This is a genomic window from Methylomonas rapida (assembly GCF_024360925.2).
In the GTDB taxonomy this organism is placed as follows: Bacteria; Pseudomonadota; Gammaproteobacteria; order Methylococcales; family Methylomonadaceae; genus Methylomonas; species Methylomonas rapida.
The window spans coordinates 3,625,284-3,682,741 of the sequence record NZ_CP113517.1; the positions used below are offsets into that span (position 1 = coordinate 3,625,284).

58 protein-coding genes (2 of these 58 cut by a window edge) are annotated in these 57,458 nt (G+C 51.2%); 33 read left to right on the plus strand and 25 right to left on the minus strand.

The window, feature by feature from the left end:
• The 5 genes from NM686_RS17055 to NM686_RS17075 all read left to right on the plus strand — a co-directional run.
• Positions 1–651: the 3' end of a sigma-54-dependent transcriptional regulator gene (locus NM686_RS17055; RefSeq protein WP_255189054.1), read on the plus strand. Its footprint begins 711 nt before the window's first position; only the last 651 of its 1,362 coding nucleotides appear in the window; its start codon lies off the left edge, out of view; it ends in the stop codon at positions 649–651.
• Positions 652–730: 79 nt separating this feature from the next.
• Positions 731–1,159 carry a 50S ribosomal protein L13 gene (gene rplM / locus NM686_RS17060; RefSeq protein WP_255189055.1) on the plus strand — a complete coding sequence of 143 codons (429 nt, stop codon included), beginning with the start codon at positions 731–733 and terminating at the stop codon, positions 1,157–1,159.
• A gap of 15 nt (positions 1,160–1,174) precedes the next feature.
• Positions 1,175–1,564 carry a 30S ribosomal protein S9 gene (gene rpsI, locus NM686_RS17065; RefSeq protein ID WP_255189056.1) on the plus strand — a complete coding sequence of 130 codons (390 nt, stop codon included), beginning with the start codon at positions 1,175–1,177 and terminating at the stop codon, positions 1,562–1,564.
• 133 nt (positions 1,565–1,697) lie between these two features.
• A complete protein-coding gene (locus NM686_RS17070; RefSeq protein WP_255189057.1) occupies positions 1,698–1,997 on the plus strand; it encodes a BrnT family toxin in 300 nt (99 codons plus the stop codon).
• Positions 1,981–2,250, plus strand: coding sequence for a BrnA antitoxin family protein (locus tag NM686_RS17075; protein ID WP_255189058.1), 270 nt, complete (start codon positions 1,981–1,983; stop codon positions 2,248–2,250). The genes NM686_RS17070 and NM686_RS17075 overlap by 17 nt, the downstream gene beginning before the upstream one ends.
• 114 nt (positions 2,251–2,364) lie before the next feature.
• Here NM686_RS17075 and NM686_RS17080 read toward each other — a convergent pair whose 3' ends face one another.
• A complete protein-coding gene (locus NM686_RS17080) occupies positions 2,365–2,877 on the minus strand; it encodes a tetratricopeptide repeat protein (RefSeq protein ID WP_255189059.1) in 513 nt (170 codons plus the stop codon).
• A gap of 280 nt (positions 2,878–3,157) precedes the next feature.
• Here NM686_RS17080 and NM686_RS17085 point away from each other — a divergent pair, with 280 nt between their 5' ends.
• The 3 genes from NM686_RS17085 (at position 3,158) to NM686_RS17100 (ending at position 5,853) form a co-directional block, all read left to right on the plus strand.
• Complete coding sequence (locus NM686_RS17085; RefSeq protein WP_255189060.1) at positions 3,158–3,484, plus strand: hypothetical protein; 327 nt, start codon at positions 3,158–3,160, stop codon at positions 3,482–3,484.
• A gap of 11 nt (positions 3,485–3,495) precedes the next feature.
• Complete coding sequence (locus NM686_RS17095) at positions 3,496–3,942, plus strand: pilin (RefSeq protein WP_407942389.1); 447 nt, start codon at positions 3,496–3,498, stop codon at positions 3,940–3,942.
• 81 nt (positions 3,943–4,023) lie between these two features.
• A complete protein-coding gene (locus tag NM686_RS17100; RefSeq protein ID WP_255189061.1) occupies positions 4,024–5,853 on the plus strand; it encodes a hypothetical protein in 1,830 nt (609 codons plus the stop codon).
• A gap of 66 nt (positions 5,854–5,919) precedes the next feature.
• Here the strand turns inward: NM686_RS17100 and NM686_RS17105 are convergent, their stop codons facing one another.
• The 4 genes from NM686_RS17105 to NM686_RS17120 form a co-directional block, all read right to left on the minus strand.
• Entirely contained in the window at positions 5,920–7,305 is a 1,386-nt protein-coding gene (locus NM686_RS17105; protein ID WP_255187523.1) for an IS4 family transposase, read from the minus strand.
• Between the two features lie 182 nt (positions 7,306–7,487).
• On the minus strand, positions 7,488–8,510 hold the full coding sequence (gene cobD / locus NM686_RS17110) for a threonine-phosphate decarboxylase CobD (RefSeq protein ID WP_255189062.1): 1,023 nt from the start codon (positions 8,508–8,510) through the stop codon (positions 7,488–7,490).
• Positions 8,511–8,640: 130 nt separating this feature from the next.
• Positions 8,641–9,231 (minus strand): Uma2 family endonuclease, encoded by a 591-nt coding sequence (locus tag NM686_RS17115; RefSeq protein ID WP_255189063.1) that lies wholly within the window; start codon positions 9,229–9,231, stop codon positions 8,641–8,643.
• Positions 9,232–9,478: 247 nt separating this feature from the next.
• Positions 9,479–10,771: a cobyrinate a,c-diamide synthase gene (locus NM686_RS17120; RefSeq protein WP_269021872.1), complete on the minus strand. Its 1,293-nt coding sequence runs from the start codon at positions 10,769–10,771 to the stop codon at positions 9,479–9,481.
• A gap of 320 nt (positions 10,772–11,091) precedes the next feature.
• On the opposite strand from NM686_RS17120, the gene NM686_RS17125 reads away from it, so the two are divergent.
• From NM686_RS17125 to NM686_RS17195, 15 genes are read left to right on the plus strand one after another with little or no spacing between them, the layout of a single operon-like run.
• A complete protein-coding gene (locus tag NM686_RS17125; RefSeq protein WP_255189065.1) occupies positions 11,092–12,168 on the plus strand; it encodes a TDP-N-acetylfucosamine:lipid II N-acetylfucosaminyltransferase in 1,077 nt (358 codons plus the stop codon).
• Positions 12,165–12,818, plus strand: coding sequence for a formyltransferase family protein (locus tag NM686_RS17130; RefSeq protein WP_255189066.1), 654 nt, complete (start codon positions 12,165–12,167; stop codon positions 12,816–12,818). Before NM686_RS17125 ends, NM686_RS17130 begins: the two co-directional genes overlap by 4 nt.
• Complete coding sequence (locus NM686_RS17135) at positions 12,815–13,507, plus strand: WbqC family protein (RefSeq protein ID WP_255189067.1); 693 nt, start codon at positions 12,815–12,817, stop codon at positions 13,505–13,507. The genes NM686_RS17130 and NM686_RS17135 overlap by 4 nt, the downstream gene beginning before the upstream one ends.
• Entirely contained in the window at positions 13,504–14,634 is a 1,131-nt protein-coding gene (gene rffA / locus NM686_RS17140) for a dTDP-4-amino-4,6-dideoxygalactose transaminase (RefSeq protein ID WP_255189068.1), read from the plus strand. The genes NM686_RS17135 and rffA overlap by 4 nt, the downstream gene beginning before the upstream one ends.
• Positions 14,631–15,320 (plus strand): class I SAM-dependent methyltransferase, encoded by a 690-nt coding sequence (locus NM686_RS17145; protein WP_255189069.1) that lies wholly within the window; start codon positions 14,631–14,633, stop codon positions 15,318–15,320. The genes rffA and NM686_RS17145 overlap by 4 nt, the downstream gene beginning before the upstream one ends.
• Positions 15,317–16,786, plus strand: a complete 1,470-nt coding sequence (locus NM686_RS17150; RefSeq protein ID WP_255189070.1) for an MOP flippase family protein — start codon at positions 15,317–15,319, stop codon at positions 16,784–16,786. The genes NM686_RS17145 and NM686_RS17150 overlap by 4 nt, the downstream gene beginning before the upstream one ends.
• A gap of 17 nt (positions 16,787–16,803) precedes the next feature.
• Entirely contained in the window at positions 16,804–17,673 is an 870-nt protein-coding gene (locus NM686_RS17155; RefSeq protein ID WP_255189071.1) for a glycosyltransferase family 2 protein, read from the plus strand.
• A complete protein-coding gene (locus NM686_RS17160) occupies positions 17,666–18,103 on the plus strand; it encodes a cupin domain-containing protein (RefSeq protein ID WP_255189072.1) in 438 nt (145 codons plus the stop codon). The genes NM686_RS17155 and NM686_RS17160 overlap by 8 nt, the downstream gene beginning before the upstream one ends.
• Complete coding sequence (locus tag NM686_RS17165; RefSeq protein WP_255189073.1) at positions 18,100–19,209, plus strand: DegT/DnrJ/EryC1/StrS family aminotransferase; 1,110 nt, start codon at positions 18,100–18,102, stop codon at positions 19,207–19,209. The genes NM686_RS17160 and NM686_RS17165 overlap by 4 nt, the downstream gene beginning before the upstream one ends.
• A complete protein-coding gene (locus NM686_RS17170; protein WP_255189074.1) occupies positions 19,206–19,982 on the plus strand; it encodes a class I SAM-dependent DNA methyltransferase in 777 nt (258 codons plus the stop codon). The genes NM686_RS17165 and NM686_RS17170 overlap by 4 nt, the downstream gene beginning before the upstream one ends.
• The gene (locus NM686_RS17175) at positions 19,970–21,073 is read left to right on the plus strand and encodes a glycosyltransferase family protein (RefSeq protein ID WP_269021873.1); all 1,104 of its coding nucleotides are present in this window, start codon (positions 19,970–19,972) and stop codon (positions 21,071–21,073) included. Before NM686_RS17170 ends, NM686_RS17175 begins: the two co-directional genes overlap by 13 nt.
• On the plus strand, positions 21,070–21,690 hold the full coding sequence (locus NM686_RS17180; protein ID WP_255189076.1) for an acyltransferase: 621 nt from the start codon (positions 21,070–21,072) through the stop codon (positions 21,688–21,690). Before NM686_RS17175 ends, NM686_RS17180 begins: the two co-directional genes overlap by 4 nt.
• Positions 21,691–21,703: 13 nt before the next feature.
• Positions 21,704–22,633, plus strand: a complete 930-nt coding sequence (locus NM686_RS17185) for an NAD-dependent epimerase/dehydratase family protein (protein WP_255189077.1) — start codon at positions 21,704–21,706, stop codon at positions 22,631–22,633.
• On the plus strand, positions 22,630–23,805 hold the full coding sequence (locus NM686_RS17190; RefSeq protein WP_269021874.1) for a glycosyltransferase family 4 protein: 1,176 nt from the start codon (positions 22,630–22,632) through the stop codon (positions 23,803–23,805). Before NM686_RS17185 ends, NM686_RS17190 begins: the two co-directional genes overlap by 4 nt.
• Complete coding sequence (locus tag NM686_RS17195; protein WP_255189079.1) at positions 23,802–24,890, plus strand: glycosyltransferase; 1,089 nt, start codon at positions 23,802–23,804, stop codon at positions 24,888–24,890. The genes NM686_RS17190 and NM686_RS17195 overlap by 4 nt, the downstream gene beginning before the upstream one ends.
• Here NM686_RS17195 and NM686_RS17200 read toward each other — a convergent pair.
• Positions 24,867–26,024 carry a glycosyltransferase family 4 protein gene (locus NM686_RS17200; protein WP_255189080.1) on the minus strand — a complete coding sequence of 386 codons (1,158 nt, stop codon included), beginning with the start codon at positions 26,022–26,024 and terminating at the stop codon, positions 24,867–24,869. The two genes, NM686_RS17195 and NM686_RS17200, sit on opposite strands and share 24 nt — an antisense overlap.
• The gene (locus tag NM686_RS17205) at positions 26,021–26,902 is read right to left on the minus strand and encodes a glycosyltransferase family 2 protein (RefSeq protein ID WP_255189081.1); all 882 of its coding nucleotides are present in this window, start codon (positions 26,900–26,902) and stop codon (positions 26,021–26,023) included. The genes NM686_RS17200 and NM686_RS17205 overlap by 4 nt, the downstream gene beginning before the upstream one ends.
• A 311-nt stretch (positions 26,903–27,213) precedes the next feature.
• Between NM686_RS17205 and NM686_RS17210 the strand changes: the two genes are divergently transcribed.
• The 4 genes from NM686_RS17210 to NM686_RS17225 all read left to right on the plus strand — a co-directional run bounded on the left by NM686_RS17210 (position 27,214) and on the right by NM686_RS17225 (position 33,186).
• Positions 27,214–27,567: an ArsC family reductase gene (locus NM686_RS17210; RefSeq protein WP_255189082.1), complete on the plus strand. Its 354-nt coding sequence runs from the start codon at positions 27,214–27,216 to the stop codon at positions 27,565–27,567.
• Positions 27,564–28,703, plus strand: a complete 1,140-nt coding sequence (gene dapE / locus NM686_RS17215) for a succinyl-diaminopimelate desuccinylase (protein ID WP_255189083.1) — start codon at positions 27,564–27,566, stop codon at positions 28,701–28,703. Before NM686_RS17210 ends, dapE begins: the two co-directional genes overlap by 4 nt.
• A 598-nt stretch (positions 28,704–29,301) precedes the next feature.
• Complete coding sequence (locus NM686_RS17220; RefSeq protein ID WP_255189084.1) at positions 29,302–31,632, plus strand: sensor domain-containing diguanylate cyclase; 2,331 nt, start codon at positions 29,302–29,304, stop codon at positions 31,630–31,632.
• A gap of 219 nt (positions 31,633–31,851) precedes the next feature.
• Complete coding sequence (locus NM686_RS17225; protein ID WP_255188233.1) at positions 31,852–33,186, plus strand: IS1380 family transposase; 1,335 nt, start codon at positions 31,852–31,854, stop codon at positions 33,184–33,186.
• A gap of 333 nt (positions 33,187–33,519) precedes the next feature.
• Here NM686_RS17225 and NM686_RS17230 read toward each other — a convergent pair whose 3' ends face one another.
• The 3 genes from NM686_RS17230 to radC form a co-directional block, all read right to left on the minus strand.
• Entirely contained in the window at positions 33,520–33,714 is a 195-nt protein-coding gene (locus NM686_RS17230) for a type II toxin-antitoxin system HicA family toxin (RefSeq protein WP_255189085.1), read from the minus strand.
• Positions 33,714–33,947 (minus strand): DUF1902 domain-containing protein, encoded by a 234-nt coding sequence (locus NM686_RS17235; protein ID WP_255189086.1) that lies wholly within the window; start codon positions 33,945–33,947, stop codon positions 33,714–33,716. The genes NM686_RS17230 and NM686_RS17235 overlap by 1 nt, the downstream gene beginning before the upstream one ends.
• Before the next feature lie 294 nt (positions 33,948–34,241).
• Complete coding sequence (gene radC / locus NM686_RS17240; RefSeq protein WP_255189087.1) at positions 34,242–34,916, minus strand: RadC family protein; 675 nt, start codon at positions 34,914–34,916, stop codon at positions 34,242–34,244.
• A gap of 62 nt (positions 34,917–34,978) precedes the next feature.
• On the opposite strand from radC, the gene coaBC reads away from it, so the two are divergent.
• Genes coaBC through argB form a run of 4 tightly spaced genes read left to right on the plus strand, consistent with a single transcriptional unit; the run spans position 34,979 to position 40,186 of the window.
• Positions 34,979–36,214, plus strand: a complete 1,236-nt coding sequence (gene coaBC / locus NM686_RS17245; protein WP_255189088.1) for a bifunctional phosphopantothenoylcysteine decarboxylase/phosphopantothenate--cysteine ligase CoaBC — start codon at positions 34,979–34,981, stop codon at positions 36,212–36,214.
• On the plus strand, positions 36,186–36,641 hold the full coding sequence (gene dut, locus NM686_RS17250) for a dUTP diphosphatase (protein ID WP_255189089.1): 456 nt from the start codon (positions 36,186–36,188) through the stop codon (positions 36,639–36,641). The genes coaBC and dut overlap by 29 nt, the downstream gene beginning before the upstream one ends.
• 22 nt (positions 36,642–36,663) lie before the next feature.
• Complete coding sequence (locus NM686_RS17255; protein WP_255189090.1) at positions 36,664–39,282, plus strand: phosphomannomutase/phosphoglucomutase; 2,619 nt, start codon at positions 36,664–36,666, stop codon at positions 39,280–39,282.
• 10 nt (positions 39,283–39,292) lie between these two features.
• Positions 39,293–40,186: an acetylglutamate kinase gene (gene argB / locus NM686_RS17260; RefSeq protein ID WP_269022986.1), complete on the plus strand. Its 894-nt coding sequence runs from the start codon at positions 39,293–39,295 to the stop codon at positions 40,184–40,186.
• Here argB and NM686_RS17265 read toward each other — a convergent pair.
• The 4 genes from NM686_RS17265 to NM686_RS17280 form a co-directional block, all read right to left on the minus strand.
• Entirely contained in the window at positions 40,169–41,170 is a 1,002-nt protein-coding gene (locus NM686_RS17265; protein ID WP_255189092.1) for a DUF4124 domain-containing protein, read from the minus strand. The genes argB and NM686_RS17265 overlap by 18 nt on opposite strands.
• Positions 41,171–41,181: 11 nt before the next feature.
• Complete coding sequence (locus NM686_RS17270; protein WP_255189093.1) at positions 41,182–41,757, minus strand: YggT family protein; 576 nt, start codon at positions 41,755–41,757, stop codon at positions 41,182–41,184.
• On the minus strand, positions 41,757–42,584 hold the full coding sequence (gene proC, locus NM686_RS17275) for a pyrroline-5-carboxylate reductase (RefSeq protein ID WP_255189094.1): 828 nt from the start codon (positions 42,582–42,584) through the stop codon (positions 41,757–41,759). Before proC ends, NM686_RS17270 begins: the two co-directional genes overlap by 1 nt.
• A gap of 96 nt (positions 42,585–42,680) precedes the next feature.
• The gene (locus NM686_RS17280; protein WP_255189095.1) at positions 42,681–42,929 is read right to left on the minus strand and encodes a hypothetical protein; all 249 of its coding nucleotides are present in this window, start codon (positions 42,927–42,929) and stop codon (positions 42,681–42,683) included.
• 94 nt (positions 42,930–43,023) lie between these two features.
• On the opposite strand from NM686_RS17280, the gene rpsT reads away from it, so the two are divergent.
• Positions 43,024–43,287 carry a 30S ribosomal protein S20 gene (gene rpsT / locus NM686_RS17285; protein WP_255189096.1) on the plus strand — a complete coding sequence of 88 codons (264 nt, stop codon included), beginning with the start codon at positions 43,024–43,026 and terminating at the stop codon, positions 43,285–43,287.
• 149 nt (positions 43,288–43,436) lie between these two features.
• Here the strand turns inward: rpsT and NM686_RS17290 are convergent, their stop codons facing one another.
• The 5 genes from NM686_RS17290 to NM686_RS17310 form a co-directional block, all read right to left on the minus strand.
• The gene (locus NM686_RS17290) at positions 43,437–44,759 is read right to left on the minus strand and encodes a L,D-transpeptidase family protein (RefSeq protein WP_255189097.1); all 1,323 of its coding nucleotides are present in this window, start codon (positions 44,757–44,759) and stop codon (positions 43,437–43,439) included.
• Between the two features lie 102 nt (positions 44,760–44,861).
• Entirely contained in the window at positions 44,862–46,817 is a 1,956-nt protein-coding gene (locus NM686_RS17295) for an alpha-amylase family glycosyl hydrolase (RefSeq protein ID WP_255189098.1), read from the minus strand.
• A 62-nt stretch (positions 46,818–46,879) separates the two neighbouring features.
• Positions 46,880–47,764, minus strand: coding sequence for a carbohydrate kinase family protein (locus tag NM686_RS17300; protein ID WP_255189099.1), 885 nt, complete (start codon positions 47,762–47,764; stop codon positions 46,880–46,882).
• Positions 47,757–48,608, minus strand: a complete 852-nt coding sequence (locus tag NM686_RS17305; RefSeq protein ID WP_255189100.1) for an HAD-IIB family hydrolase — start codon at positions 48,606–48,608, stop codon at positions 47,757–47,759. Before NM686_RS17305 ends, NM686_RS17300 begins: the two co-directional genes overlap by 8 nt.
• A 184-nt stretch (positions 48,609–48,792) precedes the next feature.
• Complete coding sequence (locus NM686_RS17310) at positions 48,793–50,937, minus strand: HAD family hydrolase (protein WP_255189101.1); 2,145 nt, start codon at positions 50,935–50,937, stop codon at positions 48,793–48,795.
• 283 nt (positions 50,938–51,220) lie between these two features.
• Here NM686_RS17310 and apbC point away from each other — a divergent pair, with 283 nt between their 5' ends.
• Positions 51,221–52,312, plus strand: a complete 1,092-nt coding sequence (gene apbC, locus NM686_RS17315; protein ID WP_255189102.1) for an iron-sulfur cluster carrier protein ApbC — start codon at positions 51,221–51,223, stop codon at positions 52,310–52,312.
• A 59-nt stretch (positions 52,313–52,371) separates the two neighbouring features.
• On the opposite strand, the gene NM686_RS17320 is transcribed toward apbC, so the two are convergent.
• The 6 genes from NM686_RS17320 to NM686_RS17345 form a co-directional block, all read right to left on the minus strand.
• On the minus strand, positions 52,372–53,301 hold the full coding sequence (locus NM686_RS17320) for a vWA domain-containing protein (protein ID WP_255189103.1): 930 nt from the start codon (positions 53,299–53,301) through the stop codon (positions 52,372–52,374).
• A 198-nt stretch (positions 53,302–53,499) separates the two neighbouring features.
• A complete protein-coding gene (locus tag NM686_RS17325; RefSeq protein WP_255189104.1) occupies positions 53,500–54,060 on the minus strand; it encodes a hypothetical protein in 561 nt (186 codons plus the stop codon).
• On the minus strand, positions 54,057–55,091 hold the full coding sequence (locus tag NM686_RS17330; RefSeq protein ID WP_255189105.1) for a vWA domain-containing protein: 1,035 nt from the start codon (positions 55,089–55,091) through the stop codon (positions 54,057–54,059). Before NM686_RS17330 ends, NM686_RS17325 begins: the two co-directional genes overlap by 4 nt.
• On the minus strand, positions 55,088–56,047 hold the full coding sequence (locus NM686_RS17335) for a hypothetical protein (protein ID WP_255189106.1): 960 nt from the start codon (positions 56,045–56,047) through the stop codon (positions 55,088–55,090). The genes NM686_RS17330 and NM686_RS17335 overlap by 4 nt, the downstream gene beginning before the upstream one ends.
• Positions 56,044–56,880, minus strand: coding sequence for a DUF58 domain-containing protein (locus tag NM686_RS17340; protein WP_255189107.1), 837 nt, complete (start codon positions 56,878–56,880; stop codon positions 56,044–56,046). Before NM686_RS17340 ends, NM686_RS17335 begins: the two co-directional genes overlap by 4 nt.
• Before the next feature lie 3 nt (positions 56,881–56,883).
• Positions 56,884–57,458, minus strand: partial view of an MxaP protein gene (locus NM686_RS17345; RefSeq protein WP_269021875.1) — the 3' portion only. It continues 67 nt past the right edge of the window; the window shows 575 of its 642 coding nt (coding positions 68–642); its start codon lies off the right edge, out of view; it ends in the stop codon at positions 56,884–56,886.

Here is a 57,458-nt window from a genome sequence, read left to right on the forward strand (position 1 = left end):
GGCGAAATCGGCGGCATGGACCCGGAAACCCAGGCCCGCCTGCTCAGCGCCCTGGAATCCAGCTCGTTTCTGCGCGTCGGTGGCAGCCAGAGCGTGCGGGTCGACGTGCGCGTGGTCGCCTCCACCCGCATGGCCCTGGATGAAGAAGTCAATTGCGGCCGGTTCCGCCAGGATTTGTATTACTTATTGAACGAAGTCACGCTGGAGGTGCAGCCGCTACGCGACCATAGCGAGGATGTGCCCGGCCTGCTGAATTTCTACATTGACCATTTCGTCGTCCACGAAAAACTGCCGTTCCGGCGCTTTTCGATGGCCGCGCAAAACTATTTGCGCAACTACAGCTGGCCCGGCAACGTGCGCGAATTGCGCAATTTGGTGCAGCGCCTGATGATACTGGGCGCCGGCGACGACATCGAACTGGACGAAGTCAAAACCGCGCTGGGTTCGATTGCCGAACAACCCAAACTGGGCTCTAACGTACCGGAATTTTTCAACCTGCCGTTGAAAGAAGCCCGCGACCATTTCGAAAAATCCTATCTGGAATACCATTTCGAAAAAAACGGCGGCAGCGTCGCCAAGCTGGCGGCAGCCATCGGCATGGAGCGCACGCACTTGTACCGCAAACTGCATTCCCTGAAAATTAAACTGTAAAACAACTTGAAGTCATTGCCTGCTTTGAGTAAAATCCGCTGTCTTTATACATGGCCTCAACAGAATTGAAGAAGCAAAGATGAAAACATTTAGTGCAAAGCCCGCAGAAGTGAAGCGCGATTGGTACGTGATTGATGCAGAAGGAAAGACGCTAGGTCGCCTTGCTACTGAAATTGCACGTCGTCTTCGCGGCAAACACAAACCAGAATTTACTCCACACGTTGACACCGGCGATTACATCATCGTCGTCAACGCGGAAAAAGTCGCCGTCACCGGCAACAAGGAAAAAGACAAAATGTACTACCGCCATACCGGTTATGTAGGCAACATGAAGTCAGCCTCCTTGGGCAAGTTGAGACAAACCTTTCCGGATCGCATCATCAGCACCGCCGTACAAGGCATGCTGCCTAAAAACCCATTAGGCCGTGCGATGTTCAAAAAACTGAAAATTTACGCAGGTCCTGAGCACAACCATCAGTCTCAGCAACCTAAAGTATTAGAATTCTAAGCAGGTAGATAGTTTATGGCAGCTCAATACTACGGAACCGGTCGTCGTAAAAGCTCAGTGGCGCGTGTTTACGCCACCGTCGGCTCGGGAAAATTCACCATCAACAGCCTGCCTGTTGAACAATATTTCGGCCGCAAAACCGACGAAATGATCGCCAGACAACCTCTGGAACTGCTGGAAAAAAGCGGCGAATTCGATGTCAACATCATCGTCAGCGGCGGCGGCCCTTCTGGCCAAGCCGGCGCCATCCGTCACGGCCTGGCTCGCGCCCTGATCGAATTCGACGAAGCCACCCGCTCACCACTCAGAAAAGCAGGCTATGTAACCCGTGACGCCCGCGTCGTCGAACGTAAAAAAGTCGGCTTGCACAAAGCCAGAAAACGTCCTCAATACTCAAAACGTTAAGCGTTTTACGCCGGGACAAGAAAAAGCCGCTTTTCAGCGGCTTTTTTGTTTTTAACAACTTACACTCAAACCACACCTTCACAATAATCAAACACGCCTTGTATCAATCCGTATATTCCCATAATATACAAACATGATTGACTTATCTGCGATAATTGGTTTCGACTGGGACGAAGGCAACAACCGTAAAAACAGCAAACACGGTGTATCATTGGCAGAATCCGAGCAGGTGTTCTTTAATGCTCCACTGCTATTACTGACAGATGCCAAACACAGCCAACAAGAACCAAGGTTTCATGCATTGGGCAAAACTCACCAAGATCGTTTGTTACACATCACCTTTACCTTGCGCCATATGGACACACATATTCGCGTGATCTCAGCCAGAGATATGCACAAAAAAGAGCGTATTATTTATGAGCAAGCATCTTAAAAAAATACCAACATTTACTACCGAAGCGGAAGAGCAACAGTTCTGGGAAACACATGATTCAACGGATTACGTGGACTGGAATAAAGCGCAAACAGTGGTTCTAACCAATCTTAAACCAACGACCAAAACCATTTCCCTGCGCCTGCCACAACATTTACTCGACTCCATCAAAGCAGCAGCTAATGCTCGAGATGTTCCCTATCAATCCTTAATCAAGATATGGCTGCAGGAAAAAGCACAAGGACACTCATGACTACAAATTAATACCAGTAATCATGTACAACTGTTTTGAAAATATCCTGCGGGAGTGTCGCTCCCACAATGTTTGGCTTTAAAACAATTATATTATTTTACTTGGCGCAGCCGTTCATACCTCAATTCCGCTCTCTTCGACTCCACTCTTCCTTACTGGTCGCATGGCCTCGATCTGCAGTTTGGCAAGTTCATGCCCCAAGGCCGCCGCTTTCGCCAGCCACATCAGCGCCAGATGCTCGTCTTTCGCCACGCCTTCGCCGCGTAAATAACACTCGGCCAGCCACTGCATCGCGTCCGGCAGATTCTGCTTGGCCGCCTGTTCCAACCAATACAAGCCACTTTTGCCTTTGCCCTCGGCCAAAAACAGCAAGGCCAAATCGGTTTGCGCCTCGGCGTCGCCGGCATCGGCCCGCCTGAGTATTTCCACGTCTTCCTCGGCCAGCGGAATGCAGACATCCGCCAGGATGGAATCCAGGCAAATCAGCGTCTTGTTATAAGAACCGCTATCGGCCGCGCATTTCAACGAGCCATCGGCGATACGCCGGCGCACGGTGCGCTCGCTCCATTCGGTCAGGGTCATGACGGCTTGCAGGCTGATATTCAGCACAGCCTTCGATTTAAACAAATCATTTAATCCACGAAACACACTAAAACCAAGGTTTTGTAAAAAGAGAAACGAAACAGCCCGCCAACACGCAGCAACAACCCCAGTAATTATTCAGCCTGCCTCAAAAGAAGTCGGTAATCTCGCCTCCCTCTTTGCAAAAAAAAGGGGGGAGGCTGAATACTTAGGATTTTGTCAGAAGTTACTTCCGCTTATGGTTACCATGTTCCGCGTGGAAACTTGAACCGCAGAGCGGTTCAGGCTGCATTCCCACGCGGAGCATGGGAACGATGAGCCCGGAGTGCGGGAAATTATCTTCAACCAAATCCTTGCCAAACCCAGATCAACATCGATTATTTTTAATTGGCAGAGTTTTTTTACTGGCGGCCAACAGAAATGGCAGAGTATTTATACCGGCAAACGGCGCATCTGCCTAGCCCGAACAATGAACATGGTCGACCGCTTGGCATCGCGCGCAAGACTCTGGATTTACAGAAAGGCTTTAACTCTTTTTTTACAAGCACTTAATACGAAAGCAAGGCCTGAAATCTTTGCAACTCCACATCCTGGCACAGGAACTGCTTTAATCACAGCGAATCATTTCCAACCCATGAGGATCAACCCATGAACACACTACCCATGAAAAAAGTACAACAAGGCTTTACCTTGATCGAATTGATGATCGTCGTGGCGATCATTGGTATCTTGGCAGCTATCGCGATTCCGGCTTATCAAGATTACGTTGTGAGAGCCAAAGTCACCGAAGGTTTGAGCTTGGCTTCATCCGCCAAAGTAACCGTATCGGAAAACGCCATGAACGGTTTATCTGATTTAACCAAAGGTTGGACGCCTCCACAAGCAACTGACAAGGTTACTTCAGTTACTGTCAACTCGACTAATGGGCAAATCACGATTACTTATACGCCTTCCGCAGGAAACGGCACCCTGTTTTTAACTCCCTGGGAAGGAGCTGTCGGAACTGTCTTAGCTGCCGGAACAGTTCCAACCAAGCCAATCGTTTGGACATGTTCCAACTCAACTGCTACTCTCCCAAACAAATTTAGACCGGCCAACTGCCGCTTCTAATAACGTCTCATACGACTTGAAAAACGCCCTTCGGGGCGTTTTTTTTGGCTCGCTCCCTAGATATTTCAAACCGAGACAAGAATGATAAGAATCAGCCGTAACAGCACGGCATTGCTTTTATACTTTTTGGCTTCGCTTCTTTGCATTGGCGTGTACTGGCCTGGGTTGGACGGCCCGTTACTGCTGGATGATGTCAGCACCTTCGGCTTCTTGTTCAATGACGAATTTTCATTGGCCAAAATGAAAACCGAGCTATTCAGCCCCAGCGGCCCATTCGGCAGGCCCGTGGCCATGGCCAGCTTTTTCGTCAATGCCTGGCTATCCCAGTATTTGTTTTACTGGAAGCTGACCAATCTGGCGATACATTTGCTGACGGGCTTTGTCATTTATGTTTTTTTACGAAAGCTGGTCGCCCGCGTAACGCCTCAGCAAACATATTTAGCCGTTGCTGTAAGCGCGATTTGGCTGCTGCATCCGCTGCAGGTCAGCACCGTGCTTTATACCGTGCAGCGCATGACGCAGCTGGCAACTTTATTTAGTGTCGCAGGCTTGTATTGCTACTGGCTGGCTCGAGAAAATCCGATACGCAGCAAAGCCTTCGTTTGCTGCCAAGCGCTTAGTTGGCTGCTGTTTTTTCCACTGGCTATTTTCAGCAAGGAAACGGCGCTACTCTTCCCGGTATTCATCATCGTTTTGGAGTTGTTCATACTGCAAAAAGACAATCTCACGGACAAGGCCTTTAACCTGATCGTAACCGGATTAATCGCAATCGGCCTGGCAATCTTTTGCTGGCAATTCGATTCCATTGCAGGAGGCTATGCGATACGCGAATTCACGCTCGGCGAACGCACACTCACTCAGGCCCGTGTCGTGACAACCTATCTGGGCATGTTACTGATACCAGCCCAGGGACGCATGAGCTTTTTACATGACGATGTCGAGCTATCGACAAGCCTGTTACAACCCTGGACCACTGCTCCAGCCGCAGGCTTGTTGGCTTTATTGCTTGTTTCGGCATTGTTCGCCCGCAAAAAACTGCCCTTGTACAGCTTTGGCCTAGTGCTCTTCTTTGCCGGTCATTTACTGGAATCGAGTGTTTTTGCGCTGGAATTGATGTACGAACACCGCAATTACCTGCCCTCGATCGGTTTTTTTCTGGCCCTGGTGTCCTTGATCGACCATTTGCTCACCAATAAACGCGTTTTGACATGGGTTGGAGGCTGTTATTTAGCCTTGTTGGTTTTCAGCACTTGGCTGTTGGCCGATACTTGGGGATCGGACATTCGCTTGTATCATCAAATCGAAACCCATCACCCCAAATCCGAGCGCATAACCCATGTATTGGCCAGCCAGCTGATCAATGCCGGCGCCTATGATTTGGCACGCAAAAAATATCAGCCTTTTGCTACTTTGGGGGTAAAAATCCAACACCTTTATATCGATTGCAAAGAATTTAAATCCTTGAAAGACGAGAGTTTTGCTATCGACATCAGTCCTTTCCGCGTCGCCGATAACCTGGCCATCATGGGGTTGGTCGATCTAGCCAATCTGGGGCTAGACGATAAATGCAGTTTTTCTGCGCAAGCCTATGTCAATCTACTTGACGAGGTATTGAAAAAAACCCGGCAAATGCAATCCAACCGGCAAATGCTGTTCATGTACAAGGCGCACTATCAATGGCGGCTGAAACAGAAAGAAGCCGCATTCGCTACGCTTAAACAAGGCTTTGCGGTCAGGCCGGAAAACCCGACGCCCTTGTTCCTGGCCTGCGAATGGGCGCTGGATGAAAACATGAAAGCAACCGCGGACGAACTTTGCCCCAAAGCGCTGACGGTCGCCGCGGATAATGCGCCAAATTTTGACGATCTGGCGACAGCTGTGAAAAAACGGTTCCAGCCAAGTAGGCGGTGAACCGTATGAACCTGCATCAATCGCGAACGATACTGTACATGGGTTCCCACGGAGGACCGCTCATCGTTATACACATCTCTGTGCGACAACCTGCTGAGCTTCCAATGCAATGACAAAATCGCGCAAACGCTGCAGTCCGATCCACATGGCTTTGGCACCCGGCGGCCCGTCATGCTTGCGTCCGAGATAACCGCCCAAGCTCGCCACCAAGAGAATCACTTCGCCCAAGCGAGGTGGCGTAAGCGGCGGCGGGCAAAGCTTAACCACAATGTAAGCAGCCCGCCACTCCTGTGGATCGAAGATAATTTCACAATCCATGTCCGGCGTAGTCCGTCCCAACATCAGCGTGAACAATACCCGCCAGGCAATAACCATGTACAACGCTAAACAAGGTAGCAGTCGGTCCTCGGTTTCCAGATGCAGTCGCTTAATCTGGCATCCGCTCTTGAGCACATGGAAGTACACTTCAATGCACCACCGCACGGCGTACCACATGACGATCGTTGCCGCCTGTTCGAAACAATCGATCGGCAAGCTAGTCAACAATAGCCATTCCAAACGTTCCACGCCAGACGGTGGTGCATCTTCGCGTGCCAGCACCGCATTGATGGTGAGTTCCGGTAGCCGATACCCTATCCGCTTAGGCGGTTTGAGGGTCACTGTAATGGCGCGTAACGTGATATGCGCCAGTCGCGCCGTGCGGTTCGGTCGCGGTTTGACGTTCACCTCAGAGTAACCCAATACAGGAGCTTGCTCCACGGCGGCCCACAGGCATTTCGTACCGTTCTCCGGCGAAGCCAACACTCGGTTTTGCGCCGCACGTACGATCCATTGAGCCCGTACCGCAGGTGCGTAGTCATGGTATTCGGCAAACCACTCGTAAATATCGCCCTCCCTGTCGGCAAGATTGATCAGCAGGGTGTCCGGCATTTGCGCCTGTAAAGCGCAACTGTCCTGGTAACTTTCCAGCCAATGGCGACTCTCTTTTTCGTCTACGCCTTTGTGAAGTCGTTCACTCCTTTGGCTTGGGATCTCTCGAGGCCAATACGATGCTTTCACGACACCCAAACAAATACGCGATGGCGTAAAGGCAACTGTCGGATGCAGGCGGCGCAAGTGTTTCTCCACGTCTTTCACTGTGCCAAGTCCCTTCGGCCCCAAGCAAATATTCTTATCGTCCTCGGTGGTGTCCTGTGCCAGCAGCACGATTGGGCTGCTCTTCATGCGCTCGATCGTGGCATCTCGATGCGGCGCCAGTATCTTCTCGAATGTCGTCTTAGCGTTATTGAAGAAGCGATAGGCTCCCATCGTCTCCTTCCAGCCTCCGCAGGCCGCCGGAATACTGAGTTGTGGATGCTCGCCCAATTGCTCCAATAGCAAGGCCAATCTCTTGTTTAGACGTTGATCTTCCAAATTGGCAGTTTGCACTTCTTCTTCGGCCCAGTTGCTCATCGCCTTTCTCCTGTTTCTGTGTCTCCTTGTAGTTTAGTCTTTGAGGGACTTGTGTATAACGATGAGCGGAGGACCGTGGGAACCAGAAAACCAGAAAAAACGTTTCGTTCCTCACCGCATCGGGTTTTGGAAGCGGAAAAAGCTGAAGCTTTTTCACTCCAGCCGGAGTGCAATAGCTGAAGCTATTGCACAATCGCTGGATAACCCGCGAGCAGACGCCTGACTTCAGGCTGCGCCAACGCCTGCTCCAGCCGCTGCCAGCCGGCTTCGTCGGCCGGCAAGCCGAAGCGCACGCTGCACGGGTCTGCAAAAAAGCGGGTCAAAATACCCTGCCGCGCCAAGCTTTGATGTAATTCCTGCGCCGACTCATGCTTGATCCATTGAAACAACTCGCAGCCACCGGTTGGCGGCCAGCCGCTTGCCGCGAGCAAGCGTTGCAGGCGTTGGCCTTGCTGTTTTAAGGAGGCGGCGGCCGTTTGCTGCCAGGCGGTGTCGGCCAGCGCCCGCGCCGCGACATAGCGACCGGGATGACTGATGGGCCAAGGCCCCAGCTTTTCTTGCAACTCGCTCAACAAACCTTGTTCCGCGATGACGAAACCGCAGCGAATGCCGGCCAAGCCAAAGAATTTTCCCACCGAGCGCAACACGATCAAGCCGGGGCGCACCGGCAACGGACTTAGGCTGTATTCAGTGGGCATCGCATCGATAAAGGCCTCATCGACGATCAACCAGCCGCCCCGCTGCCTGAGCCTTTCATGCCAGTCCAGCAATTGCTGACGCGGCCATAGGCGGCCGGTGGGGTTATTGGGATTGATCAGGATCAATACATCCAGGTCGTCCAGGCGCGCATCGATATCGTTTTCAGTGATTACAACCATACGATGCCCTGCCCGCCGCCAGCCTTCCGCATGTTCGGCATAGGCCGGGTGCAACACGCCTACGCGGGATATTGGTCTGAGCCACGGCAGGGTTTGTATCGCCGCCTGCGAGCCGGCCACCGCCAAAAGGGACGAATTTTGATAATAGCGCCGCGCGGCTGGCAACAACTCGTCATCGTCCTCCGGCAAACGCTGCCAGACCTCCGCCGGCACGGGCGGAACCGGCCAGCCGTTGGGATTGATGCCGGTGGATAAGTCCAGCCACTCGGCCAAGGGGATGCCGTATTCGCTTGCCGCGCGCTGCAAGCGGCCTCCGTGTTCCAGCACTGTTATCTCCTATGCAGTTATCTGTTTGTAACTAATCAGTGATGCCTGTAGGAGAGACGCCAGTCGCGATTCAAAAGCCTTCAGATCGCGACTATGCGTCGCTCATACCAGGGCGCTCCTACAGCATGGCCTATATCGGCTTTGCGGCCTTGTATTCGTTGATGTCAGGATTGTCGACCCGGTCGTAGATGTCTTCCACCGGCAAGGTCAGGCCGATGGATTCGAAACTCACTTCATCGCCCAAAAAGAAATATTCAGACAGCCAGTTATTGCTGCGGCGTAGCACTTGCACCGAAACGATGTCCGGCTCGATCAGCACATATTCCTGCAAGGAAGGCAGGTTGATGTAGCGAATCAATTTGGTCGTGGTGTCGGTTTTGCGTGTAGAGCGGGACAATACCTCGACGATGATGACCGGCGCGTTCGAAAAAACATCGTCGCCGCGCATCTTGCTGCAATCGACCAGCACGTCGGGGTAGACGTAATCCTTGCCCAGTTTGACTTTGATGTCGGCCATGAAGGTGGCGCATGGCGTGCCTTCGAGATGGTTGCCGAATTTCCGCAATATATTCGCGGCGATGCAGCTATGGTTGTAGCCGGCCCCGGCCATCGCATAAACCCGGCCGTCGATATATTCGCGTTTCAGCTCGGCAGCGGGTTCCGTGGCCAGATACTCTTCTTCGCTCAAATAGTCGTTTTCGTATGGTTTATCCAGCGCCATGGCGAGCTCCATCGGTTTTTTGTGCTTGACCGCTATTGTTGGTCACTCGGCGTGCAAAAACAAGCGCCATGGCAAAGCCGTTATCGATCATTGACTGTCGTAGGAGCGACGCCTCGTCGCGATTAACACCTTTCAAATCGCGACGAGGCGTCGCTCCTACAACTGATTTATCATTATTTTCCTACACCTTATAAACAGCCGATTACTTTCCGCTAAACACTAACGCGGTCTGCGCAAGGAACGCCGGTTAAAACAAACCCGCCGCCGCCTGCGGATTAAACGGGAAATATAAATGCAGGTAAGATGCCTGCAGCGAACCCGAGCGATAAAAACCTTCGGCTTGGCTGCGATTGCGTTGCGGCGCCGAATGCAACGCGGGCTCGAGTTCGGTTTCCAATTGCGAATGATGAAAGCTGTGGCCGCGGATTTCGCCTTGCTCCAGCCATAAACTTTGCATCCCCAGATTGACCAGCCGGCTTTGCATGCGGGCTTGCCCTTGCAGTAAGCCCGCCATCGGCGCCGAATGGCCTTCCTTGTCGGTCAAGCTGTCCAGCAAGAAACCACCGCATTCGGCATAGATCGGCTTATGGGCTTGATGATGCGTCCGCAAGGCTTGTTTCATCGCCCGGTTTTCGGCCAAGGCGTTTAGGTGCAATTCCGGGTAGCCGCCAGGCAAGTAGACACTATCCGCATCCGGCAGAGCTTGGTCGGTTAGCGGCGAGAAAAAACGCAATTCGGCGCCCATCGCTTGCAGACAATCCAGATTGGCCTGATAAATAAATGAAAACGCCGCATCGCGGGCCACGGCGATACGTTTGCCGGCCAGCAAACGCGGCGGCGCCTGGGTTTTAATTGGTGCAAACGCCACGGGTTCCGGCAAGCGACACGGCGCCAGGCTGTTCAATAATTCGCCGGCGCGAGCCAGGCGCTGATCCAGATCGCCGATTTCATCGGCCTGCAACAGCCCTAAATGGCGCGACGGCAAGCCGACCGCATCGTCGTTGGCCATTGCCGCCAGTAATGGCATATCGGACGGCAAGGCTTCGGCCAGCCATTGGGCATGGCCAGGGCTACCGACCTTGTTGGCGATCACGCCGGCAAAGGGCAAGCCCGCTCTGTAATGAGCCAAGCCAAAAGCCACGGCGGCAAAGGTTTGCGCCATGCCTTGCGCATCGATGACCGTTGCCACCGGCACCGCAAGCGCCTGTGCCAAATCCGCGCTGCTGCTATCGCCGTCGTACAAGCCCATGACGCCTTCGATCAAAATCACCTCGGCCTCGCTGGCGGCACGGTAAAGCAGCTCGCGGCAATGCGCCTCGCCCATCATCCATAAATCCAGCTGGTACACCGGCTGCCCGCAGGCATGCGCCAAGATTTGCGGGTCGATGAAATCGGGCCCGGTCTTGAAGACACGGACTTTAAGGCCTTCTCGGCGGTGATGATAGGCCAAGGCGGCGGTGACGGTGGTTTTGCCCTGGCCGGATGCCGGCGCGCTGATCAACATGGCCGGGCAGTGGCGAAGGAGAGATGAGTCGGTCATATTTATGGTTTGTTGCTACCCGTGGAAAGCCCGGCAAACATGGCCCACCCACCGTGGTGATGGATGGCGCGCGGTGTATAAACCGTGATTTTGTCTATCATTGAATTCACTGCCTGGAGTTTCCGTTAAACGAAGTGCGAGTTTTTTGTCTGTTGCCGGGGTATCATTGTCAAAGCGAGAAGTATAACGCCCTACTCCAGCGTGATGTATGTGAGTTTAGCGATATAAGTGACCTTATCTAATTTTTTTTTGTGTAATATCAGTTTTGGTCAAGCACGAAAAGAATCAGTAAAAACAAAATATTACCTTCAAAAAAATCAATGATTAGCAAGCCTAATTTATACACCAAGGCTAAGAAAATCTTTCGTCGTCCAATCGTCCATATAGCGGTTGCAGACAAATTCATGGCGCCGTATGTCGAATTCGTCAATGCTCATTTCGATCCGAATGACCATCTGTTTCTATTGACCAGACTTAATCAAAACTCCATGCCTCAGGCTGAGAATGTTACTGATTTAAGTGATTGTTCAAGGTTGAGTATGGTGCTTAAGTGGTTGTGGGCTATCGCTCGTGCACGTAAAGTCATCCTACACGGACTCTTTGACTCTCGGCTAGTTCGTATTTTGGCTCTTGTGCCATGGTGGTTGAGCAAATGTTACTGGGTGATTTGGGGGGGAGACCTTTACTATCACATAATGGATAAAAAAGATCCTAACTATCATAGAAATGAATACTTCCGCAAGTTTGTGATATGCCGACTAAGCGGGCTAATTACTCATATCTGCGGAGATTTTGAATTGGCGAGAAAATGGTATGGAGCTACCGGTCGGTGGTACGAGTGCTTTATGTATCCAAGCAATCTATATCATCAGCCTTGTATTAGAACAAGACCGCATGAAACTACCAACATTTTAGTTGGAAACTCTGCTACGGACACCAATAATCACATTGAGGCTCTGGATAAACTGCGCATATATGCCGATAAAAACATTCGTATTTATTGCCCTCTTTCTTATGGGGACTTTGAATATGCGCAGAAGATTTCAGACTATGGAATGACACTCTTTGGTGACAAATTCATTGCTTTGCGCGACTTCATGTCCTTCGAGAAATACCTGGATTTACTTGCACAAATTGATATTGCTATTTTTAACCACAATCGCCAACAGGGAATGGGGAACATTACGACATTATTAGGCTCAGGAAAAAAAGTATATATGCGAAAAAACGTTACTTCTTGGTCAACTTTTGAGCAATTAGGCGTACAGTTATACGACATCAAATTATTGAATTTAAATAAATTAGATTCAGATATTGCAAAACAAAATCACGACAATATCTCTAATTACTTTTCCAAGTCTATATTGGTAAAACAAATTATGGAAGTAATAAAATGATACATATTGTATTTCTGGCTTCCGGAAATGGTGGAAATATGAAGTTTTTTCACCAATCCATTCTTGATGACTTGATTACTGGCGTACGGTTAACGGTGATAGCTGACAGAGAATGCGGATCGATTTATTATGCAGATAATAATAATATACAAAATTATGTCATAAACTACCAGAGATCCGCCACCCTCGAACTCAGCACAACCTTACAAAAAGTAGAACCGGATATCATTGTTACAAATTGGCACAAAATTATTGACAAAAATACTGTTGCCAACTATTCCGGACGACTGGTCAATTTGCATTACTCTTTGCTTCCAGTCTTTGGGGGGCTAATAGGGATTGAACCAATTCAAAGAGCCTATTCAAAAGGATGTAAATTTATTGGTCCAACTTGCCACCTTGTAGATGAAGAGGTTGATTCAGGAACAATTCTGGCTCAAGCTGTTTTTCCAATTATTATTCCTTTGGAAAAGTCGATTGATTTAATGTTTCGAAAGGGATGTCTTGTGTTACTTAATGGTATTGAAATTATCCTTGGAACAAACCTAGCAAGACATAGAAGCATAAGCGGAGGCATGTATTCACCGAGGCTGACATTTAACGAAAGCGTATTTGATGAAGCTTTCTGGCAAAAAGTAGCCCTCGCATGAAAAAAGTCGCTATTCTTCAATCAAACTACATCCCTTGGAAAGGCTATTTTGATCTGATTGCTGCCGTGGATGAGTTTATTCTATATGATGACATGCAATATACAAGGAGAGACTGGAGAAATAGAAATATAATCAAAACACCACAAGGTCTTCATTGGCTTACCGTTCCCGTTAAAGCAAAAGGTAAATTTGAACAAACTATTCGGGATACGGAAATTGATGGATATAAATGGCGTGAACAACACTGGAAAACACTCATTTCAAACTATCGAAAATCTGCACATTTTTCAGATGTCGCCGAGATCATCGAGCCGCTTTATCAGGCCTCATATCGAACAATTTCCGAAGTTAACCTAGCATTTATTAAGGCAGTCTGCAATTATCTAGGAATTATTACAAAAATTTCCAACTCGTGGGATTACCATTTGATCAATGGCAAGACAGAGCGATTGGTTAATTTGTGCCAGCAAGCAAATGCAACTGAATATATTTCTGGACCTGCTGCAAAAGAATACATCGAGCCAGAATATTTTGAAGCGGCGGAAATAAGCTTAAGCTGGTTTGATTACCAGGGTTACAGAGAATATCCTCAATTATGGGGATATTTCGTACATGGGGTAACTATCTTAGATTTGATGTTTAACTGCGGCAAGGATGCGCCTAATTATATGCGTTATGTAAAGAAATGATTCCTTTTAATCTCCCACCACACACCGGCAACGAGGAAAAATTTGTCCTTGAGGCCATGAACAGTGACAAGATTTCCGGCGATGGCAAGTTTGGTCGAATGTGTCAGGCGTGGTTCGAACAAAGAATTGGTTGCGCCAAAGCATTGTTGACTCCATCCTGTACACAGGCTCTCGAGATGGCCGCCATTCTTATCGATACTCAGCCTGGCGACGAGGTAATCATGCCTAGCTATACCTTCGTCAGCACGGCAAATGCTTTCGTTTTGCGCGGGGCGAAAATCGTGTTTGTAGACATTCGCCCCGATACGATGAATATCAACGAGCAATTGATAGAAGCTGCGATTACGCCCAAGACCAAGGCAATTGTGCCTGTACATTATGCGGGTGTAGGTTGCGAGATGTCTGTGATTATGGATATTGCTGAACGACATGAGCTATTTGTCATTGAGGATGCAGCGCAGGGCATGATGTCATCTTATCGTGGTAAGGCACTGGGTTCATTCGGGCACATGGCGACTTACAGCTTTCATGAAACCAAAAACTTTACGAGTGGGGGTGAAGGCGGTTTGCTCCTTATCAATGATGAGCGCTTTATCCATCGAGCTGAAATCATCCGTGAAAAGGGAACTAACCGTTGTCAATTCTTCCGAGGCGCAGTAGACAAATATTCCTGGGTGGATTTGGGGAGTAGCTACCTGCCAAGCGAATTACAATCGGCCTATCTCTGGGGGCAGTTGGAATTGGCCGATGAAATAACCTTAAATCGCCTTGAGGCCTGGAATTTATACCGCGATGCATTCGCCGATTTGGCGTCGAAGAGATATATCGTGTTACCGAGCATTCCAGATAACTGCAAACACAATGGACACATGTTTTACCTGAAATGCAAAGATTTAGACGAGCGCGCGAAATTGCTCACCCATCTGAAGCAAAATAACATCCTAGCAGTGTTTCATTACGTGCCATTGCATAGCGCTCCTGCCGGGAAGAAATTCGGTCGTTTCCACGGGGAAGATGAGTACACCACCTATGAAAGTCAACGGCTAGCTAGATTGCCTCTTTGGTACGGGATTGAAGCAGCAGTGCGCCAACAGGTAATCGATCATGTTATCGAGTTTTATTCATGAATATCAGCTGCAATCACCCCAACCGTCAAGCCTTTAATTGGTTAATTTATGATATTGGCGACCAATGGCTTCTAAAACATGCATCTCTTTACAAAGGCGTGCTCTATGACCTCGGTTGTGGCGAAATGCCTTATCGCGACTGGTTGCTGCAATACGCAGACACCTATACTGGTGTGGATTGGAGCGATACGTTGCATAAACTCAACGCCGACATACTTGCTGATCTCAACCTGCCTCTGCCGATTGAAAACGAAATAGCGGATACCGTGGTTTCTTTTTCTGTCATGGAGCATCTAGCCGAGCCGCAGAATATGTTGAACGAAGCCTATCGTATAATTAAGCCTGGAGGGGCAATGATCCTGCAAGTGCCCTTCATGTGGTGGGTGCATGAAGCACCTTTTGACTATTATCGCTATACGCGCCACGGCCTGAAATATATGTTCGAGAAAGCGGGGTTCACGGATGTTAGCGTTTATCCGCAAACTGGCTTCTGGGTGATGTGGACGCTCAAATTTAACTATCAAACTACGCGCCTGATTCGAGGTCCGTGGCTGGGGCGTAACGTTATGAGGTTACTGCTGAGGGCTGTATGGGCGATAGACCAGCGCGTCGCGCCTTGGCTAGACCAACACTGGCGATGTGAGGAAGAGACAGCCGGTTATTTCGTGGTAGCCCACAAGCCATGAGTTTGGCAAATCGTACTTATTCAGCCGCTCGATGGACGACGACATCCACAGTGATTCGAGCCGGATTGCAACTGGCACAAGTGGCTGTGCTGGCGCGGATTCTTGCACCTCAGGATTACGGACTGATGGCCATGGTGAATTTAGTGCTAAGTTATGCTGGTTTGTTCAACGATATGGGTCTAAGCACGGCCTTTGTGCAGCGCCAATCCATCAGTCATGAAGAGCGAAGCAGTTTGTATTGGTTGAATGTGGTTGTTGGCGGAATATTGATGCTTTTAGTAATAGCAGCCGCCCCATTGGTTGCTATGTTTTTTCACGAACCGAAATTGGTTCCACTGACAACATTGGTTGCTACCAACTTTCTGGTTAATGCCTTAGGGCAACAATTACGCATGAATGCTGAGAAATCGCTGAACTTCCGCCCGGTTGCTTTAATTGAAATATTTGCAGCGGTAATTGGGTTTGCTATAGCAATGCTTACGGCATGGTGGTGGGACTGGGGTGTTTATGCGCTAGTTAGCTCCACAATGGTGAGTGCTTGGCTAACGCTGGGTTCGTCATGGCTCTTCTTAGCCAACGGCTGGCGTCCTGCTTGGCGTCTACAATGGGACGAAGTGCGCTGGTTTGTCCGATTTGGAGGGGGCATGGTTATCAATAATCTGATCAATCATGTCAACGCAACTGTGGACATACTGTTGGGAGGACGATTGTTAGGCACAAGCCTGTTGGGCTTATACAGTGTGCCACGCAATCTGATTCTGCAAGTGCAGTTTATGGTCAACCCCATATTCACTCGGGTCGGTTTCCCTCTGATTGCCTCAATCCAGCATGATCAAAAACGTGTCCGTGAGATATATCTGAAAACCATGAACATGACGGCATCAGTCAATACCCCCATCTACGTCGCCATGGGCGTGTTTGCCCCTGAAATCGTTTTGTTACTGCTCGGCGATAACTGGCAAGATTCCAGTCCATTGCTTAGGATTCTTGCCATTTGGGGATTGTTGCGGTCTTTCGGCAATCCTGTCGGAAGTTTGCTGTTTGGACTAGGGCATGTGCGATTGGCAGTCTGGTGGAATGCCGGACTTTTACTAATCGTTCCGCCGGTAATCTGGCTTAGTTCTAAATATGGTGCACTCGGCATGGCTTATTCAATGAGTGGGTTGATGGCTATCCTATTCGTGCCAGCCTGGGCCATTTTGATTCGCCCCACTTGCGGAGCGGGTTTATGGGAATACACACAGCAAGTGCTTATCCCTATATTCTGTGCATTGTTGGCAGGCGGGCTTGCTTGGTTATCGGTCATCCAATTCAATTTCTCTCCAATACGGTTGGCTATGGGGTTTTCAGTGGGCATTATCGCTTATTTTTCAATTAGCTGGATAATGAATCGAAAATGGTGTTTGATATTGTTTAGTGCTGTAAAACCAGCAAAACATGCGATTAACCTGAAAAAGACACTATGAGGAATCCCCTTATTTCGGTGATCATCCCGGCACGAAATCGTGAAAAAAACATTGACTATTGTCTTCGCTCAGTTCTTTCACAAACTTATTCCAATTTTGAGGTCATTGTCATAGATGATGGCTCTTTAGATGCAACACGGAAGATAGCGGAAGCTTTTGCCGATACAAGAGTACAAGTTATTTCCCATAAGAAATCGCTAGGCGCCCAAGCTGCGAGAAACACCGGCATCAAAAATGCACGAGGTGAATGGATTGCTTTTCAAGACAGTGACGATGAATGGATTCCTGAAAAACTTGAAAAACAGGTTGCGGCTTTAACTTCGATGAACTGGAATGATCGCTTGGTTATTCACACCGATCTTTATCGATATTATCCTACAACAAATAATAAGGAATTATGGACATTACCCAGCATAAACGGTAAATCTTCTTATCGCTCACTATTAATGTCGCCAGGACCTCTATTGCAAACAATGTTGGTTGCAAAATCCGCATTATTTGAAATCGGCTTGCTTGATGAACAGGTTCCATCATACCAAGAATGGGATACGGCCATTAGGTTAGCCAAAATTTGTGAATTTTTTCATATCCGAGAATATTTAGCCGTATATTGGTTACATGAGGGAGATACTATATCCAAAAACAAAAGGCTCGATATTGATGGCTATCGTTATGTTATCGAGAAGCACCGGGACGAAATATGCAACGTTGCTGGGAAAAAATATTGGCATCGGCATTTATCCAGGCTCGCACGCAATTGCACCAAATTCGGTTTTTTCAATGATGCTAAGACTATTATCTCGCTGATGCCTTTACTAAGCCATTGGCGATGGCGTGCAGTTTTATCTTTTTACGCAGCTAACTTGAGAAGGAAAAATAATGATTGAACGTATCATTTCAAAAAATAAGGAACTTGCTGTCATCATCCGCCATTCCTTCAAAAAAGAAGGTATTGAGTTTTTCACTCCCGGCACTTATTCCCAGCAAATCGGCTACATGAACCGCCCCGTCGGTTATAAAATTCCTCCGCACGTTCACAATCCTGTCGCTAGAGAAGTTCACTATACCAACGAGGTTTTGTTTATTAAAAGCGGTCGGGTACGCGTCGATTTTTATTCCGAGGAACAGGAATATCTGGAAAGCACGATTCTTGAAACCGGCGACGTGATTCTATTGGCCCTGGGTGGGCATGGCTTTGAAATGCTTGAAGCCACCGAAATCATAGAAGTCAAACAAGGCCCATATGCAGGCGATCAGGATAAAACCCGCTTTGACGCTATCGATAACGACCAAATCACAATGAGAAAGCCCGCATGATCCCGGTCAATGAGCCACTCTTGAACGGCAATGAAAAAAATTACCTGTTGGAATGCATAGAAACCGGCTGGATTTCTTCCGAAGGCCCCTTCATAAAACGCTTCGAAACCGAATTTGCCCAACGATTTGGCCGCAAACATGCGGTTGCCGTGGCAAATGGTACGGCTGCTCTGGATATTGCCATCGAGGCATTGGACATTGGACCGGGCGACGAGGTCATTGTCCCTGCCTTTACGATTATCTCCTGCCTTCACCAAATCGTCCGAGCCGGCGCAACACCTGTATTGGTTGATAGCTGTCCACTGACCTGGAATATGGACGTCAACCAGATCGAGTCAAAGATCACGCCAAAAACCAAAGCCATCATGGCCGTGCATATTTATGGTCTGCCTGTGGATATGCAACCCTTATTAGAGTTGGCGCAAAAACATGGTTTAAAAGTAATAGAAGACGCCGCCGAAGCGCACGGTCAAACTTACAATGGCAAACCTTGTGGCAGTTTCGGTGATATCAGTACCTTCAGCTTTTACCCCAATAAACACATTACCACCGGCGAGGGTGGCATGGTGGTAACCGATGACGATGAACTTGCCGAACAAGCGCGAGGCTTAAGGAATTTATGCTTCCAGCCGGCCAAACGTTTCGTGCATGAACGCTTGGGCTGGAATTACCGAATGACCAATATGCAGGCCGCATTGGGTGTCGCGCAATTAGAACGCCTGGATGAGTTTATTCAACGCAAACGCGAAATTGGCGGGCTTTATTCCGAATTATTAAACAACCTGCCAGGGGTACAATTGCCATTGATGCAAACAGAGTATGCCCAAAATATTTTTTGGGTTTTTGGCTTAGTGTTGGATGAATCTTTAGGCCTAACCGCAGAACAAGCCATGCAGCGGCTTGCAGGCCAAGGCATCGGTACACGGCCTTTCTTCTGCCCCATGCATTTGCAACCCATTTTAAGGAATATGGGCTTTTTTAATAATGAAACCTATCCAGTGGCTGAAAACCTGTATCGATTTGGTTTTTACATCCCCAGCGGCTTAGCCTTGACAAACGCACAAATTGAGGAAGTGGCCCATGTTTGCCGTGAGATTTTGCAATGAATAAGGTATTTGACCACTATGCTCGCTATTACGATTTACTTTATCAGGATAAGGATTATGCGGCTGAAGCGGCGTATGTGGCTTCGCATATTCAAAAGTGCAACCCAAGCGCACAAACAATACTGGAGCTTGGTTGTGGAACAGGCGCGCATGCCGAGTTTTTAGCTCGCCTGGGTTTTAGCGTCATCGGCGTGGACATGAGTCAAACCATGCTTGAGCAAGCTGAAACTCGAAAAGCGGGGTTGCCAATCGAAATTGCAGAAAAACTTACTTTTATCCAAGGTGATGTGCGCAGTATTCGTACCGGCGAATATTATGACGCTGTAATATCTCTATTTCATGTAATGAGTTACCAAATATCAAACTCTGATCTAGAAGATGCCTTTGCTACAGCCGCCACTCATCTCAACCCTGGAGGAGTTTTTTTATTCGATTTTTGGTATGGTCCCGCTGTCTTATCACAAAAGCCTGAAACTCGGGAAAGAGAGCTTGAAAATGAGAAAATTAAGATATCACGCATCGCAGAACCTGAAATGTTCCTAAGCGAAAACAAAATTAATGTGAACTATAGGTTTTTGATTGAAGAGCTCGCTACAGGAAAGATCACAAAAATGTCTGAGAAACATTGCATGCGTTATCTTTTCAAACCAGAGCTCGAGTTGTTCATGAAGCATGCCGGATTTCAACCGGTTTCTTTCGTTGAATGGATGACAAATACTCCTATGACCAGCGACGGATGGAGTTCATTTTCGGTAGCTAAATGGGTGGCATGAGGATTTTAATAATTGGATTTCAGCCTTACGAGAATATAACCTACCCTCACTTAAAACAGGTTGTACAGCATTTTACGGCTTTCGGCAGTGATTACGCGCTATTCCGTGAACGGGGCTATTTTATTGATGAGGCTTTTAAACCTGGTTTATCTCTAAAAGCTTTGCTTCGTTCCGCGTATACATTCAGTACAATCGCGATTGACTCGATTAAGCTAATCGCAAGACGCCTTCTTACTCAGTACGATTTAGTGATCGCGGTAGATAATTTTGCATTCATAACCGCATCAACCTTATACACAAATGTCATACTCTGGAGCCACGATTTTGTGACCGACGATCAAGAAAGAAGCAGCGCCTGGATACACAAACTGATTAAGAGCAAGCTGTCGGAAAAATTGAATAGAAAGGCTAATATTATTATTCAAGACCAGACCCGATTAAGTTTATTCTGCTCGCGGTATCACCCCGAAGGGTTATATACCTCTAATGTCTTCTTCCTGCCAGTATCGCTCAGAGCCTCGGATAATTATCTTGAATCAAAATTGCAACAAACGCCAGTGTTACTACAAATTGGAGGCATTAATTGCTGGCGATCAATGAGTGACAAGCTTCTTTGCCATTATCAATCGCATTCTAGGGAGTATGCACTGGCATTTCACGGATTTATCGATAAGGAAATGCAACAAAAAATCAGAAACGCCGAGCATCTTCCTTGGACGTCATCGATCGACTTAGACGCCAACTGCGTAAATAAAATCGTTTCAAAATGCGACATCGGATTTGTTGCCTATAACGCCGGCGATTTCAATTTCTACTATATTGGAAGAGCATCAGGACAGTTGGTGGAATTTCTTAGATGCGGCAAACCAGTCATAGCACTCGGCAAAACCGATTTGCAGCGTCTCGTCGACGAAAAAAAAATTGGTGTGGCAATCAATCACATAGACGATCTTGATGCCGCAATAGCCAAAGTCTTATTTAACTATCCGACCTATTCGTCGAATTGCAAGAAACTGTATGATGAAGTTTACAATCTCAACAATTATTTGGATCATCTGACCGATTGGGTTATAGAACGAGCTGTACTATGAACTTATTCGGTAATCTATTAAGAGAAATCCTTTATAACCCATGTCGCCATATCAAGAGCTTACCGTTCGTATCAGTTGGTAGAGACACCATTATATTGCCGAGCGCTCGATTCACTTTTCGGCTGGGCGCCAAGAATTTCCAAGGAAAGATAACCATCGGTGATAATTCGATGATCGGCGGTGAATTTATTTTCGAATCGAACAATGGCGAAGTTTCGGTCGGTGATGGCACGTTTATCAACAGTGGTACACGTATCATATGCAGAGAAAACATTAAAATCGGCTCTAATGTCACGATCGCGTGGAACTGCATCCTTTACGACCATAATTCTCACTCCCTCTCCTGGACCGAGAGGAAAGTGGACTTAAGGCAACAAATTGCCGATTTCAATGCGGGTAAAAATTTTATCCATGGAAAAAATTGGGCAACCGTTAAGTCGCGCCCCATCGTCATCGGAGATAAAGCGTGGTTAGGATTCGGTGTAACAGTTCTAAATGGTGTGCACATAGGTGAAGGCGCCATAATCGGCGCATCCAGTGTAGTTAGAGCCGATGCGCCAGCATGGACTATAGCTTACGGAAATCCTGCTACGCCTCAAAAAGCAATCAATAAATAAAGGTCATTTTCTTTTGCATACTAAGGACAATCCATCTAAAAGGGCACTCATATTAGGCGCAGCCGGCTTTATCGGTAGCCACCTAGTACAACGCCTTAATGCGGGCAATGAGTTTACCCATCTTGCGCTTGCCGGTCATGGAGTAGCCCAAAAATATTATTCATCAAACATGATGATCTTTGATGGATTAATCGATAGCAACATGTTAAACCAATGCCCTACTCCTGATGTGATTCTGTTCGCGGCGGGAAGCGCTTCGGTCGGCGCATCAATCGAAAATCCAACAAAGGATTTCAAGCTGAGCATCCCATCTCTAGTCGATTTATTAGATAAACTTAGAACAAACTGGCCAAGAAGCCGCCTCGTATATATTTCGAGTGCCGCTGTTTATGGCGAATCGTCGTCGATTGCTACTCCCACTCAAAGTCAATTACTACCGCTATCACCCTATGGTCTGCACAAGAAAATTTCGGAAGAATTAATTTTGTTTGAGCTAATTCGCAATCGACTGGACGCGGTTATTGTTCGACCATTTTCAATTTACGGCCCTGGCTTAAAGAAGCAGCTTTTATGGGACGCCTTAAACAAGGCCCAATTAGGCCACTATAGTTTTTTCGGAACAGGAAACGAGATGAGAGACTGGATTTTTGTCGATGATCTGGTGTCGCTTTTGGTTGATATTTCACTGTATCCTGAACGCTTTCCAACTATTTTGAACATCGGAACCGGGATTCCGGTATCGGTAGCCAACATATTGCGGAAGCTCTATACAGCTTTCGGTATTTGGCAAAGTCCGACATTCGTTAACGTGAATAAAGCAGGCGACCCTTGCGACCTAAGTGCCGACCCAATGGAACAGACCCCTTACTCTAGCTATTTTAAAACACCGCTTGACAAGGGATTACAACACTATGTGAACTGGTTTAGATCGATCCAACAATGACGCGAATTGCAATATCTGCCTACTTACGCGGGAATAACTGGCTAGGAGGAGTAAGTTACTTCCGAAGCCTGGTAAGCGCTTTGCGCAAATATCCTGTTCCCAATGAATTCTCGGTAATTATATTGACCAATCAAAGTGAGGCATTTGGCTTTCACAACGACGCTAGTGTGAACATTATCGACGCGCCTTGGCTGGATTCGTTCGGCAGGTTTGATTATCTCTTGAACGGGGTCATCAAAACGAGCGGCTTGATCAATCCTTTGCTTTACCGTTATGCTAAAAAATCAGGCATCGATTTAATAACTCATTCTCCTGTAAATGTGTTGAACGCATGCCCGACGCTATTCTGGATGCAAGATTTTCAGCATTGTTATTTCCCCGAGTATTTTTCCAGGTACGAGCGCGCTAGGCGAGATAGAAATATACGACTATCTAGCAAAGCCGGCGATATTCTATTCAGCAGCAATAGCGCCGCTAAAGATTTCCGCCAATTTTTTCCAGAGTTAACGTCTACCCGGATACACGTTCTACAATTTGCACCGTTACTCGATGACAAAAATAACCTGCCAACACGTCATGAACTATCGCTTAAATATAAATTTTTTGGAGACTATTTCTTTCTCCCAAACCAGTTTTGGCAACATAAAAATCATAGTATAGTCGTCGAAGCGTTACGTCGGTTACCGAGCACATTTCAAGTGGTCGCTACCGGCATTTTATCCGACTCACGAAGCAATAATCACATACAAGACATTCTGGAACGCATAGACCGATATTCTTTGAACGATAGGTTCAAGATTTTAGGCGTTATACCGCGAAAGGATTTGCTGGGTTTGATGCTCCATTCTCTATGTGTGATCAATCCGTCGCTTTTTGAAGGTTGGAGCACGACGGTAGAAGAAGCCAAATACCTCGGCAAACGTCTCTTGTTATCTGACATTCCCGTTCATCGCGAACAAAATCCGCTAGATGCCATCTTCTTTTCGCCGTTGGAACCGGATGAGCTCGCACAGGCAATGCACCGAGTCAAGGACGAATACAGCACGCCCCGTGAACAAACGAGATGGATACAAGGCTGGGATGCTTATGAAACCTCAGCCGAACGATTCTCCAGTCAATACATCAAAATAGCGAAGAAAATTCTATCTTTAGAGCCCCCGGAAAACACATGAAACTGCTCTTCCTATGCAAACGTCGCCCTCAAGGCAGAGACATTTTCACTCAACCCTTCGGGCGTTTTTATTATCTTCCCAAGATATTATCTGAATACGGCCATGAGGGATATATCCTGCTTTTAAGTTACAAAAACGATCCGGAAAGTATCCGTCACGAAAAAAAACTTACATTCCATACTATTTCCGCGCATCCTTGGGGACCAGCTAAGTATTTAATTCAAGTCAATCAAATTACCAGGACATTTCGCCCCGACTGGATCATTGGCTTCTCCGACATATGGTATGGAATTTGGGCGGAGCGAATTTCCAGATCACTTGGAATTAATTCGCTGATCGACGCCTATGATAACTACGAAAGCTATATTCCCTGGGCCAAACCTTTGCATTGGATTTGGCGTTTTGCGTTGAAGAGGAGCACTGCTTTAACGGCCGCCGGGCCGGAATTGGCAATGTTGATGAGTAAAGGCCGAGAAAAAAAACCAGCAACAGTCATTCCAATGGCTGCTGATCCAATATTTCAACCTATTTCTGACAATAATCTTCGAAAACAACTTGATTTACCCAGCAATGTGCCACTAATTGGGTATTGTGGATCTTTATATAAAAATCGAGGGCTGGGCACGATGTTTCAAGCTTTGGAACATTTACTGGAAGATTTTCCAAACGCTAAACTTGTTATCTCTGGGAAACGCGAACACGGCATCGATATTCCGTACAATATTCAGAATGCAATAATTTCACTTGGTTATTTGCCAGATGAACGGATGCCTCTATTACTCAATGCTTTAGATGTTTTTCTGGTCATAAATCGCGATTCAGTATTTGGCAATTTTAGCTATCCAGTAAAGCTATACGAAGCTATGCGCTGCCGTAGGCCAGTAGTTGCCTCCCGTACTAAAAGTACGAGTTGGATATTGAAGGATTATCCAGAATGTTTAGCTGATCCCAATAATCCAGCCGACATAGCTAAATGTATTAAAAATGCATTGTCATGGAAAACGAAAGAATACTCTTCAAGCAATTATGATTGGGAATACTCGGCATCAATTCTAAATGTATTACTTGAGCAAGAGTTCGTTTAAAATCACAAATATCCGTGCACCGAATAAATCCCAGGAATAATCTTCAGCGTGATCTTTGCAACTTTCTGTATTTACTGTTTTTTGGGCATTATCGTCATCATTCATGCGACTCAGTATTGTCTGAATCATCCCATCATAGTCACCTGCCTCGATCAGCCAGCCGGACTGATTATGACTAACCGCCTCCGCTACACCTCCGACGGCGAAAGCGACGGTAGGAAGACCGTGTGCGGCAGCCTCTATCGCCACCATACCAAAACCCTCGACATCACCTGGAAGATCAAGTCCCGGAAAGATATGTAAATGGCTGTCTTGATAAGACTCTGCCAGTTCAGCTTCGTCAACATGGCCTAACAGCCGCACATGATCCGTCAGCCCTAATTCCTGGATAGTCTCTTGGATTCGTTCTTTTATGCCGACTTTATGATGCAAAGCATTATTCGGTTCATTGCCTATGATGACCAATACACAGCGCGGGTAATCTTTAACGATTCTCGGAAGGCAATTGCGGATAAACTCCGGCAAGCCTTTACGTTCGGTTAATCGTCCAACGCTAAGCAGAATTTTATAGTCTTCGGTAAGGCCTAATTTAGTTTTGAATCCATTCGCCGAATTCGACGTTGTAGCCATTTCTGGAATTGTTACGCCGGGATAAACGATTTGAATTTTTTCCGGCTTTATTCGCTGATTAATCGCTAGTTTTTTAGTGTTATCACTATTAACCCAAATTGCATCGGAAGCGCGTATAGCAGGCAAAAATGACATCTGATAAAGCCGATTAGGCAGAACCAAATCTAAACCATGCACAAAGGTTATGACTGGAATGTTAAAAATATAGCCTAATAATCTCGCTGACAGCGCTGTCGCGCCGCTACCCGCAATAATTAAATCTGGCTTATATTGATTACAAAACTTCAGTGTTTTCCAGAAAGAAGACCACAAAAAAGCGTATAGCGGTTTGTAAGAAAATTCGCAGAACAACGTATCGGAATCAAGATAGGCATGACTACCGCATGGCCCGGCAACTAAAACATCAAAATGCTTTTTTAATTCCAGATACAAATGATGATTGAGCCGCTCCATACCACCAGTCAACGGCGGAAAATTCCGCGTCAATAGCAGTATTTTTTTCATTGTTGCCGCCTATCTTCCTCGGCGGATCGATAATGCAACGACGAAATTTGCTCGGAAAGAATCCCGATTAAAAAAATGATCAAGGAAGCCAGTATTAACAGAGCACTCATATTGGTAAAGCGCCCGCTAGTACTAAACGTGTAGGCATAGTATGAAATACCTGCAATAAAAATCGCCGCGCTGATTGGCAAAAATAAGCGCATCGGTGAAAACAATGAGCCTATCCTGAGAATGATGATAAAAAAACGCACGCCGTCTCTAAATAACCTGATATGGCTTTTACCCACTCTCTTTCCGGCTTGTATGGGTACATAAGCCACCGGAAAACCCGAGCGAAAAAACGCCATGGTACTGGTGGTGGGATAGGAAAAACCGTTTGGCAATAGATAAAGAAACTTCCGAAATTTATCCGCCCGCACCGCGCGATATCCGCTGGTCAAATCTTCGATTCGATGCCCCGTCATCACGGAAGCCAAGCGATTGTAAAAATTATTGCCAATTTTCCTGAGCCATGAGGCTTGCGTGCTGACATGCCGGGCACCCACGACCATGTCGTAACCCTTCTCCAATTTGTCCAACAATACCGGAATGTCTTCCGGGTCATGCTGGCCGTCTGCATCCATGAAAACCAATATGTCGCCTTTGGCATTTCGGGCCCCGGTCTTGATCGAAGCACCGTTGCCTTGGTTGTAAGGGTGTCTGACAACGCGAGCTCCCGCATCTTTCGCCACTCGAGCCGTATCATCGGTAGAGCCGTCGTCGACCACCAGGATTTCCGCATTGGGTACAACGATTCTTATCCGTTCCAGAAGATTGCGTAAATTAGCGGCCTCATTTTTTGCCGGAAGAACGATACTGAGCTGTTTTTTTGAAGTCACGTCATTGGGCCAATATGCAAAAAAAATATCAAAAGAAATGTTCGAACCGAGAAGTCTAGCCGAATAAAACCGCGTCTCCAAACAAGACAAACACTCAAAGTCGGTAATTTAACGCGGTCGCAAAGAATGGTGTCTTGCCCGCATCCCAGTTGCCCAAATATCGGGACCCATTAGAACACGAAGCTAGCCGCAGACAGCGAAGCGAATCCATTATGACTGACGAACTTGTTTATAAAGCCATGCCTAAAGGCCTCGCGCTATAATACCCGCAGTTACATTCTGATTGGCTCCAAATCCAAACCACCTTGATCATGCTATCTCACAACATAGTCCTCTACGGCATCAAAAACTGCGACAGTGTCAAGAAGGCTCGCACCTGGCTGGATGCAAGACAAATTGCTTATACCTTCCATGATTACAGAGTCGATGGTCTCGAACCCGCCTTATTGCAACGATTCATCGACAAACTGGGTCTCGATGCCGTGCTGAACCAGCGTAGCAGTAGCTGGCGTCAACTGAGCGACGAACGAAAAAGTGATTTATCGCCCGAAAAAGCCCTGCAACTGATGCTGGAAATCCCTACCCTAATCAAACGGCCCATCCTTGCGTTAGACGACCAATTTTACGTTGGCTTCAATCCCGAGCATTATTCCGCAATCCTATGAGCGAAACTTTAGAATTACTGAAAGAGCTGATTCAGCGCGAATCGGTCACCCCCAACGACCTCGGTTGCCAGGACATACTGGCTGAAAGACTGGTCAAACTTGGCTTTATCGACGAACGCCTGAATTTCGACGATACGCAAAACCAATGGCTGCGGCGCGGCCAACAAGGACCGTTATTCGTGTTTCTCGGCCACACCGACGTGGTGCCGCCCGGCCCGCTAGACAAATGGGATTCGCCACCGTTCCAGCCGACGATACGCGATGGCCAGCTCTATGGCCGCGGCGCGGCGGACATGAAGGGCGGCATCGCGGCCTTTGTCACCGCCGTCGAGCGTTTCGTCACGGCGCATCCGGAACACAAAGGTTCGATTGCGATCCTGATGACCAGCGACGAAGAAGGCATCGCCACCCACGGCGTGGTCAAAGTCGTGGAAGTCCTGGAACAACGGCAGGAAAAAATCGATTGGTGCCTGGTCGGTGAGCCTTCCAGCGACAAGCAAATCGGCGATGTGATTCGGGTCGGCCGCCGCGGCTCACTGTGTGCCAAGCTGACTGTTTTCGGCATTCAAGGCCATGTCGCCTACCCGGAACTGGCGGAAAATCCGATTCATACCTTGGCGCCAGCTTTAAAAGAGCTAACCGAGGAGGTCTGGGATCACGGCAACGCCTTTTTCCCGCCGACCCGCTTGCAAGTTTCCAATATCAACGGCGGCACCGGCGCGGAGAACATCATTCCGGGTCAAGTCGAGGTGCAATTCAATTTACGTTTCTGCACCGAACTGGACGAAGCCACCATCAAGGCCCGTACCCAGGCCATTCTGGATAAATACGGCTTTAGATATGATTTGCAGTGGCGCTTGTCCGGCAATCCGTTCCTGACTTCGCAAGGCGAACTGATCGAGGCCACCCACGCCGCGATCAAAACTGTCTGCGGTTTCGACACCCAAGACGATACCGGCGGCGGCACCTCGGACGGCCGCTTCATCGCTCCGACTGGCGCGCAAGTGATCGAACTGGGCCCGCTGAATGCCAGCATCCATAAGGTCAACGAGCACATCAGCCTGGATGACCTGGAAACCTTGAGCAATATCTACCAGCAGATCCTGGTCAATTTGTTGGCTCAGGGTCACGCTTAAAACTAAGCTTGCTGACGGCCAGCATGGCAAAATCCCGCTGGCCACCCTACCGAACAAGGCTTTCGCCGGGGAAGCATAAAATTGGCGCTATTCGGCAATAGCTAAAACTATTGCACTCCCGAGTGGTGAATGGGATGAACGAGCTTTAGTTTTTCCACTAAGGATTTCGTCAGAAATAACTTCCGCTTATGGTTCCCATGCTCCGCGTCGGAACCTGTCAGGGACGCTCTAACGTCCCGAACCGCAGAGCGGTTCAGGCTGCATTCCCACGCGGAGCATGGGAACGATGAACCTGGAACGGGAAATTATTTTCGACCAACTCATAAGGACTTGCGCGCCTTTAGAGACAGTCGCATGAAAGGTAAATCCGTTCACTCCCCCTGCTGGAGAAGGTTTAGTTGCGCTCAAATCCTGAACAACTTTTCCATAAATCGCTTCTCGAACCAAGCTCACAAAGTTTCATCTGTTCCTGACTCTGCCTGCCGGGTGATTGCGATAGAATACAAAGACGTAAACCGATATCTCCTCAACCTACGCTGTAATCTCGGTAACCATTGAACCGCGGACGCTCAGGATACATGGCCAAACAGGATAGACGATGAAAAACAAAGGGCTTGAGCAGAAATCAGAAAGAATGTGCTGTTGGGCCTATTACCCGGCATTCATCGTATTAGTGGTATCGCTGGCCGCCATATTCATCGTCGCACGCCAAATCGACGCTCGTTACCATCAACGCTTGATCGAGCATTTCAATTTTGAAACCGACCGTGTCACCACCATCATTCGCGAACGCATGGCCTTGCATGGCCATACCCTGATCAGCGCAGCCGGTCTGTTTGCCGCCAGCGATAACGTCACCCGCAAGGATTGGGCTACATTCGTCGGCATTTTGGGGCTGGATATGACTCATCCCGGCGTACAAGGCCTGGGTTTTTCTCAATGGATTCCCGGACAGCAACTAGGACAGCATGTCGCCGACATGCGCCGGCAAGGTTTTCCCGATTATGTCGTCAATCCCATTGGAGAGCGCGAAAATTATTCCAGCATCATCTATCTGGAACCCTTTTCAGGCCGCAACTTACGCGCGTTCGGCTATGACATGTACACCGAACCGGTGCGGCGTAAGGCCATGGAGCGCGCACGCGACAACGCCGAATTGTCTTACTCTGAAAAGGTAATCCTGCTGCAAGAAACCAAGGACGACGTTCAAGCCGGTATTCTGGCCTATTACCCCGTCTACCGTAATGGCTCAATCCCGCAAACCGTGGAACAACGCCGTGAAGCCTTGGTGGGTTGGGTCTATAACCCCTATCGCATGGTCGATTTACTGGACGCGATACTGGGCAAAAAATTATTCGGCCTGCGCTTGGAAATTTTCGATGCCGACAAGCTCTCCAGCGACGGCTTGCTGTACGATAGCCAGCCAAACCCCTTGCCATCGGGACCATCCAACGGCTCGGCGCCAATCACCCGCACGCTGCACCTGAGTTTGGGCGGACATTTCTGGACCTTGCGCTACACGGCGTTGCCCGAATTCATCAGTGCCACCCAATTTACTCAACCGTGGATAGAAATCACGACCCTATTCCTGCTCGGAGCCTTGCTGTTTTTGATCACCTTGGCCTACATCAGCGCTCATCGCAATGCTTCGGTTGCCCAGCAATTATCAAAGTCACTGGAAACCAGTGAAAGAAGATTCCGCCGCCTGTTTGAAAACGCGCCAGTCGCTTATGCGGCGCTGGACCTGCAGGGCTATATGCTTGGTTTCAACCCGCAAACTTGCACGTTGCTCGGCTACACGGTTGAAGAACTGCGCGGCAAAAAATTATTCGAATTCATGAATCCGGACAATCGACAAGAGCTGGAATTAAAACTTCACATGCTGGACCATGCTGGCGTATTGGAAATGGAGCTGCCGCTGCTGAGAAAATCCGGGCACGCGCTGACAGTGATTCTCGATGGCAGAATGCAGAAAAACAAGTCTGGCCAAAGTATCGTGCATTGCATCCTGACCAATATCACCGATCGTAAAAAAGCCGAAAACAAGCTGCAACTCGCGGCCCGCGTTTTCACCGAAGCGCAAGAGGGCATTACGATCAGCGATGCCAACGGCACCATCATCGACGTCAATCCGACGTTTTGTGCCCTGACGGGCTATGCGCGCGAAGAAACGATAGGGCAAAACCACCGCATGTTCCAATCGGGCCGCCATGACGCGGCGTTTTATCAAAAGCTTTGGCAAACCTTGCAAACGACTGGCCACTGGCAAGGTGAAATTTGTAATCGCAAGAAAAGCGGCCCACTGTACATCGCCAGCCTGACCATTTCAGCGATGCGCAATGAAAGCGGCGAAATCGTCAACTATGTCGGTTTGTTCTCGGACATCACGCAAGCCAAAATTCAGCAGCAACAACTCAAAAAATTAGCCCATCACGACCCGTTGACGGGCCTACCCAACCGAGTGCTGTTCACCGACCGTTTCAACCAGGCACTAGCGCATTGCAAACGCAATAAAGCGCTATTGGGCGTGGTTTACATGGATCTGGACGGATTCAAGCAAGTCAATGACAACTTGGGCCATGATGCCGGCGATCAATTGTTGATAAGCGTTGCGGCTCGCATCAAAGCCAGCCTGCGGGAAGAAGACACGGTTTCGCGCTTGGGCGGGGATGAGTTTGCGCTATTGCTGAGGGATATCGAATCCAAACCTCACTGCGCGCAGCTGCTCGATCGCATTCATCGAGCCATCGTGCAACCCTACGAGATCGCCGGCCGATCCGTCACCATTGGCGTCAGCGGCGGCGTCACCTTGTATCCCTTGGATAATCAAGACGCCGACGCACTGTTGCGCCATGCGGACCAGGCCATGTATCAAGCCAAACAACAAGGCCGCAATCGCTTTGAATTTTTTCCCACGGTCGAGCCTTGAGGGCTTCACCATTGAGGAAGCAATGCACGTGGCGCAATCCTGTGGCCGGCAAAAAACTCAAATCAGCCCTTGCTCGACAAACGAAAATGGCTTAAGCCACTATCAAACTGTTTTCCTGAATCCGTGACTTAAAAGGCCATCCACGGCCGCAACGCAATGATTTAAAACGCTTATTCTGGGATAATACCGCTATTCTTCCATTCACCCGGCGAGTGATTCATGAAGCGGTTTATCCTGGAGCAATCTGAAACTGAATTTTATACCAGCCATTCTGGATTAGCCTTGGTCGGTTTATGTTTGAATCAATATGGCCAGCTCAATCAGGCGCTGGAAAAAGGTATTCCGCTACGGCACGGTATTGCTCACGCCGATATTATCAAAAGCTATATAGGCACCCTTAGCCTGGGCAAAAGCGACTTCGAAGCCATCGAAAACCATCGCGACGACGACTATTTCAAAGCCGCGCTCGCCATTCATCAAGTACCCTCCAGCGCCCGCCTCAGACAGCGACTGGATGAACACGCCGACGCCTTATTACCGATCATTTATCAAAGCAACCTCGATTTTCTGGCTCACGCCCAGGTGCCGGTAACGCCGTTAGCCACAGGCCATGTCGCGTTGGATATCGATGTTTACCCCATGAACAACGAAAAAACCTGCAAAGAAGGCGTCTCCCGAACCTACAAAGGTTTTGACGGCTACGCCCCGATTGCCCTCTATCTGGGTAAAGAGGGCTGGTGTATTGGTAATGAACTGCGCGAAGGCAAGCAGCATTGCCAATACGAATTCCGCTATGCGCTGGAGCGCGGACTCGCCGCCGCGAAACGTTTGACGACTTTGCCTTTGTTGGTCCGGCTGGATGGCGGTCACGACGCGCTCGACAATCGCATCGACTTACACGAAGCCGATCAGGTCGATTTCATCATCAAATGGAACCCGCGTAAACAAGATGCCGACGCCTGGCTGGCCTACGCCGAACAACACGGCCAGTGGACCACACCGCGCGAAGGCAAACGCGTGGCCTTGTTCAGTGTCATGGAGCAACACACTCGCAACGGTAAAACCTATACCTGTCGCAGGGTCATGCAAATCACCGAGCGCACCATCACGGCTCAAGGCCAAGCCCTCGTGCTACCGGATATCGAAATCGAAGGCTGGTGGACCAGTCTGCCGGTGGCCGATTACGACGATGCCATGGTTATTGCCCTCTATCGCGACCATGCCACCGCTGAACAATTCCACAGCGAATTCAAGACCGATCTGGATATCGAGCGCCTGCCATCCGGCAAGTTTGCCACCAACGACCTGATCATGAGCCTCAGCGCCTATAGCTACAACATCCTGCGCTGGATAGGCCTGATCGGCTTGCTGGGCGAACAAAGCCCGGTCAGGCATCCTGCCAAGCGGCGGCGTATCAAAACCGTGATCCAGGAACTGATGTATCTGGCCGCGCGACTCATCCGTAGCGGGCACCGGCTGAAGCTGCGCTTTTCACAGAGCTGTCCCGGTTTCATCGCTTTTGAATCCACCTACGCCAAACTCGCCGCCGGCTAGCGACTGATCGCTCTGCCATCGATAGCACAACGCCGCAAATTCACAGTGGCTTGGGAATCCTGCGCCTAAAGTCCATCAAATTGAATCATGCAGGGAAAATATTCCAGATAATACGCTGCATTTCTAGCCGTTAAACTCGATTGCCCGGACCACACTTTTAAATTCAGCGAATTTTGGAAGAGTATGACGAATAAAAGGTCTGGCAATATGTGGAGTCACGGATTCAGGTGTTTTATAAAGAAATTATTTTTCTGATTGAAAATAGGGTACGCGCAAAAGGTGGGCTTACCTGGGAATGGACATAAAAAAACCGGGCTGCCCCGGCCTGTAAAATTAAAACTGCTTATCTAAACCGGCTTGTTGAAGCGCGGCGTTTGCGGTGTGTCTCGACTTGATTTTGCCATCAACGACAAAGTTCTTTTGCGACACTGGACTGAACCAGATTTCATGATCTCCTTTGCCTTGGCGAACAAAGTAGCAGCCCTGGGCTTTCAAAACCTTTTTGAGTAGTGGGGTAAAGTCTCCCATCAATGCGCGTGGGTTCTGGTTGTCATAAAGCCATCCAGCATAAACGGCAATTCATCCCCGGTCAGCTCTTGGTGGTTCAACGCCATCAATTCCGGTATGACGATTTTTAGCCGCTCTATCAAGCCGTCAATGGTACTTGCCTCGATTGCCAGCCCGGCGACGTCATTACTGGTTGCTACCCACACATGGGCTTCTTCATCCCATTGGGCGCTGATCTTTAACGGTTGATTCATGGCGGCTTTGGTTTTTAGTAGAAAGGTTCCAACCATAGCAAATAGGACAGAGTGAAGCAATTGCATAAAATGGCATAAAAAACCGGGTTTTCCCGGTCTGATTATTACATAATCACATTGGGCTTTAGCCCCTCGCCATCGTCTTTAGCCTCAAAACGCACGTCATTTTTTATCCAGGCGCGAATCCCTTTGTCGTTCATCTTGCCCATGCTCAACACGCGTAAAAAACCATATTCCGCCCATTCAGTGGATGCGGAAAAGTTAAGCCTGTAAAGAAACGTCTGTGACGGTCCGCTACAGCAAACCATTCTCGGCAAACGAAAAAGGCTGACCATCGCCGACGATAAAGTGATCGAGTACGCGAATATCGAATAAAGCCAGCGCCTGTTTCAGTTTGTCGGTGATTTGCCGGTCGGCCTGGCTGGGTTCGTTGATACCGGACGGATGATTATGGGCAAAGATTACCGCCGCCGCATGATGAAACAAGGCCCTTTTCGCCACTTCGCGCGGATAGACGCTGGCACCGTCTATCGTGCCGCGGAATAATTCTTCCCATTGAATGACCCGATGTTGATTGTCCAGAAACAGGCAGGCGAATACTTCGTAGCTATAGCCTCGCAACTGGACACTGAGATAGGCCCGGGTAATATCGGGGCTGGTCAACGCATTACCGCGTTGCAGAATTTCGGAAAAATGCCGGCGGGCCATTTCCAGCACCGCTTGCAGCTGGGCATATTTGGCGTCGCCCAGGCCGTGGCTCTGACAAAATCGCTCGCGTTCCGCGCCCAACAAGCCGCGCAAGGAACCGTACTCTCTGAGCAGTTCGCGCGCCATATCCACTGCCGTTTTCCCCGCTATGCCGGTGCGCAGAAAAATGGCTAATAACTCGGCATCGGTCAGCGCAGCCGCACCGCGTTGCAATAATTTTTCCCGCGGCCGCTCGTCGGCGGGCCAATCCTTGATGCTCATACGTCGCTCCAGTCCATTAAAACGATTTTAAGCATAGAAGAATCGGGGCGAGTTTGCCATAATTGCCCCATTTTGAATCAAGGGATGCAATCATCGACACGCGAATCTTATTAGGCGTTTGCGGCGGCATTGCCGCTTACAAATCGGCGGAACTGGTGCGCTTGCTGCGTAAACGTCATTGCGAAGTCCGGGTCGTCATGACCGCTTCCGCCCGGCAATTCGTGACGCCCTTAACCTTCCAGGCCTTGAGCGGCAATCCGGTACATACCGAGCTGTTCGATGCCAACCAAGAGCAGACAATGAGTCATATTCATCTGGCGCGCTGGGCCGATTTACTGATCATCGCGCCGGCCAGCGCCAACACCGTGGCCAAAATGGCCCACGGCCTGGCTGACGACTTGCTCTCGACCTTGTATCTGGCGGCGGAATGCCCTGTTTACATAGCCCCGGCGATGAATCAGGCCATGTGGCATAAAGCCGCAACGCAGGACAATATCGCCCGTTTGCGTCAATACGGTGTCAGCATCATCGGCCCCGCGGCCGGCGAACAGGCTTGCGGCGAACAGGGGTTTGGCAGAATGAGCGAACCCGAGCAGATTTGCGAGCAAATCCTTGCCCAAACCGGTCAGGCGACATTAGCCGGCGTCAGCGTGGTGATCAGCGCAGGGCCTACCCGCGAGCCCTTGGACCCCGTCCGCTTCATCAGCAACCGCAGTTCCGGCAAGATGGGTTATGCGCTGGCGGAAGCCGCATTGCGAGTCGGCGCCAATGTCACCCTCATCAGCGGGCCGGTTAATTTACCGCCCCCTAGCGGCGTCAAGCTAGTAAAAGTTGAAACCGCTCAACAAATGTACGATGCCGTGCTCAGCCAAAGCGGGCAATGTGATATTTATATCGGTGCCGCCGCAGTGGCCGACTATAGACCATCGCAGATCGAAGCGCGCAAGATCAAAAAGCAACACGACCATGGCGTCATTACACTGGAAAAAAATCCGGACATCATCGCTGCGGTAGCAGATCAACCCAACAGGCCCTTCGTCGTAGGCTTTGCAGCGGAAACCGACGATTTGGAAAATTATGCCACCGGCAAGCTGCGCAGCAAGAAATTGGACATGATCGCCGCCAACTGGGTCGGACAACACGAAGGCGGCTTCGATAGCGACAACAATGCCTTGCAAGTCTATTGGTCCGGCGGCAGTCAACACCTGCCGATGACCGACAAACACCACCTGGCAGAACAACTGCTGACGCTGATAAGCGAGAAATTTCATGAAAAAAATACAACTCAAGCTTCTTGATCCAAGATTAGGCAACGAGATTGCGCTGCCGAGCTACGCCACGCACGGCTCGGCTGGTCTCGATCTTCGCGCTTGCCTGGAACAGGCTATTACCTTGCAACCCGGCGAATCGACGCTGATCCCGACCGGCCTGGCAATTCATATCGCCGATCCGCATTTGGCGGCCGTGATATTACCGCGTTCCGGCTTGGGTCATAAACACGGCATCGTGCTGGGCAACCTGGTGGGCTTGATCGATTCGGATTATCAAGGCCAAGTGTTCGTATCCTGCTGGAATCGTGGCAGTAATGCGTTTACCATCGAAATCGGCGAGCGCATTGCCCAAATGGTGTTCGTGCCCGTGGTGCAAGCAGAATTCGAATGCGTAACCGAATTCGAGGAAACCCACCGCGGCAGCGGCGGCTTCGGCCATTCCGGCCGACATTGAGGCAACCAGCGGAGAGCAAAGCATGGGACGTATTTTCGGCATCATCGCAGCGATATCGGCATTGATGATCATGCTGGTAGGCGCCGGCACCTACTGGTTTTCCGCGGCGGATGCCAAAAGCGCCAAACGCGACGCCGCCGACTCGATCATCAATAACCTGGCAACCAGCGTCTCCCTGCAAATCGACATGCTGCAAAAAAGCGTCGACGGCCTGGCCCGGTCGCCCGAGGTGATTGCGGCCTTGAGCACGGCCAATCCAGAAATCATCAAGGCCACGGCGGCAAAACTGCAAACAACTATCCCGCATAACCTCAGATTGCGCCTGCTGTTGCCCAACGTCAATGATCTCGATGAAACCGAGATGCCGCACATGGGTTTTGGCGACCTGGAAATGGTCCGCGCGACGTTGACGAGCAGCCCAAAACCTGTGATTCAAGGCGAAGCCGATGATCGTCATCTGGCGATCACCAGCGTCGTTCTGAATGGCCAGCAAGTGGTGGGCGTGGTCTTGGCCAGCGTCGACCCCGACTTTCCCACACAAATTTTGGCTAAAACCCAATTAGTCAATGGCTTTGTCGAGCTGAAACAGGACCAACTGGTTCTGGGCACAATCGGCGACCCCGCCGTCAAAAGCGATGATCCCGTTTCCATTCCTGTCTCGAATACACGCTGGAAAATCGATACCTGGACTCAAGTGAACGCCAGTCTGGGTGACATTACGATCCTTAGCGTCATCATCGCCATTCCGGCCTTGCTGGCCTGCCTGGCATTTTTCATGGGCTACCGCAAACTGACCGAATTTTTTCGCCAAGACCAAAGTAGCATACTGAAAGCCGCCAAGGACATGATCCAAGGCAAGCATGTCGGCAACTACCCGATGCAACTGGAAGAAATGCAGCCCATCATCGCCGCGATGACGCAGTTCAAACGGGTGATTAGCCAGGACGGCGACATCTCGACCGGCAGGGACAAGGACGCGGAAAAAGACGACTTTTTCGAGGAATCGTTTGACCTGGATTTTCTCGAGGATACTGCCCCCGTTACCCCCCAACCGCTCGTAAGTGAATCTCCCCTCGCCACGGCTAAACCAATGGCTCCCGCCTCCGACGAGGCCGAGGATGACTGGCTGGAACAGACTGACCCCGAGCCGGCCTTCGAATCGCAAGCACCGGAAAGCTGGGATATGGATACTGCTAATACGGCCAGCTTGCCCGTCTTCGATGTCCCCCCATCGCCCCCCGCGATAACCTCGCCCTCGTTAGCAGTCTCGAGTCCGAACATTTTTCATGACTACGTCATCAGCGGTATCGTTGGCCAAGGCTTGGATGCCGAACTGTTCGGCAATATCGGCCGGGCATTCGCCAGCGAAGCCAAGCAACTGAACGTCAAAACCATCGTGGTGGGCCGTGACGGCCGCAACGCCAGCAAAGCCCTGGCGGACGCATTGATTCAAGGCATCGTTTCCACCGGTTGCGATGTACTGGACATTGGCCTGGTTCCGACCCCGGTGCTCTGTTTCGTCAGCCACCACAGCGAAGGCCGCACGGGCGTCATGGTTACCGGCAGCGACTTGCCCGCGGACTATAGCGGCTTGAAGTTGGTGCTGCACGGCGAACCGGTCGCCAAGGAGCAAATCCAGCGCGTGAAAACCCGTATCGACACCCACGATTTCAGCCTGGATCAACCAGGGGCTGTCGAACAAAATACCCTGTTCAGCAATGAATACATCGGCATCATTTCCGAGGATGTGCATATCGTCAGACCAATGACGGTCGTGGTCGATTGCGCGAACGGCGCCACCAGCCAGTTCGGCCCGATGTTGTTGAAAACCATAGGCTGCGATGTCGTGGAACTGAATTGCGACATCGATGGCGCATTCGCCAACCATGCCGCAGCCCCCACTAACCCTGGCAATCTTGAAGCGCTGATCAAGGCCGTCAAACTCAACAACGCCGATGTCGGCATCGCCTTTGACGGCGACGGCGACAGACTGGGCTTGGTCGATTCCAGCGGCAACCTCATCTGGGCCGATCGCCAGCTGATGTTGTTTGCGCGTGACGTTTTGACTTCCAAACCCGGCGCCGAAATCATTTTCGATGCGGCCAGCTCCAAACATTTGCCGGATCAAATCAAGAAACGCGGCGGTTACCCTGTGCCCTGGAAAAGCGGCCGCACGCCTTTACAGATGCGTCTGCGGGAAACCGGTGCCGCGCTGGCCGGCGACGTCAGCGGCCACTTTTTGTTCAACGACCGCTGGTTTGGTTTTCCAGACGCGTTATACGCCGCGGTGCGGATGATAGAAATTCTGTCCGCCGACATGCGCGCCAGCCGCGAAATCTTCGCCGATCTGCCCGGCGGCCTCGCCACGCCGGAATTCCGCCTATCGATGCCGGCCGGGGAAAGCATCCGCTTCATCGAACAACTGTTCAGCCAGGCTCAATTCACGAATGCCGACATCGATAATACCGACGGCTTGCGCGCAAACTTCCCGGATGGCTGGGGCCTGGTCAGGGCCGCCAAGACCTTGCCGGGATTGGAGCTACGCTTCGAAGCCGATGGCGCCGAAGCCATGAAACGCATTCAGACCGAATTCAAGACCTTGATGCTCGCGATCAAACCCGATATCTCTCTGCCTTTTTAACCGACCCATGATGAAAGAAAAAACCGCTCACCAGATTGCCCATGTTTTGACCGAAGCCCTGCCCTATATTCAAAAATTCAAGGGCAAGACCGTCGTGATCAAATACGGCGGTAACGCGATGATAGACGACAAACTCAAGCACGGTTTCGCCCGCGACATCGTGCTAATGAAGCTGGTTGGCATCAATCCCATCGTCGTGCACGGCGGCGGCCCGCAAATCGGCGATTTACTGAAAAGACTGGGCAAAACCTCGGAGTTCATCGACGGCATGCGCGTGACGGATGCCGAAACTATGGATGTGGTGGAAATGGTGTTGGGCGGCTTGGTCAACAAGGAAATCGTCAACCTGATCAATCAACACGGCGGCAAGGCCGTCGGCTTGACCGGCAAGGACGGCAATTTCATCCATGCCCGCAAGATCAGCATTACCAAGGCCGGCGCCAATCTGGCCGATGCGCCGGAAATCATCGATTTGGGCCATGTCGGCGAAGTCAGCAGCATCGATCCGTCGGTGGTGGAAATGCTCGGCAGCAGCGATTTCATTCCGGTGATCGCACCGATAGGCGTCGGCAAGGATGGCCATTCCTACAACATCAATGCCGATCTGGTAGCGGGTAAAGTTGCGGAAGTCTTGAAAGCGGAAAAATTGATGCTGTTGACCAATATCCCCGGCATTCTGGACAAGGAAGGAAATTTGTTGACCGGACTGACCCTGACCGACATCGACAATTTGATAGCCGACGGCACGATCTCGGGCGGCATGATTCCGAAGACCCGCTGCGCCACCGACGCGTTGAAAGGCGGCGTCACCAGCGTCCATATCATCGACGGACGCATCGAGCATTCGGTCTTATTGGAACTGTTTACCGATCAGGGTATCGGTACCTTATTGCTCAGACGATAACTGGGATTGCAGGTAAGCGGAAAAGCCCCGGCGTATGGCCTGGGCTTTTTCGCTGGCGCACAATTCCTGGCCGATATTCGACGCCTTGCAACGAATATCCAGAAAAATACGCTGTATCCCGGCCTGTTCCAATTTGGATGCCGACAGGCTGAAATCATTATCATTGACGGGCGCCGCCGTCATGACCAGTTTGTCCGATTCCACGTCCCGGCCCGTGGTCGCATATTTGTAAACATATTCGGCGGCGTGCTTCCAGGCTTTTTCGCATTGTGCAGCATCCTGGCAGACAAACAAACCCAATTCATTATTGGCGTTACTGGCGGCCAATTTGCTTTGATTGGCATCGGCATCAGTATTTGCTTGAGTCAAGAATTCGAAACGCGCCATATCGGCCCTAAACTCGCGCTCGGCCGCTTGCCGTTCTTTCTCATGGCGCTGCAATTCCTGCTCGGTCATGGCTATTTGCTGTCGGGTTGCGGCGATGTCCTGCAGCAATTTTTCCGGTACTTTTTGCGCGTTACGCTCGTGATTGGCGGCTTGCTGCTGTTGCTGCAGCAGTTGCTGCTCGAAACGCTGCTTGTTACCGTCTATCACTCTTTTCTTGCCGTCCAACAAGGCCAATTTATTTTCCAAGGCCCGATTCATGTCCTCCAAACTGCGATACGTGGCAAGCAGCACTTTGTCGGCGGCAGCCTGTTTGGCGATGATTTTTTCCTGTTCCTTACGCAGCTCTTCCAGGCGTTTTTGTCTCGCCAGTTCCTCGGGTGATCTGGCTTTTTCGACCACGTCCAGCACCTGCGCCTTTTCGTCCAGGGTTTCACGCTTGTGCTGGACTTGATCGGGCGGCACCTGATCGGAAAATGTGACATTCCCCTCTTCATCGACCCAACGATATAGTTTTTTTTTCGCATGACTGTCGGTCGTCCCAATCAACAGCAGCGGGATCGCCAACAACAATGCAATCGAACCGGATTTGAGGCGCATATCGGCTTGGATTAACTTAACAGGCTCGCCAAGTCATGCAGCGGCGGCAAAATCATCATTTTTGCCAGTTGCAGCAAAACCAACGCGACCAGGGGTGACAAATCGATGCCGCCAAGATCCGGTATCAAGCGGCGGCAGACATTCAACAAGGGGTCGGTCAAACTATAAAGCAGCGACGACGCGCCGCTATAACTGCCCTGCGCAAACCAGCTCAAAATGGCGCCGGCAAAAATCGCATAGATGAAAATGTCCATCACCATTTTCAACAAGTCGGTAAAGGAAAGTACCGTCAATGCCACGATGCTTATCGTCAAACCTTTGATGGCCAGAATCGCGAAATTGGCGACTATCTGCAACAACAAAGCCAATACCAATGAGGAAGAATCGATGCGTCCGACCGCCGGGATGAAGCGGCGCATCATGCGCAAGGGCGGATGCGTGATCTTGACCAGAAATTGCGAGATCGGGTTGTAAAAATCGGACTGGGTCCATTGCAGCAAAAAGCGCAACATCACCGCGAGGATGTACAGTGAGAACATGGTGTCTATCAAAAACACCACCGGGTCGGTCATGTAATTAGAACCCATCAATTGGCTCCCAGTTGTTTGGACATCTCTACGGAACGATCCTTGGCGGCCAGCAAGGCCTTGGCCACCAACTCGGAAAAGCCGTGCTGTTGGAAAGTCTCGATAGCCTTTTGCGTCGTGCCGCCCGGCGAAGTGACCCGCTCGCGCAATTGGGTCGGCGACTCGGAAGATTCCAGCGCAATCTTGGCCGCACCCAAAGCGGTTTGCTGTACCAGCAAGCGGGCGGTATGTTCGTTCAAACCCATCTCGATGGCGGCTTTTTCCATCGCTTCCATCATCAAAAAGAAATAAGCCGGCCCACTACCGGAAACCGCCGTGACGGCGTCCAACTGACTTTCGTCATCCACCCACAACGCAAGCCCAACCGCGCGCAAGATGTTTTCGGCCTGATCTTTTTGTTCTTCGTCGACATTGGCGTTGGCATGCAGCGCGGTCGCTCCGGTTAGCACCAACGCCGGCGTATTCGGCATGCAGCGCACGATGGCGACATCACCACCCAGCCACAGAGCCAAGCTGGTTTGGGAAATGCCGGCCGCAATCGAAACCACCAGGGATTTTTTTTGCCGTATCAACGGGGCAATTTCCAGCGCCACTTCCCGCAAAATTTGCGGTTTGACCGCAAGCACGACCACGTCCACTTCCTGCACGATTTTGGCATTGTCCGGCGAAACGTTGACATTGAGCCTGTCGCGATGGGCCTGCAGCGCATCCGCGGAGGTATCCGACACCCAAATCTGTTGCGGTGAATGGCCACTGGCGATGAGCCCGCTGATCAGGCTGGTTGCCATGTTGCCGCCACCAATAAAACCGATTGTTCTTGTGTTCATAGCATGTAGTTAATTTTTAAATCCAATGATCGATTAGTGAGGTTAAACGCATTCTACATGACTATGGAGGCGCTGGAGCAAATCTCAAGTGCCGTTTCAATGTTCTAGCAGGTGCCGGAGGCGAATGCCGGCTAACTCCAAACAGACCATATAAGCAGCATGGCCTATCAGCAACGCCAGACTCAGCCCCTGGCCAGCGCGATAACTGGGCTGGGCAAACAATGGCGAAAACCAGATGGCCGCCCCGATCATGCAGAGGTTAAGAAACACCGGCCGCACGCGTTCAAGATCGCCCCCGGCGAAAACCGTCAGTGTGATGAACAGCAAATACAGTTGTCTGCTCAAGCCCCTTTTCCTGACGCATTAAAAGAGGTTGACAATCATAGCATCCAAAAAGATAATGTGCGGTTTCTAATCCACTCGAATGAACTGATACTTTATGGCTAATTCACCACAAGCTAAAAAAAGAGCGCGTCAGGCAGAGAAAAGCCGTATTCGCAATGCCGGACAGCGCAGCAACCTTCGCACTTTCATCAAGAAAGTCATCGCTGCCGTCAGAGCTGGCGATAAAGAGCAAGCCCAAGCCGCGTTCAAATCCGCCGTACCCGTTATTGACTCAGCCGTCAACAAAGGCGTGATTCACAAAAACAAAGCCGCTCGCAGCAAAAGCAGACTCAACGACAAACTGCGCGCCATGGCGTAATCGCTGAACGGGCGACAAATACCTAAAAGGCTGATGCCGTAATGGCATCGGCCTTTTTTATGCTCGTCGATTGGCTTGGCACGAACGACAAAAGCCTACCGACAGGAGCCGCCCGAAGGCAAGCTCATGGGCTTGCCTCTATCGGTTAGTCATTTTTTTGGCTTGACCGGCGTCACTTCGAGATCGAAACTGCTCTTGATGCGTTTCGCGACCGAGTTGGTTTCCTTTTTATTCTTGAACGGCCCGGCAACGACCTGAAACGCACCGTCTTTCTCGATTTTACGAGCCGGGATTTGCGGCCCCAAGTGATTCAGCATCGCGGCGAGCTTTTCCGCCTCGACCTCGTTATCAAAAGTGGGCGTCAGAATCGACCAATCATGCTCGGTCAATTCATTAGGGATTGGTTGGCCATATAGACGTTCGGGATGGGCGATCCTGATCGCCTCGGCGCTCAATTGCGCCAGATCGGGACCTCCCTGCAACACCGGGGTCGGAATGCCATCGGCACGGCTCAAGATCGTATCGACCCGCAGCCAATCCACGCTAGCGCCTTTTTCCGCGGCCAGCTTTTCCAGTTTTTCCCGCACCTTTTTTTGCAGACTCTTGTCCTGCTTTGCCCATTTGCCCAATGGCTGATGCGCCTCCAAATACAACATATCCTGATCCCAGGCCGCCAGATAAGGTTGGTGCACGATACGCACCGGCGTACCGACATCGACCTGCTCGAACAAGGTCTCGACATCTTCCGGGTAAAGCTGGACGCAACCGTGACTGACTTGCATCCCTATGCCGTAGGGCTTGTTGGTGCCATGGATCAGATAGCCGGTAAACCCCAGCGGCATGGCATATTCACCCAGCGGGTTATCTGGCCCGGAAGGCATGACTTTAGGCAACGGCTCACCCAAGGCTTCATGTTCGCGCTGTATGGATTCCGGCACGGTCCAAGCCGGCTTGGCTCTTTTGGCGACGATTTTAGTCGCACCCAGTGGTGTATTCCAGCCATCGCGGCCGATACCAACCGGATAGGTCCGCACCTGGCGCTGATTTTTCGGGTAATAAAACATCCGCATATTGGCCAGATTCAACACGATGCCGTTACGGGGCGCTTCGGGCAATATGAATTGCAGCGGCAACAGCACCGTTTGATTGTCATTCAAGGCCCACGGGTCCAGCTGCGGATTGGCAATGGCAATATCGGTAAAGCCCAAACCGAAATGCCGCGCCAAGTCGGACAAGGTATCGTCATCCCGGCTTTCTATCGTGGCCAGCGCCCCCACCACGGCCTGTTCCTGGCTCAGCGCAAAATCGTGGCTTTCGACGTTTTCGGCCTTGCCGGTCGTTACGATCAAGGGCTGATGCTCCTGAGCGATGAAGGATAGGGTCTGACAACCGTCGAGGAAGAAGCTCAATGCGAGTAAACTCAAGCCCCGCTTGAAGCGGCGGCGACTGAAATGATCTGAAGATAAAGCCATGATGGGATGCGAAACATTGTAAAACGTAAAAAATAGCCGCTTTTAGACAAAATGTTTTGCTTTTAACCAAACTCTAATTTTCGGATCATCGCTTTACTGTCTTCAGATTTCCGTCAACCAATAAAAGCGAAACCCCTGCAATACGATGCGGCGGTCATATTGAGTCGGCTTACTGCCACTGCACAAATCGATGAATTGCCCGAAAGGATCTATGCCTCGACTCCTGAGCAGATATAAATCAAGATACTGCGGATTGGCATCGAAATTCGCGACCACCAACACGCGTTCCGAGGGCCGTTGATGATTGAATCTCAAGAAACACAACAAATGCGGATTGTCGACATCAAGCAATTCGCGATTGTTGAAATCGGCGAACGCGGAAGTTTCCTTACGGATCGCGATCATTTTCTTCATCGCATTGAACAAGGCATATTCGGTAGTACCCTGTTTTTTGCGCAATTCCGCCCTTTCCCAATTGATCTTCGGACGATGTATCCAACGATTGTCATCGCTCTTGCCCTCTTCGTCGCGATAGCTATAGTCGTTGACAACCCCCAGCGCATCGCCGTTGTAAAGCAATGGAATACCGCCGAACGATAGAATCAAGCCGTGCAACAACAGAATCTTTTTAATCGCCGCGTCGACCAAGGCCTGATCGTTCGCTTCCTGCCCCGCCTCCAGCCCCGCCAGGGAAGCCAAAGAACCACTGATGCGCGCGTCGCCGGTGGTTTCGTTGCGCATGAACACCATGCCTCTGGCCGGTGACGCATCGAATTGGCCGCTGAAATAATCAAGCAGGAATTGCCGGTGTGCATAAGGATCGTAGCCCGCGGCCCGAATATCGTTATCATCGAAACCAAAACCGATGTCGTCATGGCAACGCACATAATTCAACCAGGTAGCGCGCTCCAGTTTCGCCGGCATATTTTTGAGCCCCTGATAAAGTAATTTGGCGCTCTGGGTAGCAATGGCATCCCACAACAAGGCCATCAACGTGGCGTTATAGGCGATTTCGCATTCCTTGGCGATGATGGCGTCCTCGCCGAAATATTTGATCACTTCGACCGGGGCGACGATTGCCTCAGCGATGAACAGCACACCCGGCGCCGTGACCTGACAGCAATCTTTCATCAGCTGCAGAATTAAATGGGCATTACGCTCGTTTTGGCAACTGCTACCGATTTTCTTCCACAAAAAGGCAACAGCATCTAGTCGCAAGATATCGACACCCTGATTCGCCCAGAACAGGATGATATCGAGCATTTCGATGAATACTTCGGGATTACTGTAATTCAAATCCCACTGATAATCGTGAAACACTGTCATTACCCATTTCTGCATCTTCTCGTTCCAGGTAAAGTTTCCTGGATCGGATTCCGGAAAGATTTGCGGCATGGTTTGTTCGAACATGTCGGGAATTTCCCGGTTGTCGAAAACGAAGTAGTAATCCTGATAACGGCGTTCGCCATTGATGGCTCTCCGCGCCCATTCATGCTCGTCCGAGGTATGATTCAGCACGATATCCAGTACCAACAGAATATCGCGCTTTTTGAACTCTTCGACTACCAGGCGCAGGTCGTCCAGCTTGCCCAGTCTGTCGTCGATTTGGCGAAAATCGCTGATCGCGTAACCACCATCACTCTTGCCGGCCGGGCACTGCAAAATCGGCATGATGTGCACCATATTAACGCCCAACTCCTGGAAATACGGCGTCTTGCCGGCAAGGTCCGCCAGATTGTCGGCAAAACCGTTGGTGTACAGCGCCATGCCCACCCATTTTTGCGACAAAAACCAGTTATGATCCTGTTCGCGCGCGATGTCGACGCGCTCCAATTCGGCTGAGCGATCGATATAGCCCTTGGCCATGGTCTCCACCAGCCGCAGCATTTGCGCGTTAAAGTCGTCCCGGTGCCCGTACAAGGTAAAAAACAACGAATAAATCGCATAAAAATTGGCGCCCAGTCGGGTGTAAAAGTGGCGCAAATCCTGCCGACGAATTTCCGGTTTGAGATCATCCAGAATGACGTTCAGTAAAGAATGGGAAACCTGTTCGTACATGACATTAACCTCATAGGCTCGCCGCTTTCAGGGACTGCGCGCCGTTAGAAATCGGGAATGAATCACATCCATTGCTCACTAAACGCCCGATAAAAAGCCCTGTCAGCGACCGTCGCACCGCGCCTGCCAACCAGGGCACTGGCAAAAGCTTGCGCCCTCTCCAGCGTAATCCGCAAAGGCCATTGCCGCTGCAAGCCCAAAATCAGCAGCGCGGCGAAGGCGTCACCCGCACCAACGCTATCCACCACCTCGATGCGGGCCTCAGGGATAACGTCGACAAATTGCCGCTGCCGATCGCACGCGATGGCACCCTTTTCACCGCGCGTCACGATCAGCGTATCCAACTCAAACTTTGCAGAAAAATCCTGCATGGCCGTCTCCAGGCTTGCGGCTTCCGGCCATAATATTCTCAGCTCGGCTTCGTTGAGCTTAACCCAGTTCGCGTCTTGCAACATCGATTCCAGCAAATCCCGCTCCCACCAGGGCGGACGCAAATTGACATCGATGAAAATCTTGCCGCGATGCCTATCCTTGATGTCCGCCAAGGCCGCCCGGGATACCGGATTTCTGAGCGCCACCGAACCGTGATACAGAACGCCCTCGGTATTCCGTTGATCGAGTAGCTTAACGTCGATGAAATCATAGGCACTGTCGGCGACGATGTCGTAATGCGGTTCGCCTTGTTCGATCAACACGCCGACGCTGCCGGTGGGATGCTCATGGTCAACCTGCAACCCAGCGAGGGTCATGCCCCAGTCCGCCATCAACTCAGCTACCTCTTGGCCGGAATCATCGTCGCCAATCCGGCTGATGAATCGAGGCGCCAGCCCGAACGCTTGCAAATGCCAGGCGACGTTGAACGGCGCCCCACCCAATACACGACTGCCGTCCGGAAAATGATCGAACAGCACTTCACCGAAAATTTGAACAGGATATTGATCAATCATGAGTTTCCTTCATCCAGGCTAGCGTTTCCGGAAGAAAATGAGCAACGCCTTCGAGTATGCCGGCGCTGTAATTGCCGTTCATCCCCAAAAAACCGCCGCGCGCCAGATAATAGGCATCGGAATGGCCCTGTTGGCCAACCAGGGCTTGCGCCTGTTCGACCACGGCAGGGTCGGCATTGGCGACCAACACCGACTGAATTCGGCTGACGATCACGGGCAGATCGTTACCGCTGTCGCCGGCAAATACGGTGCCCTGAACCTCGAAACCTTGCTGCTGCATCAAAAATTCCACGGCATGTAACTTGGTGGCACGAGCCGGCAAAACGTCCAGCAATCCGGTTTCCGCGGCTTCGTCGACGCTATAAATCAGGCTGGTCGCCAGGTTTTGCGCAGCAAGCCTATGCATCATTTCCTGTTGCAAGGCTTCGATATCCCACTGCGTCGATAGATAATAGCTGAGCTTGAAACGATTTTGCTTGACTTCTTCCTGTAAGCGCAAAGCAGGCAAATCGTTGAATAAAGACCGTAAATCCCTGGCCGTCCTGCCGCGCCAATCAGCGGCAATGTCGTCTTCCCATTCTGTCCAGTGTCGCCACTCGCACTGTCCTGCTTGGTAGATCGTGGTACCGACATCGCCGATTACCCAGTCCGGCACGGGCAAGCAATACTCCCGAATGGCCTCTTCCACCAATTCACGATGCCGACCGCTGACATAAGCCAGAGCCACCTCGGGACGCGACACCAGGCGCGAAAACACATCACGAGCACCTGGCGACTCCGGCTGGCTGCCATTGGGTAGCAGAGTACGGTCCAAGTCGGTGCAAATCAGAATACGCTCTACCATAACCCTTACATCCTTTTAACCCATAAAAGTCATTGGGTCCACGAAACACACGAAAATCACGGACCGTTTTAAAAAGTTATTGCTCAAAAAGCCGACAACTTGTGGGTAACCAAACCACGTGACGTAACCAACTGTTTTATTTCGCGTCTTTCGTGCTTTTCGTGGGCTACTGATGCTTTTAGGTTTAACGACTGAAAAAATCATAATGCTCGATGGCCTCCAATATTCCCCAGGCATGCGAACTTTCGGCAAAATAAACCTGATCCATCTCGGCCAATAGTGACAATTCCTCGCGATGACGGTTGGCAACCACGACGCCGCGCGTGTTACCACTCACCATATCCGAATCGCCGCCGGAACCGCCCGTTGCCAGGATGCGCTCCAGAGGAATGTCCCATTGCCGTGCGACGTAACGCAATGCCTGCCCTTTCGAGGCGCGTGCCGGCACGATATCCAGGAATTGTCCGAATGACAACGTCGGATTCACCGACAATTCGTGTTGCCGCAACAAGGCCAGAATCTCCTCCATCGGAGGCGCCAGCTGGCTATCGTAATAATAAGAAATCTTGAAGCGGCTCTGTTCGCTTTTGGGCTGCGGTGTCAGGCCTGGCAGATTGCTTAGGATGCGCCTTAACACCTGCGGCGTCCACAAATGATCGATATGATAGCTCCAGGCAATATCGGCAATCAGTTGCGGCGTGAAATAGATTTCGGTGCCGAGACTGGTGATCAGGATGTCCGGCGCTGGAATACGGTGCTGCTTCAAAATGGCTAAAACCGAATCGAGCCGTCGTCCGGTCGCGATGCCGAACAGGCATTTTTTTCGCTTGTCGCGGATCAATTTGACAAATTGCGCCAGCCCTTCGTCATCCCCCAGCAGCGTATTATCCAGCGCGGTGAAAATGGCCTGCGTCCGCAACCGGCTGGTTTTCGTCACGGGTACTGGCGGCGTTTTGGGCAAACGTTCGAGATGTTGCAACAGTGGCTGCACTCTTTGTAAATAGGCTTGAGCATGAGCCTGCCAGGAGTAATAACGGGCAACATTCTCCAGGCCATTGGCGGATAGCATCTGCCAGCGCTGTGGATTTTCCAGGATGCCCAGCAAGGCCTCGGCAATCGCAGTTTTATCCAGTGGATCCACCAAGATACCGTTCTGGCAATTGCCGATGATGTCGGTCGGACCGCCATTTTCGGTGGCTACCAAGGGTAAACCGCTAGCGGCCGCCTCCAACAGCGTCAGACCGAAGGGTTCGGTCAAGGCTGGATTGATGAAAACCCCTTTGGATGCGGCCGCCAACCGATAAATTTCTGCGACATCGTCCGCCGAGTGATGCTTGGGTAGCGCGACCCGACCGTAAAGGTCGTAACAATCCATCACCAGCAGCAATTCGGTCAAAACCCCTTGCGCCCCTTCGTTCATCTCCCGAATGTCGTCACGATTGCCAGCCACGATGACCAAATTGGCTTTAGACTGCAACGCTGGCGACTGGCCGTAAGCTTCCAGCAGACTGACGATGTTTTTGCGTTCGTCGGGCCGCGACAACGCTAAAATCATCGGCTTATTCGGATCGTTCAGAAACTGTCTCAATGATTTTGCAAACGCATTTTCATCGCTCATTGCGGCCGGCGGGTGGAATTGTTCCAGGTCTGTGCCGGGCGGCAGGATTGCCATTTTTTCCGGCGAATAGCAATCGTAGAGTTCGTATTGGTCTTCGATTTCGTTGCGGGTGCTGGTTATGACCAAATCGGCGTTGCTCAGCGTGTCCTCCTCGGCATCGATACGCCGCGAAATGTGATAACGCTGCTCGATCTCGTCCATCGTCAATCCCAGCGCCAGTAACCGGCGGCATTTATCGCGTCCCAGCGAATGCCCGGTATGAATCAACGGCAACCCTGTCCAATGCGAAAGTCGCACCCCAACATAGCCGGCATCGGCATAATGGCTGTGCAGCACATCGGGCCAACGCGACTGCCGATGCAGCCAGCTCAACAGATTATCGGCAAAGCTGTCCAGATGGTCCCACAGTTCTTCTTTGCGGATATAGCCTTCGGGACCGGCATCGACACGAATGATTTGAGCATTTTCAGCCAGCGGCTCGACGGGTTCGGCGTAATCGTGACTAATGTCGCTATCGATGATGCGTCGCGTGACTAAATCCACGCGCTCGACATTTGGCTGCTTTGCCAGCGCTTTGGCCAGCTCCACCACATATTTGGTCTGCCCTCCGGTGTCGGCGTCACGACCCAACTCCAGATCATGCCCCCGAATCAGGCCGTGGATGCTGATCATGACAATATACAACGGCTCGGGTGTAATATTGCTGGTCATTGTTTTTCCTTTTATGCGCTCTCTCGCGTGCTTTTAAACAGCGATCGAGCAAGCCAAAAACAGCTTCAAACGCCTGTAGTCTATTCGAATCGGCGCCATTCGGCCAACGCCATGACCCATTGAATGTCAATTAGACCGAATATCCCTGTATTTTTTTGGCCTGGCAAGTAACAGGCATTTTCGCGGCACTATTGTCCAATCTTCTTTGCGCGCCGGTAAAATGGTACGCTATCCCGAGTATTTAACTCAGGTATTAATCATCACTCAGCAACGGAGTTTACTCATGGCCAGCATTGACAAGGCTGCTGTCGAAAATCTGCTCAAATCCTTCATCGATCCCAACGTCGCCACCGACCTGGTGTCGGCCAAAGCCGTGAAAAACATCGGGGTGGAGGGCAATGATGTCAGCATCAAAATCGAGCTGGGTTACCCGGCCAAAAGCTATGTGCCGGAATTGAAAACCAAGCTGGAACAACAACTGGCGGCATTGCCGGGCATTGGCAACGTTCAAATTGAAATTGGCGTCAACATCGTTTCCCACTCGGTGCAAAAAACCTTGAAACCGCTTCCTGGCGTGAAAAACATCATCGCCGTCGCCTCCGGCAAGGGTGGGGTCGGCAAATCCACCACCTCCGTGAATCTGGCACTGGCTTTGGCTGCAGAGGGCGCCAACGTCGGCATCCTGGACGCCGACATCTACGGCCCCAGCATTCCGACCATGCTGGGCTTGTCCGGACAGCCCGAGGTGGTGGACGGCAAAACCATGTTGCCCAAAGTCTCGTTCGGCATTCAAACCATTTCGATCGGTTATTTGATCGACGCCGACCAACCGATGATCTGGCGCGGACCGATGGTCACCGGCGCCTTGCAACAACTGTTGACGCAGACCCGCTGGTCCAACCTGGATTATTTGATCATCGACCTGCCGCCCGGCACCGGGGACATTCAATTGACGCTGGCGCAGCAGATTCCGGTCAGTGGCGCGGTGATCGTCACCACCCCGCAAGACATCGCCTTGATCGACGCGCAACGTGGATTGGGCATGTTCGAGAAAGTCAATGTGCCCATCCTGGGTTTGGTGGAAAACATGAGCATACACATCTGCAGCCAATGCGGACACGAGGAAGCGATTTTCGGCCACGGCGGCGGCCTGGCGATGGCGCAAAAAAACAACGTGGAATTGCTGGGCTCGCTGCCGCTGGACATCAACATCCGCCAGCAAGCCGACAGTGGCAGGCCCACGGTAGCCGCCGATCCCGACAGCCGCGCGGCGGACATGTACAAGGCCATAGCGCGCAAGATGGCCGCCAAACTGGCCATGCGGGCCCGCGATTACAGCGGCAGATTCCCGAACATCGTGATTCAAAACACCTGATCGACGCCTGGAACCGGGACACGGATTCCGAGCCGCTGCCCGCCTCAATCGGCAGCGGCTCAGATGAAGGTCGCCAGCAACAACATAAGCCCCAGGCCGGCGTAACGGGCTCGACTATCGGCTTCCACCTCGGCCACGCGGGCAAATTCCTGCCGTTTCAGCGCCTGCAGCAAACCGTCGCCGGTTTGCAAATGGTGATAATGCAGGCCGGTTTCGGCGGCCAATTGTTGCAAATATCCTTCCTGCAAGGCACTCAAATGCTCGTTGCCGCTGGCGGCGTATTTGCCGAACGGCGCGTTGCGGGCATCGTAGCCTTCGATTTTTTCCGGATTCAAGTCCGATTCGCCGAAGCTGGAGCGGTGCGGCACATCGTCCGGGCCATAGACCCCGATACGCCGGCCTTTGGCGTCGAATTTTGGAATCGGCACCGCCTGCAAGCCGCCAGCGCCAACGATCAGCCCCTTCAATTTGCCTTTGATCTCGGAAAAGTCGGTGCGGTAGCGCGGGTTGAGCGGCGGGGCTTCCTGGCCGTCGCTGATGAAAACCAGCGCGCTGTCCTGGTCCTTCAGGAGTTGCATCGCATTCAACAAGCCGCCCGCGATGCGGCTGTCCGCCGCCCAAGCCATGCGCCAATCCAGCGCGGCGATGCTTTTGTCCAGCTCGGCATAGCCCGAGCAGACTTCGATCGGCTGGTAGAGTACCGTCGAGCGGCGCTCGGTGAACACGCCGAGCCCCACTTTGGACTGGCACGGCAGGCGGCCTATCAATTCGCGCAGGCTGTGTTTGACGAACGCCAGCCGACTGACCGCTTGCTGGCCGATGCGATAATCCTCGGCGTTCATGCTGCGGGTGATGTCGACGATGACGGTCAGATTGTAAGTCTCGCCGCTTTGCTGTCTCGTCGGAAAGGCGAACAGAGCCGCCATGGTTAAAAAGGCCAGGCTCAGGCTGTAGAAGCGGTAGTCTTTCAACAAATAGCTGATTCTCATGAAAAATGTAGGGTACGCATCGCGTACCTTGTTAGGCTATAAAAATCATTTGGTCCACGAAACACACGAAAATCACGAAAAGCCAAACAGTTATCACTCCGCAGAGCAGTGCCGAACAGGTGAATCAATAAGCTCCATAACGCAATGATTTCTTTCGTGTATTTCGTGCTTTTCGTGGACTTACTGCCGTTTTTAGGTTTAAGGCAATCCACGCGGAAATCCCGGTACCGTGGTCCACAGCTGCGAGGGTTTGGCGGCATCGTCGTCGGGCTCGTTCGGACTGATGCGGTCGAATTCTGGTAACAACTTCATCGCCAATTCCAGGTTGTACTTGGCATCCCAGAAGCCACTATCCAGTTTCAGCGCCTGCCGATAGGCCTGCTTGGCCAGAGTCAACAGCGGCATGGCCTGATTGATGCGGCCGGCATCGACCTCGGCCATGGCTAGCGTCAAATACAGATTGCCCAGGTTGTAGCGGCTTTGCACTTGCAATGTGTTGCCGCCTTGGTCGACGATCAGGCCCAAGGTTTCCAGAGCTTCGTCGTAACGCTGTTTTTGCTTCAAGACGATGGCCCGCGCCAACCGCAATTCCGGCGCGGCCGTCATGACCTTGTCGATGGCGACGTCTTGCCCTGCCCGCAATTCGGCCAGCCATTGGTTCTGACTATGTATCCGGTAAACGGCCGTCAGCTGCAGCACCGCCAGCAGCAGGCTGGCCAGGAAAACCGCCCAAATCGTTTGATGTCTCAATGTTCTCATGTGGTTTTCGCCTCGCAGAATTTCAAAGCCAGCAGCAGCGCTATCAACAGAGCGGCCCAGGCGTAACAGGGGCCGGCCAAGTCCTGTTTCGGAATCGATGCCTGGTAATGCAGCGGCAATTGCTCCAAGCGGTTGATGTCAGCGATGGCTTTTTGCATCGCGTCAGGGTTTTCGGCTTCATAAGCCTGATACGGAATGTCCAGGCTGGAGAAAAACCGGTGCAGATAAAGCTCCGGCATGGATTGGGCATTGTCGTCGCGCGGATCGTCCGGTTCGGCGAAAATGCCGGGGCTGTTCTCGGTGCGCAGGAACAGCCAATACAGCCTGATCTGCTGCTGTTTGAACAAGACCCTTAAGGCTTGCTCGCTGTCCGGGTCGATCACCGCCGCGCCATCCGATACCAGCAACAGAATGCGGGAGCCTTGCACCGGTTGCTGTTCGAAAAACGACAAAGCCATGCTCAAGCCCTTGCTGATATTGGTATAGGCCAAGGCCGGCGTCGCGCTGGCGTCTATCGCGGCGTGGACGGCGTCGCGGTTTTCCGTCAACGGCATCACGAACAGCGGCGACGTGCTGTAGGCGGCGACGCCGATCAAATCGTGCGGGCGCTGGTCGACGAATTCGCTCAGCAAGCGTCTGGCCGCGTCGGCCTTGGATTCTTCGGCAACTGCTCCCTGCGTTGCCCTACCTCCGGCATCCCTGCCGTCGTCCGAACCACTCGGTGCTTTGCCGGCGAAGGTGTTGTCCATGCTGCTGCTTCTATCCAGCAACAGCACGATATGGGCGCCGTGGCCTATGCGCTCGACCTTTTGTTCTTTCAGGTAAACGCCGGACAATCCCAGCACCAGCGCGGCGATCGCGGCCATACTCAACAGGCGGATGATCAGCGTTATAGCCTGCGACAAGGGATCGGCCGGCAGCATCTCCAGCCAAGGATAGGCTGTCGCTTGCATGCCGCTACGCAGCAAGGGCAACACCATCAATAGCATGCCGGCCAGGGCCCAGGGCGTTTCGAAAGCCAGATTGTTCATCGTTTACCGCACTCGATGTCCCGGCACAAGCGGCACAATTCTTTCAGTTTGCCCCAGTCTTCGCCGCTGATGGGCTGGCCGCCGAACAGCGCCCGGTTGGACACGTCGAAAAACCAGGCGATGGATTCGGCGGCACTGCGGTATTCCGGGTGGTTTTGGGAGAACGCGGCCAATTTATGTTTGAACAGCGGCTGGCCGTTGATCTGATTGAAGGCATGGTGCATCACGGCCAGGCCGCGTTCCGCCTGGTTTTCCGGCACGCGATCCATCTGGGCCAATGCCCGTTTGAAGATTCGGCGTTTCGGCCAGCTTGGAAAAAGTCCGTACCAATAAGCCAGATAAGTTCCCGTCAGCAGCGCCATGCCCAGCGCGGCATAAAATCCCAGCCACTGGGTTTGACTGGACAGGAAAGCGGGCAAGGCATCGGGCCGCATATATTGCTGTCCGGATTCATCCTTTCTGATCGCCAGTTCCTTGATCGGCGACAGCGTAAACGGCCAGGCCGGCACGGCTTGTTCGACGGGTTTGCCGGCCTGGGTGAATTGCAGGTTAAAGCCCGGGACGCTCAGCATTTTGACTTCATTGGGCGCATAGAACACCTGGTAAGTCAGGTCGATGACGGTCTGGCCGCGATCCTGATCGGTTTTAATGTCGACATCGGTCAGATTCAGCCAGCGGTTCAGTTCGCCCTTGCCGGGCACGCTGTTCGGATTCAGGACCAAGTCTTTACGGGTTTGCAACACCACGCGGTGGTGGATTTCATCGCCTATCAGGTAGCCGAACGGTCTTGGGGTTTGCAGTTCGAAATGGCTGATCGGCGGCGGCAACAGCGACGCACAGCCGCTTAACGATAGACACAATAGTAGGGTGGATAAACGCAGTGCATCCACCTTGAACGTAACGGTGGATGCGCGTTGCTTGTCCACCCTACGCAAACCGAAAAAATGCTTACTCATAAGGCGTGCTGCTGAAAATAGCGGTTCATCGAGTCGGCGCGATAGGCGCCGCTGGAAAACAAGGGTTCCATGCCGTAGCCGCGGAAGGTTTGCCGCAGCAGATTTTTACGCTGCTCGAAGGCCCGCACGATGCGCCGTTTGAGTTCCGGACGCATCAACAGGGTTTTGCCGCGGCCGTTTTCGGCATCCTTGAAGCGCACCAAACCCCATTCCGGCAGCCCGGTGTATTCGGCTTCATCCCACACCACCAGCGGAACCACGGCATGTGGCGTCAAGGCCTGCAAAATCCGCTGCATGGATTCCCGCGGAAAATGCCAGTCGGACAGCAAAAACACCAACGAGCGGCGGGACGGCAATAGCGGCGAGACTTGAGACAGGCTATCGGCGCGGCCTTGGGCTTGGAAAATCCGTATCCTTTGGGACATTTCCCGTACGGCTTGCATTGACTGGCTTGCCGGCAGCAGCCAGCGCCGTTCCAAATTCGGCCCGCACCCGATGAAACCGAAACTGTCGCCGGCTTCCAAAGCCGATTGCGCGGCCGACAACACGAAATCGGCCAACGCGGGCAGTTTGCCGGCCATCGACGCCGACAAATCGGCGACGACATACATCGACAGCTTGCTGTGTTGCTGAAACACCCGCACCCGGTAATCGCCGAAAGGGTCGAGCAGGCTGGCGCGCAGGTCGATACGGCGCGGATCGGGGCTGGCCAGCAGTGGTTCGTGACGCTTGAACAACTGCCCGCTGCCGACCATCTGCCCCGGATGCGCGCCGGGAAACACGCTGTAGCCGGGATGCGCCAGCCGGTAATGGAAGGACTCTATGGCTCGCATCGCTTACTGATTGACGACCAGATACAACATGATGCCGGCGACGCTCAGATAGCCGGGCGCCAGGAATTTCAGCGGAGCCGACATCAACAGGCTGACCAGGCCGGAGTAGCTCTTGTCGTCGCGGTTATAGATAGATTCGCCCAGCAGCCACAAAAAGGAGTTGACGAAAGCCAGCCCCACTATAGGCAACAGGCCGACGTCGCTGAACAAAAACGATTTGTCCGCCAACAGCGCCATCTTGTCGCTGGTATGCAGCAGGTTGGCGATCAATATGCCTATCATCAGACCGCCCTCGTCGAAGGCCACCAAGAAAAAGGTGTAACTGAACCGGCGCAACTGGTCGGCAAGCCATTGGGCTTGCGGCACGTGCAATGAAAGATAGATCACTGGCAAACTGAGGCTAAACAGCAGCAGGCCTATCACCGCCAACAAGATCCAGAAGTTATACCCCACCGCATCGTTGACGGCGTTGGTGTAATAGGCGGCGTAGGCCAGTTCCGCCTGTGAGTCGAGCGTCGCGGCGATAAAGGCGCCGATCAGGCCGACCCCGGCCCAGGTGATGTAGGTTTCGGCGTAGT

Bases quoted from the DNA above. Each gene is read 5' to 3' on its own strand.
- rplM (WP_255189055.1), top strand. From the start codon at position 731: ATGAAAACATTTAGTGCAAAGCCCGCAGAAGTGAAGCGCGATTGGTAC.
- rpsI (WP_255189056.1), top strand. From the start codon at position 1,175: ATGGCAGCTCAATACTACGGAACCGGTCGTCGTAAAAGCTCAGTGGCG.
- NM686_RS17070 (WP_255189057.1), top strand. From the start codon at position 1,698: ATGATTGACTTATCTGCGATAATTGGTTTCGACTGGGACGAAGGCAAC.
- NM686_RS17075 (WP_255189058.1), top strand. From the start codon at position 1,981: ATGAGCAAGCATCTTAAAAAAATACCAACATTTACTACCGAAGCGGAA.
- NM686_RS17095 (WP_407942389.1), top strand. From the start codon at position 3,496: ATGAAAAAAGTACAACAAGGCTTTACCTTGATCGAATTGATGATCGTC.
- NM686_RS17100 (WP_255189061.1), top strand. From the start codon at position 4,024: ATGATAAGAATCAGCCGTAACAGCACGGCATTGCTTTTATACTTTTTG.
- NM686_RS17105 (WP_255187523.1), bottom strand. From the start codon at position 7,305: ATGAGCAACTGGGCCGAAGAAGAAGTGCAAACTGCCAATTTGGAAGAT.
- NM686_RS17115 (WP_255189063.1), bottom strand. From the start codon at position 9,231: ATGGCGCTGGATAAACCATACGAAAACGACTATTTGAGCGAAGAAGAG.
- NM686_RS17120 (WP_269021872.1), bottom strand. From the start codon at position 10,771: ATGACCGACTCATCTCTCCTTCGCCACTGCCCGGCCATGTTGATCAGC.
- NM686_RS17125 (WP_255189065.1), top strand. From the start codon at position 11,092: ATGATTAGCAAGCCTAATTTATACACCAAGGCTAAGAAAATCTTTCGT.
- NM686_RS17130 (WP_255189066.1), top strand. From the start codon at position 12,165: ATGATACATATTGTATTTCTGGCTTCCGGAAATGGTGGAAATATGAAG.
- NM686_RS17135 (WP_255189067.1), top strand. From the start codon at position 12,815: ATGAAAAAAGTCGCTATTCTTCAATCAAACTACATCCCTTGGAAAGGC.
- rffA (WP_255189068.1), top strand. From the start codon at position 13,504: ATGATTCCTTTTAATCTCCCACCACACACCGGCAACGAGGAAAAATTT.
- NM686_RS17145 (WP_255189069.1), top strand. From the start codon at position 14,631: ATGAATATCAGCTGCAATCACCCCAACCGTCAAGCCTTTAATTGGTTA.
- NM686_RS17150 (WP_255189070.1), top strand. From the start codon at position 15,317: ATGAGTTTGGCAAATCGTACTTATTCAGCCGCTCGATGGACGACGACA.
- NM686_RS17160 (WP_255189072.1), top strand. From the start codon at position 17,666: ATGATTGAACGTATCATTTCAAAAAATAAGGAACTTGCTGTCATCATC.
- NM686_RS17165 (WP_255189073.1), top strand. From the start codon at position 18,100: ATGATCCCGGTCAATGAGCCACTCTTGAACGGCAATGAAAAAAATTAC.
- NM686_RS17170 (WP_255189074.1), top strand. From the start codon at position 19,206: ATGAATAAGGTATTTGACCACTATGCTCGCTATTACGATTTACTTTAT.
- NM686_RS17175 (WP_269021873.1), top strand. From the start codon at position 19,970: ATGGGTGGCATGAGGATTTTAATAATTGGATTTCAGCCTTACGAGAAT.
- NM686_RS17180 (WP_255189076.1), top strand. From the start codon at position 21,070: ATGAACTTATTCGGTAATCTATTAAGAGAAATCCTTTATAACCCATGT.
- NM686_RS17190 (WP_269021874.1), top strand. From the start codon at position 22,630: ATGACGCGAATTGCAATATCTGCCTACTTACGCGGGAATAACTGGCTA.
- NM686_RS17195 (WP_255189079.1), top strand. From the start codon at position 23,802: ATGAAACTGCTCTTCCTATGCAAACGTCGCCCTCAAGGCAGAGACATT.
- NM686_RS17200 (WP_255189080.1), bottom strand. From the start codon at position 26,024: ATGAAAAAAATACTGCTATTGACGCGGAATTTTCCGCCGTTGACTGGT.
- NM686_RS17210 (WP_255189082.1), top strand. From the start codon at position 27,214: ATGCTATCTCACAACATAGTCCTCTACGGCATCAAAAACTGCGACAGT.
- dapE (WP_255189083.1), top strand. From the start codon at position 27,564: ATGAGCGAAACTTTAGAATTACTGAAAGAGCTGATTCAGCGCGAATCG.
- NM686_RS17220 (WP_255189084.1), top strand. From the start codon at position 29,302: ATGAAAAACAAAGGGCTTGAGCAGAAATCAGAAAGAATGTGCTGTTGG.
- NM686_RS17225 (WP_255188233.1), top strand. From the start codon at position 31,852: ATGAAGCGGTTTATCCTGGAGCAATCTGAAACTGAATTTTATACCAGC.
- NM686_RS17230 (WP_255189085.1), bottom strand. From the start codon at position 33,714: ATGGGAGACTTTACCCCACTACTCAAAAAGGTTTTGAAAGCCCAGGGC.
- NM686_RS17235 (WP_255189086.1), bottom strand. From the start codon at position 33,947: ATGAATCAACCGTTAAAGATCAGCGCCCAATGGGATGAAGAAGCCCAT.
- radC (WP_255189087.1), bottom strand. From the start codon at position 34,916: ATGAGCATCAAGGATTGGCCCGCCGACGAGCGGCCGCGGGAAAAATTA.
- dut (WP_255189089.1), top strand. From the start codon at position 36,186: ATGAAAAAAATACAACTCAAGCTTCTTGATCCAAGATTAGGCAACGAG.
- NM686_RS17255 (WP_255189090.1), top strand. From the start codon at position 36,664: ATGGGACGTATTTTCGGCATCATCGCAGCGATATCGGCATTGATGATC.
- argB (WP_269022986.1), top strand. From the start codon at position 39,293: ATGAAAGAAAAAACCGCTCACCAGATTGCCCATGTTTTGACCGAAGCC.
- NM686_RS17265 (WP_255189092.1), bottom strand. From the start codon at position 41,170: ATGCGCCTCAAATCCGGTTCGATTGCATTGTTGTTGGCGATCCCGCTG.
- NM686_RS17270 (WP_255189093.1), bottom strand. From the start codon at position 41,757: ATGGGTTCTAATTACATGACCGACCCGGTGGTGTTTTTGATAGACACC.
- proC (WP_255189094.1), bottom strand. From the start codon at position 42,584: ATGAACACAAGAACAATCGGTTTTATTGGTGGCGGCAACATGGCAACC.
- rpsT (WP_255189096.1), top strand. From the start codon at position 43,024: ATGGCTAATTCACCACAAGCTAAAAAAAGAGCGCGTCAGGCAGAGAAA.
- NM686_RS17290 (WP_255189097.1), bottom strand. From the start codon at position 44,759: ATGGCTTTATCTTCAGATCATTTCAGTCGCCGCCGCTTCAAGCGGGGC.
- NM686_RS17295 (WP_255189098.1), bottom strand. From the start codon at position 46,817: ATGTACGAACAGGTTTCCCATTCTTTACTGAACGTCATTCTGGATGAT.
- NM686_RS17300 (WP_255189099.1), bottom strand. From the start codon at position 47,764: ATGATTGATCAATATCCTGTTCAAATTTTCGGTGAAGTGCTGTTCGAT.
- NM686_RS17305 (WP_255189100.1), bottom strand. From the start codon at position 48,608: ATGGTAGAGCGTATTCTGATTTGCACCGACTTGGACCGTACTCTGCTA.
- NM686_RS17310 (WP_255189101.1), bottom strand. From the start codon at position 50,937: ATGACCAGCAATATTACACCCGAGCCGTTGTATATTGTCATGATCAGC.
- apbC (WP_255189102.1), top strand. From the start codon at position 51,221: ATGGCCAGCATTGACAAGGCTGCTGTCGAAAATCTGCTCAAATCCTTC.
- NM686_RS17320 (WP_255189103.1), bottom strand. From the start codon at position 53,301: ATGAGAATCAGCTATTTGTTGAAAGACTACCGCTTCTACAGCCTGAGC.
- NM686_RS17325 (WP_255189104.1), bottom strand. From the start codon at position 54,060: ATGAGAACATTGAGACATCAAACGATTTGGGCGGTTTTCCTGGCCAGC.
- NM686_RS17330 (WP_255189105.1), bottom strand. From the start codon at position 55,091: ATGAACAATCTGGCTTTCGAAACGCCCTGGGCCCTGGCCGGCATGCTA.
- NM686_RS17335 (WP_255189106.1), bottom strand. From the start codon at position 56,047: ATGAGTAAGCATTTTTTCGGTTTGCGTAGGGTGGACAAGCAACGCGCA.
- NM686_RS17340 (WP_255189107.1), bottom strand. From the start codon at position 56,880: ATGCGAGCCATAGAGTCCTTCCATTACCGGCTGGCGCATCCCGGCTAC.